Origin of the sequence: Paraburkholderia fungorum (genome assembly GCF_900099835.1) — a bacterium.
Taxonomy (GTDB): Bacteria; Pseudomonadota; Gammaproteobacteria; order Burkholderiales; family Burkholderiaceae; genus Paraburkholderia; species Paraburkholderia fungorum_A.
Genome location: NZ_FNKP01000002.1, coordinates 1,265,128 through 1,321,249 on the forward strand (window position 1 = coordinate 1,265,128; position 56,122 = coordinate 1,321,249).

Sequence of the window (56,122 nt, forward strand, 5' to 3'; positions counted from 1 at the left end):
CGCATCTCGCCGAGCGCATACAGCAAGCTCGAACGGTCCGACGGCGCGAGTTTGATATCGGCGGACAGATTGCCCGCCGCGATCTGCGCGGCAAATGCGGCTGCGTCGGCCGGTTCGCCGCCGAGCGCGCGGGTCACGCTGCGCGTCATGAACCAGGCCATCGCGCCGACCGCAGCGAAAATCGCGATCGCGATCGAGACCAGGGTTTTCGCGAGCTTCCAGTAGGCGGTGTTGATGTCGTCGTAGAAGAAGCCTGTGCCGATCCACCAGCCCCATCCCGGAATCGCCACGACGCCTTGCAACTTGGCTTCGAAAGGGCCGTTCTGAGTGCGTTGGATCAGCACGTCGACCAGCGCGATATGGTTGTTCGCGAGGCCTTGCGTGTAGGCCTGGGTATCGGTCAGATTGCCGTTGGTGGTTTTGTTGCCGCCCGTCTTGGTGCCGATCAGCGCCGGGTTCGGATGGACGAGGTTGATGCTGTCCGTGCTGGTCACCCAGAAGTAGCTCTTGGCACCGGGGACGTTCAGTTCGCTGAGCGCGCTTTTCGCGGCGGCTTGCGCATCGGCGCGGCTCATCTTGCCGCTGGTTTCGAGCGACTGGTAATACAGCGTCAGATGCTCTGCCTTGGTAAGCAGCGTCTGCACCTGACCCTGGCGACTCTCGATCAGAGCACTGTTGAGTTGCGACAACGCGATCGCGGCGATGCAGATCACGCCGGCCAGCGCGGTACTGACGAGAAGAATGAGCTTTGTCGAGACTTTCATTGGGTTCTAGCGCACACGGCGCACGGTTGAAATTTGAACTGTTCGGTACATATATCGGCTCGTTCGACCTGACCTTTAGCGCTCTCTTTTGTATGAGGAAACGGACGGTAAGAATGATTCCCACGGCCATGCATCGTGTGCGTGATCGCGCGACGATCGGACCGCCTGATACGGCGTGAAAAAATCACCGGTACTCGCGCCGACAGCAGAACGCCGCGGCAACAAAAATCTTCGTTCGACCCGTCAACGCGAAATTTTGCTGCTTCATACTTGCGCGAGGACGACCATCGGAGCAACAGAATGCGACGCGTCATCGTGCGGAGATCGCCGGTTCACGGCAAGGGTGTATTTGCAATGCGTCCTCTCGAGGCGGGCGAGCGCGTGTTCGAATACAAAGGGGAAATCACGACGTGGAGAAACGCGGTGCGTCGACACCGGCGCGAGGGCGTCGCCGGCCACACGTTCCTGTTTGGGCTGTCGGATGGACGCGTGATCGACGGTAGCCGCAGTGGCAACAGTGCGCGCTGGCTGAATCACGCGTGTACGCCGAACTGCGAAACCATCGAGGATCGCGGCCGCATTTTCATTCACGCGATCCGGCCGATCGTCGTGGGCGAAGAGTTGTTCATCGACTATCTGCTGGCCATCGACGAAACGGAAGACGAAGAGGCTCGCGCGCAATATGCGTGCGCCTGTGCGTCCGCCCGATGCCGCCGGTCGATGCTGGCGGCTAGCGTGTGAGAGGAACGGGGAAGGGCGGATGCAGCACGCGCATGAGCATGCGAGAACTCGCGTGCATGGCCGCTTGCCCACCAAGCCGCCATGCACGTCTTTCAGTTACTCACTGATAGAAGTTCATCGTGAGCATCGCCGAGCGGCCCGGCGCCCAGGTTGCATAGATCGGATACGCGGTCTGGTAATACTTCCTGTCGAAGATATTGTTCACGTTGAGTTGCAAGTCGATCTTCTTCGACACGCGCCACGTGGCCGATGCGTCGAAACGCGCGTATCCCGGAATCCATTTGCGCGAGGTCGCGGCCACCGATGCGTAAGTCAGGCTCGACACCGTCGCGCCCGCGCCCAACGTGAGTTTGGGCAACACGTCATAGCTGGTCCACAGCGTGAAGTTGTGCTTCGGCACCATGACCATCGGCAAGCCTGATAGAGCCGGGCTCGTCGGGCCCGCATCGGTCGTGATCGCGTCGAGGTACGAGTAGCCGCCGAACACGGCCCACTTGCTGGTCACGTTGCCTGCAAAGCCGAACTCGAAGCCGCGTACGCGCTGCGAGCCCGCATTGATCGTGCCGCCCAAACCGTCGCTCACGCGAGCGTTGGTCTTCTCTGTCTGGAACAGCGCGGTCGTGAGCGACAGACGCTGATCCAGCACATCCCATTTCGCGCCCACTTCGATGTTGTTCGAGCGTTCCGGCGCGAGATCCTTGTTGGTCGTGGTGATCTGGTCGGTTCCGCCGCCGAGGCCCGAGTTCGAGCCGGGCGGATTCGACGATGTGCCATATGACGCATACAGGCTGACCGTGCGGATCGGCTTGAACACCAGGCCGAATTGATAGCTGAACAGGTTCGACGAATTGCTCAGATTGGCGACGCCCGCCTGCTCGGCGGTCACGTCGTAGCGGTCGAAGCGCATGCCCGCGTTGAAGATCCAGCGCTCGGAAAGCTGAACGCTGTCGAACAGGTAGGCGGATGCGATGTTCGTCTGCGTGTGCGTTGCCGGACCCGGGAAGCTTTTGTCGCCGTTCAGCGCGATGCTGCCCGTCCACGGATTGTCCGGATTCCAGCCGCCGAAGAGCGACGTGCAGTTGTAGGCGACCGAGCACGGTCCGCCCGAACGGATGTTGTTGCCCGCCGAATCGCTGACGAGATAGCCCTCGTAGAGATCCTGTTCGTGGCTGAATTCCACGCCGGCTGTCACGGTATGACGCATGCCGTAGAGGTCGAACTTGCCGCTCGCCTCGGTCTGGTTCGCCACGCTATTGGTCGCGTATTTGCCGCTCTTTGCCTGCAGACTCAGGATGTTCGAGGTCGCGCTCGTGAGTTGCGGATTGGTCGCGATGTAGTCGAGCGTTGAGCGGCCGAATACGGTCGTGTTCTTCACCTTCCATGCGTCGTTGATGCGATGTTCGACCTTCACTTCACCCGTGTCGGTCTGGCCGCGCCGGTAATCGCGCGAGTTGAGTCCGAAGAACTGGCCGCGGTCTGTCGCCACCGGCGTGCCGCCCGTCGAGCGGAATGGCGAGCTGAAATCCGGCATGTCATAGGTGTTCAGATGGTAGTAGCTCACCGTGACCGTGGTCGGCGAGTTCAGGCCGAACGCGATCGACGGCGCGACGCCCCAGCGCTTGCTATAGATGTCGGTGCGGCCAGCCTGATCGGCATCGTGGCCCATGACGTTCAGGCGGATCGCGGTGGTGTCGTTGAGTTTCTGATTCCAGTCGACGGTCGCGCGTCGGTAACTATCCGTACCCAGCCCGACGCTGCCGTTGATGAAATTGTCGGCTTGCGGCGCCTTGGTGGTGATGTCGATGCTGCCGCCCACCGAGCCGCGTCCCGCGTACACCGAGTCGGGACCTTTGACGACGCTGATGTTTTCGACGTCGAAGGTCTCGCGGTTTTGCACGCCCGAATCCCGCATGCCGTCGACGAAAATTGAGTTGCGCGATTCGAAGCCGCGGATCACCGGACGATCCGCCGAAGGATTCGCCGCCGCATCGCCGCCGAGGAAGGTGATGCCCGGCACGGTGCGCAGCGCGTCGGTGAAGGTCGAGACGTTCTTTTCCTTGAGCACCTCCTGCGGGATGACCGTGATCGAGCGCGGCGTGTCGATGAGCGGCGAGGTGAATTTGTACGAAGACAGCGATTTCGTCTGCAGGTCCGACGGGGCCGACGAAGTCACTTTCACTGCGGGGAGCGTGGCGTCGGTGGCGGTGCTGCCTGCGTTGCTGGAGGGGGGCGAAGCCGCCGTTGTGGAAGCCGGGGAGGGCGGCGTGGCGGGCGTCGCCTGCGCGTGGACGGCGGTGGTCGCGAAAAATCCGGAGCAATACAAGGCTGTAACGGACGCGATCGTGCGCATCCTGAACTGGGCGGAAGATGTCATGGCGTGTAGTCAGTTTTCGACGGTCCACTGCCTGACAACTCATGACCGTTCGTTAGAGGCGCCAGGCGTGGATTCGGTAATTGCAAATAGTCATGATTCGCATTTGCGGTTATGGATTGTAAAAATCAGAAAGCATGTTGTAAATGCGTGCTGGGGAAACGCAAACAAATTGTTGGAATTTGGTAAACGGGTGGATTGTTAAGGGAACGTTAAGGTTGGGTGTGGTTGTGGATGGTTGCCTGCCTGGGTGGGTTGGCGCGCTAGTCGGCCGTCTGGTGTTGGTCAAAATGGGCATAGCGGTCGCGCACCAGCGCCGGGCCAAAATCCGGGTAGCGCTCGCGAATGATCGTCAGCGCGCGTACTGACAGGCCGTCGTCGAGCTTGCGGTTGCCCGGGCGGCCACGCCTGCCAGATACCACACCAGAGGGGCCATGTTCGCGATACCGGATCACCAGCCGCTCGATCTGGCGAACACTCAGTCCAAGGCGCTCGGCCGCACGGCCGGGCTTCAGCCCCATCTCCACGATCGCCTGAACCATCTTTAGCCGGTCGAATTCGCGCATGTTCAGTGTCACCAGTTCGGTTTGACGCATGCTGGACTCCCGCAGTCTGAGCGCGAGTGTCCAGCATGATGCCAGGTTGCAAAACCCGACATCTGTAAATAGCCAGAACACGACATTAGGGTATAGCCCTTACAGCCTTTATGTTGATAATTTATATTATGTCAAATTAAGACGCAGCCCTGCAGCCCGTCCAGTAATCCCACACCACCTTCAAACTACAATAATCCCAAACCCTCCTTTTCCCATTGCCGATCAACCACTTACCCCAATCCACCACCCACTAGCAGAAACCCCAGACAAACCCGCTAATCCTCCACGCCCCAAGTGCCGTTATCATGCTGGCCAAACCAATACGAAGGAGACAAACGATGCTGAAAAAATGGGCCATTTGCGCCGCGCTTTTTGCCACTGCAGCCGTCGCCTACGCGGACGCAAAATGGGAGGTCGTCAGCCAGAATCCCACCGCGACGTTTTATGTCGACACGGAATCCATCACGCGCACCGGCCAGACGGTGAACGTCTGGACTAAGGCTGTCAACAGCACGCCGCGGATTCAATCCGGTGACCAGATCGCCACTGCCTACGGGCTGGATCACTTCGTCTTCAACTGCGCGGATAAATCCGGCGCGCTCGTGAGTTTCGCCCGGTTCGATCAGACCGGCGCGACCATTCAGTCGCTCGCACGCAAAAAATACGAGATGGAAGCCGTCGCTCCCGACACGCCCATGGCGATCCTCCTGCATCGCGTTTGCCAGTAGCTGCAAAAGTAACGCAGCCAGCCGTTTCGTGAATCGCCAACGCGTTGCTTGCTAAATGCTTTCATCGAAGACGGTTTGTCTGAATCGCCTTGCCTGGGGCGCTGTCAGACCGCTATAATCGGCGCCTCTTCGGGGAGTAGCCGCCTTGGACGAAATGTTCAGGGGCTCGCGTCAACATACTTGGAGCGGTCGTCAGACCGTCCATGGCGCGCGCAGCAATCGCCTGGCAAGACCGATGACTCACACTCCCACCAGCCGGGTCGCGGGAGTGCGTGTCATCGTGATTTGACCGTGCGGCCCGGTTATAACAAACCCCATGCAATCATTCCTCGTATCCACAAGCGTTGTCGGTCTCGCTGAGATCGGCGACAAGACCCAGTTGCTGTCTCTGGTTCTTGCGGCGCGCTATCGCAAACCTATCCCTATCGTGCTCGGCGTGTTCGTCGCGACGCTGATCAATCACGGCTTCTCGGGTGCGCTCGGCGCGTGGCTTGCCAGCATCATCAGGCCGGAAATCATGAACTGGGCCGTGGTGGCGTCTTTCGCGGTCATGGCCGTGTGGATCCTGATTCCGGACAAGCTCGATGATGCCGACGCTCTACCCGTCAAAGATTCAATGGGCGTGTTCGGAACAACGGCAATCACGTTCTTCATCGCGGAAATGGGTGACAAGACCCAGATCGTGACGGTGGCGCTTGCGGCGCGATTCCACGAATTCTTCGGCGTCGTGGCGGGCACGACGCTCGGCATGATGCTGGCGAACGTCCCGGTTATCTATCTTGGCCACAAGTTTGCCGACCGCTTGCCGACCAAAGCGGTTCATATCCTGGCGGCGCTTATTTTCGTGGTACTCGGCGGGCTCGCACTGCGCACGGCGCTGTATCCGGAAACTCACTCGATGTTCTGATCTTCCGGCGTGACGTGACGGCTCCCGTGGATTAGCGGAAGCCGTCACGCAGAACTTGCAGCGCGAGAAAACCGTTTACATCGGCGGAGCGACGCCGTCCTTTTCCACGACCACGCGTTGCGCGACGAAGGTGCCTTGCGACGCGGGCGTGGCGACCACAAACACTTTCTTGCCGGCGGTCAGGTCGGTGCGCGCGGCCGACGTGAACGTGACGATGGGCACATTCGCGGGGACCGTCACCGTGTTGTTGCCGCCCTTGTACGACAGCTTCAGATCGCGGCCGCTGGTGCCCTGAACGACCGTGTCGACGTTCGCGTTGGTCATCGAGCTATTCGGGCCGAGATCCCAGTCATAGTGCCCTTCCCCCGTGCCGCGCGCGGATTCCGGGAACACCACCACTTCGGTCGCCGTCAGCTTGCCGTCAGTGCCAGTCGTCGCGGCCGTGCCGACGAAAGAGCCCTGTTTAATATCGGACAGTTGCATGGCCTTGACGGCGGACACGGTGACCGTCGGCTTGAGGTCGATCGACACGGTGTCGCCGCTGCGGCGGTGCACCTTCAGCACGTCGCCGTCAAGCGAAACGATATCGCCGCGAATGCGCGATGGTTTGACCGCCGGGGTCTGCGCGAGCGCGACGCCGCTAATAGCCAGCGTTACGAGAGTAACGCCGAGATTCAGACGAATAGACATGGATGCTCCGTAAAAAACCGTTGGTTTGACCTGCGACTAAAGAAAAAAGACTGAAGACCGGTGAACCTCAGGAACCGCCGAACCAGTTGTAGCCCTGGTTCTCCCAGTAGCCACCGGGGTATTCGTTCGTCACGCTGATCGCGACGATATGTTTCGGATTCTTGTAGCCGAGTTTCGTCGGCATGCGCAGCTTCATCGGAAAGCCGTACTTCGGTGGCAAAACCTGGCCGTCGTAGGTCAGGGTCAGAAGCGTCTGCGCGTGTAGCGCGGTCGGCATGTCGATACTGGTCGAGTAGTTATCGGCGCAATGAAACGCGACGTAGCGGGCCGTGGTATCGGCGCCAGAGCGTCTGAGAAAATCGGCGAAACGCACGCCTCCCCATTTGCCGATCGCGCTCCACCCTTCTATGCAGATGTGCCGCGTAATCTGACTTTCCTGCGGCAACGCGCGCAATTCTTCGAGCGTCCACACACGCTTTCCATGCGCGAGGCCGTTCACCTCGAGCCGGTATGTCGCGGGATCGACCTCGGGTACATCGTCGATGTCGTAGAACGCGTTGAACGGAAACGGCCGCGTGATCATCGACTCCGGATAGGTCGGCGCCATTTCGTTCGGGTTGAACAGCAGAGCCTGCACGTCGTCATTGAAGAACGACATTTTGCGCAGCATCGTGTTCACCGATTTGTCATTGGACAGGTCGCAACCCGACAGCATCGCAATGCCGCCGAGCGTGAGAATCCGTTTTCCGAGCAGCCTGCGAGCGGGATCTTTCAGTTCGCGGCTCGCATCCTTGATGATGGCTTCGGCGTGAGATGAAAAAATCGCGGCCGGCTTTTTAGCCTGTTTTCTGAACGTCATGGTTACCGTCCGCGAATCATCAGAAGCAGCGAGCGCGGCACCAGCGCGACCATCACGACGTGCAACACGAAGAACGCAACCAGTACGCTCATCGCGACGAAGTGCACGACGCGCGCGTTGTCGTACCCGCCCATCAGCGTGCGCAGCAGCGGGAATTGCACTGACTTCCATACGGCCAGGCCCGACACGATCAGAAGCGCGATATCGACGATCACAACGAGGTAGGCAAACTTCTGCACGGCGTTGTAGCGCGAGAGATCCTGGTGACCGAGCTTGCCGCGCAATGCGGCCAGCAGGTCCGTTACAAGCGACCTGGGACTGACCGGCAGGAGCTTTTTCCGCAGACGCCCGGAGGCGATATTCACGCCGACATAGACGAGGAAATTCGCGACGAGCACCCACATCACCGCGAAATGCCAGAGCAATGCGCCACCGAGCCAGCCTCCGAGCGTGATCGCGGGAGGGAACTGAATGGCCCGGAAGATCGGCGACGCGTTATAAATCTGCCAGCCGCTCGTGACCATCAGCACGACCGCGAGCGCGTTGACCCAGTGCGTGATGCGCACCCAGGCGGGTTGAATCGTTGCGTGACTCAAAGTTGTCTCGTCATGGATGATGTTGCCGGTTGTTTGCACGGCTGTCGTGCTGGATGCCTGATCGGCGAGCGCCGGCTCACCTTGCAATCCAGCCTGTGCCTTATCGACGTAAACACCACCTGGGAGGGATTATTCCGCGACAGATACAGAAATTTTTCTTACGGAACGGTAAGACGTCATGGACGCGTGGGAGATGTGCAGGAGCGTTCGAGCGACGCGCCGAAGGAGATGTAATTCGCGTGGCCGGAAGCGTGGGTGTGGATGGCGAGCAGCCGTGCCGAGCCGATTCAAGGATCGAGCCTTGAGCATCGAGCGCGGCAAATGAATCCAACCTTGCCGTCTCAGTAACGATTGAAGCGGCAACCGCAACCGGGTGCGGGAGCTCCCCCTCAATTCAAATCGGTACCTGCCTACATCGCACCGGCAGCGCCGGCATGTCGGTCCCACGTATCGCGTGACTTGCCGGACGAAATGAAATCGGAGGACTGAAGCGCAACCGTATCGCGACTCGCAGTCGAACGCTTCGCGGCGGCTTTAGCCAGAATGCGACTGACGCATGAATAGAACAATTCGAGTTGTCGTGCGTCTGAGGTGTTTCGCTCCAGCTCGAACACATCTTCGAGCACGCGACGCGAAATATGGAAGCGTTGTAGTCCGCGGGCAATACGAACCGAGAAAACGACGCCATCACTGTTATGTGGCACCGCAGCCCAAATGAGCGCATGGTTACTCATGAAGCCCCCGTGAATCCAGTTCTTCAGATCTAAACCGGTTAATCGATGGTGGCACAGCTCAAAATGGGTGAATACGTTTCAAAATTATGACTTGCCATTTATGCGACATTTTTACAACGGGTTATATTGCGGCGCAGCAAAAATGTTTTAGACTGGAGAACGGGCGCGGTCTGAAGCGCCCCCATGGAAAAAGGACGGGAGAACGGACCATGATCTCTCATGCATCAACGAGCCGGACCGAACCGGAGTTGCATATTTTCGAGCAGGCCGGAGGCTGGCACTGGGGAATCACTGTCCCGCGCGCAATGGGCAGCGGATTCAAGGTGATTGCATACAGCGAACAAACCTTCCCGGCAGAGGACATTGCCCGCATCGACGGAAGTCATGCGCTGGAATCTCTGCAGGTGGCGGCACATACGAACTGACGCGCCGCCCTCGCCTCGACGCTTTAGTCGTCACTCTATCCGCGCCTCAATTCTTGACTTGAGGTGCCCTCACCCACGTTGCGATTGTCGGCCGCTATTCGAATACCGGTTCCGGGCGCAGTTCACGCGTGGCGATCCAGCAAAGGATCGATCCTGTGCAAACCATGATTGCGCCCTTCCAGAAAGCAAATGGGAGCGGCGCATTCAGCAGTTTCGCCGCGAGCACGGACGACAAAACCGGAATCAGATAAGACGCGCCCGCGAGCACTGTCACGTTCCCATGCAGAATTCCGACATTCCACGCGGCGTAACCGAATCCGATCGCTGAGGCCGCAAGGAACAGGTAGATGACCGTGTGTGGACTGAAGTCCATCGCGCCGCCGCCATTGATCGCGTACTTGATCCACAGCGCGGCGGCCGTCAGCATGAAAAACAGCGTCACGCCGTTGCTTCCCTTTGCATGTCGCGCTGTGACGGTGCAATACCCCGCCCAGATTAAAGCGCCGGTAAAGGCCAAGCCGAAGCTCAGCGGATTCGCTTTGACGTTCGCCAGCATTTCCGCAACATCGAAGCCCTGGTCGCCTCCGAGAACCCAGCCAATTCCGATTAAGGAAAGGACAAATCCCGGAAAGATCAAAAGATTCGATCTCTGGCCGTTAAAGAGAATGGCGGCGATCAGCGTGAAAGTCGGCCAGAGATAATTGACCATACCGACTTCGACGGCCTGACGGCCGCTGTCGGCATAGCCGATCGAAAGCGACAGGCAAAGCTCGTACGTGACGAACAGCAGGCTGCCCCAGATCAGATAGGGACGCGGAAATTTTCTCAGATCGGGAAATCCGACCGTAAAGAACAGCATGACGGACGCCACCGTGTAAATCATTGCGGCGCCCGCGGTCGCGCCGAGTCCTTCGCTGACACCGCGCATCAGACCGACGATAGAACTCCATAGGAGCACCGCAACCAGGCCTATCAGCGTGGCCTTTTTTCCTTGGTCCATGGATATTGAAGATATTGAGTTAGTTGTTACGCGTGGCCGGACATGGGGTGTCGGCGATGCTGCGAGATGGAGTGAAAATGAAACGCCGGATTATCCCGCAATCCCGATCGTTTTGACTTCGAGATGTTGGTCGTGCGCGCAGACCGGCGCGTTGCGACTGCCAGCGCACACCGCGCGTTCACACGCATCAGCATCCGCATCCGCACAACTGCCACATTTCTGTATAATTGCGAACGATTCTCAATTGCGTTTGACCCGGCCACGAGTCTCGGACCTCTGAACTATGAAAACCTTTCTGTCCAACGATCTTATCGAGCGCTTCGGCTACGGCATGGCCGTCTACATCTCGGCGAAAATGTCGTCGATGCAGCGAAGCATCGACGCAATCAATGTCGAACGGAACGCGGCCGGTACGTCGCCGCTGAAGAGCATCCATATCGACGAGGTCGTCGGCGTGCTCCGCAGAAAGGGCAAATTGCCGGCCTGAGCCTGGACGGCGCACGGGGCACGTCACACGGGATTATCATGACTCTCCGTCGACGTTTGTCGCGAGGAGTCCACCGTGCCGGTACTGATTCTGGGGCTGCTGATATTCCTTGGCTTGCATTCGATCCGTATCTTCGCGGACGAGTGGCGTAAGGCGCTAATCGCGCGGATCGGAGACAACGGCTGGAAATCGGCCTATTCGGTTCTGTCCATCATCGGCCTCGCGCTGGTCGTGTGGGGATACGGAATGGCGCGGCGCGAACCGGTCGTTCTGTGGACACCGCCGGCCTGGGCACCACACGTCGCAGCAGTCCTCACTCTCGCGGCATTTATTCTCTTTCCGGCTGCCTACGTGCCGGGGAATCACTTCAAGGCGATATTCCGGCATCCGATGGTAGTCAGCGTGATGCCGTGGGCCGTCGCTCATCTGCTCGCGAACGGCACGCTGAACGCCGTCGTGCTGTTCGGCGCGTTTCTCGTTTGGGCGCTGGTCGATTACGCCGCCGCGCGACGGCGCGATCGCGTCGAACATATCGTTTATGCCGCCGGGACTCTCTCACGCGACGTGATTCCGGTGGTAATCGGCGTTGTCGCGTGGTTCGTGTTCGCGTTTTACATCCACGGATGGATGACCGGCGTGAAGCCGCTGGGGTGAAACGCAGCTCATCCATCGCGACGCGCCGCCCTCCCCGTCAACGCGCCGCCGCGACCTGGCCGCCGCCCTACGCTTACGCCGACAACTTCTGCATCTCCGCAAACAGATCGGCCTTCCCTTCAAAGCCGATGCCGGGCAGATCGGGCATCGTGATATAGCCGTTTTCGACCTTCACGCCGTCGGGGAATCCGCCATACGGCTGGAACAGATCGGGATAGGATTCGTTGCCGCCCAGTCCCAGACCCGCCGCGATATTCAGCGACATCTGGTGTCCGCCGTGCGGAATGCAACGGCTCGGCGACCACCCATGCTGACGCAACATGTCGAGCGTCCGCAGATATTCGACCAGACCGTAGCTCAGCGCGCAGTCGAACTGCAGCCAGTCGCGATCCGCGCGCATGCCGCCGTAACGGATCAGATTGCGGGCGTCCTGCATCGAGAACAGGTTTTCGCCGGTTGCCATCGGCTTGTCGTAGTAATTGCGCAGCGTGGCCTGCAATTCGTAGTCGAGCGGATCGCCGGCCTCTTCGTACCAGAACAGATCGTATTGCGAGAGCGCCTTCGCATATTGAATCGCCGTGTCGAGATCGAAGCGGCCGTTCGCATCGACGGCCAGCTTCTGACCGTCGCCGAGCACGCTGAGGATCGAGTCGATGCGGCGCAGATCTTCGTCGAGCGACGCGCCGCCGATCTTCTTCTTCACGACCGTATAGCCGCGATCGATATAGCTGCGCATTTCGTCTTTCAGCTTGCCGTGGTCCTGGCCCGGATAGTAGTAGCCGCCCGCCGCGTACACGAAAATCTTGCGATCGGGCTCGCCGTTGCCATAACGGTCAGCGAGCAGCTGGAACAGCGGCTTGCCTTCGATCTTGGCAACCGCGTCCCACACGGCCATGTCGATCGTGCCGATGGCGACCGAGCGCTCTCCATGACCGCCGGGCTTCTCGTTCGTGAACATGGTCGCCCAGATCTTGTGCGGATCGAGGTTATCGCCTGCGTCGTTGACGAGGCTGGCAGGATCGGCTTCGAGAAGGCGCGGAATGAAGCGCTCGCGCATCAGCTTGCCCTGGCCGTAGCGGCCGTTGGAATTGAAGCCGTAACCGACCACCGGCTTGCCGTCGCGGATCACATCCGTCACCACGGCGACGAGACTCAGCGTCATCTTGCTGAAGTCGATATAGGCATTGCGGATCGGCGAGCTGATCGGAACGGTCTTTTCGCGGATTTCGACGATTCTCATGACGGTGTCTCCTGAGTGTTGAGCACGTTTTGCAGACTTGGGGCTGCGATGGACCGTAGCTTATCCGCGAAATGGCGGCCTATAATTCGCCTCAATTCATATCACTTTTTACCTTTGGCGAATAATCGAATGACTCTCGACGCCGGATCGGATTTCGAATTTTTCATTCTCCTCGCCCGGCTCAAGAGCATGTCGGGCGCGGCGCGCGCGCTTGATCTCACGCCGCCTGCGGCGACCAAGCGTCTGGGCCTGATCGAGCAGAAACTGGGTGTGCGCCTCGTCAACCGGACTACCCGCAGTGTCAGCCTGACGCCCGAGGGCGAGACCTATCTGCGCTACGCGACGCAAATCGTCGGTCAGGTCAGGCAGATGGAAGAAGAGATATCTGGAGCACGGCCCGATCCCCAAGGGCTGTTGCGCGTCAATGCAACGCTCGGCTTCGGACGCACGACCATCGCGCCGCTGGTGTCGGAGTTCGCGAAGCGCTTTCCTCAAGTGGAAATCCAGTTCGAAGTGACCGATCGGCCCATCGATCTGGTCGCGGATGCGTTCGATCTGGCGATCCGTTTCGGCGAGCTTCCCGACAGCCGTCTGAGTGCGCGGCGGATCATGAGCAACCGGCGTTTCTTCTGCGCGTCGCCCCGATACCTGGAGCGGTTCGGCGTGCCGGAGCGCGTCGAGGATCTGGCGCGCCACCGTTGCATCGTGCATCGTCAGAACGATGAAGCGTATGGCGTATGGAGGTATCTGCAAGGCGACCGGATCGAGGCGCTGAAAGTCAAAGGCGCGCTGTCGAGCAACGATGGCGATATCGTGCTGCGCTGGGCGCTCGACGGACACGGCATCCTGATCCGCTCAGAATGGGATCTCGCGAAATATGTTCAGAGCGGCCGCTTGAAACTGGTGCTGCCGGAGACGCCGCTGCCGTCCGCCGATCTCTTTGTCTACTATCCGAGCCAGCGCAACCAGACCGCGCGTGCGCGGGCCTTCATCGACTTTCTGATCGACCACTTTCAGGCGCCGTTCGTGCCGGTCGAAACGGGCGCTCTGATCTACGCGCAGAAAAAGAAAGCGGCGAAGAAGACCTGAGTTTGTTAAGCCCCTCAGGTCAGCTTCACCGCTCTGCCCGCTTTATCGAACTTATCGAACCAGAAATCCGTAAGTCAAAGGGTCTCTGGAATCGATGATCCAGTTGGCAAACCCGCAGACGAAAGCGTTGCCCTCCACCTCTGGAATGACCGCCTTGAATTCGCCGACGGTCGTCTCGCTCAGCACACGTCCCTTGAACACCGTGCCGATAATCGACTCGTTCACCAGCGTTTCGTCCTTCCCCAACTCCCCGCGCAGATAGAGTTGCGCGACGCGGCCGCCGGTGCCTGAACCGGTCGGCGAACGATCCACCTCGCGGTCCGCGAAAACGCAGCAGTTGGCCTGCGTTGAACCCGCGTGCCGCGGCGCGTTCGCGATGATGGTGCCGTAAATGTGGTTGATCTCAGGAATGTGCGGATGCTCGACCGGAAACGCCAGATTGGCCGCCGCCTTCACCTCCGCCCCAAAGCGGATCAGTTCCTCCACCGACGACTCGCGCACTTCGAGCCCGTGCGGCTCGCCATCGGTATAGAAGTAGAACGCGCCGCCGAACGCGATGTCGCCGGTTACCTTGCCGAACGACGGCGTGTCGACGGTCACGTCCCGCTTCCAGATGAACGACGGAACGTTGACGAAGCGCACGTTGCCGGCGTGCTCGCCGTCCCACTGCACGAACGCTTCGATGAACCCGCACGGCGCGTCGATCCCGATGCGCGTCTCGGGAACCTCGCGCTGCACCCATCCCAACTCGACGGCCGCAGTCGACAGCGCGATCACACCGTGGCCGCAGTGATCGCTATAGCCCTCGTTATGCAGAAAGATGATGCCGAAATCGGCGTTCGGGCTGACCGGCTCGGTCAGATAGCCGCCGTACATGTCCGCGTGGCCGCGCGGTTCGAACATCAGCGCGCGGCGGATGTCGTCGGCGTTCTCTCTCAGCCACGCGCGCCGCTTGACGATCGTGTCGCCCGGCAGCCTCGGCAAACCGCTCGTGACGATGCGGAACGCTTCGCCGCCGGTGTGAACTTCAACAGTCGAGATGGTGCGGGTAATTTTCATGTTTGCTTCGGGAAGTCGAAGGACGGCTGCATCGAATGTGCGCTCCGTGGTCGCTTATTGGCCGTACGGAACCGGCAGGCCGCTTTTGATCACGTAGACCGTGGTCGGTGCGCCTTTCAGGTCGCCGTACTCGTCGAACGAATAGGTGCCGGCCACGCCCTTGTAGTTTTCCTTCGCCAGTTGGCCCATGAGTTTGGCTTTGTCGGTCGTCGTGCCCGCCTTCACCATCGCATCGGCCAGCATCTTCACGCCGTCGTAATAGCTGACGGCGTAGACCTGCGTATCGGTGTTGTACGCGGCCTTGTATTTCTGCAGGAACTCGCGACCCGCCGCCGTTTTGTCGAGCGAGATGCCGCCTTGCGCGCAATACACGATGGACGCGGCATCGCCCGCCACCTTGCCCATGTCGGCCGAGCAGATGCCGTCGCCGCCGAGCAGCTTCGCGCGCAGGCCGCGCTGACGCATCTGTTTAGCCATCGGTGCGCCCTGTGCGGCGTAGCCACCGAAGAAAATCACGTCCGGGTTCTTCGCCTTGATCGTCGTCAGAATGCCGAGGAAATCGGTTGCCGACGAACTGGTGAATTCCTGATCGACGATCTGGATGCCGTTCGCCTTGGCTTCCTTGATGAACTGCTCGGCGACGCCTTGACCGTACGCCGTGCGGTCGTCGATCACCGCGGCCGTTTTGGCTTTCAGCGTCTTCGCCGCGAATTGACCCATCGTGCCGCCGAGCTGCTCGTCGCTCGCGCCGATCCGGAAAATGTTCTTGAAGCCCTGCTTGGTCAGCGCCGGATTGGATGCGACCGGCAGCATCGGCACGCCGCCGGTGCTGTACACGCGCGACGCCGGAATCGCCACGCCCGAGTTATACGGCCCGACCACGGCGATCACGCCGCTGTCCACCAGCTTCTGCGCGACCTGCACGCCGACTTTCGGATCGGCCTGATCGTCCTGCGAATCGAGTTTGAAGGTGACTTTCTGACCCGCGACGCTCACGCCGGATTTATTCAGCTCGTCGATGGCGAGCCGCGCGCCGTTTTCGTTGTCTTTGCCATTGGGCGCCTGCGGGCCGGTGAGCGGCGCCGAGTGACCGATCGTGACGACGACCTGTGCATGGGCGGACAGGGTGAATCCGGTGGCCACCACGGCAGCCATGATTGTTGTGAGACGGCGCATACGAACTCCAGGTAGACCAGGAAGGAACCCGACCATTGGGGTCGGGCCGGTGCACGGCATGACTTCGGTAAAGCAGACCACTGACTACTGACACTTCACGACCCACGGACCCACGACTATCGACCGGCCAGGCCCTCGCGCGCGACGCGGCATGCAGCCAGATCCCACGCGGCGCAGCCGACGCTCTTGAAGAAAACCGGCGCATCGATTTCAAGCTCACCGGCGATGGCGTCGGCGAGCGCGGCAACGCTCTTCCAGTCGACGTTCGCCTGAATCAGGTCGCCCGCTTCATGCTTGGCGCCGACGGGGTCGTCCACGATCAGGAAGCTGCCGTCGATCGTCGTCTGAGCGACTTCGGCCGCGTCCGGCGTGAACGCGCCGACGCCGACCACCAGCCGTCCCGCGCGTGCAGGCTCCGAATAGACCGGTGATTTACTCGTCGTCAACGTGATGACGACCTCGACGCTGGCGGGAATCGCGTCGCTGTCCAGCACGGCGAGATTCGGCGCGGTGGGCTGCATCCGCTCGACAAATGCCGCCGCCGCTTCGCGCGACCGGCTTTTCACGTACAGACGCGCGTCGGGAAAAATCGCCGCCAGTGCTTCGGCGTGATTGGCCGCCTGTTTGCCGGTGCCGATCAGGAGCACTTCGCGCGGAGCCGAGCCGTGCAGCGTCTGGATGCCGAGCACGGTGACGGCGGCGGTGCGGCATCCGGTGACCGTCGGGCCGTCCAGAACGAAGAGCATTTCACCTGTGTGCGCATCGCACGCAACGACCTGACCGTGAATGGTCGGCAGCCCGATTTTTCCGTTCGACCGGCATACGTTGACGAGTTTGTGGATGGCGATATCCGCTGCGCTCGCGGGCATCGACAGCATGAGGCCGCCCTCCTGCAGCGGGATCACCATGCGCTCCGGGCTGACGATTTTTCCCGCGCCATACTCGACGATGGTTTGCCGCAAACCCGCCACGAGCGACGGATAGTCCAGCAGATCGGCGGTCGCCTGGGCGTCGAAATTCCGGGTGATAACGGCAGTCATTCGGCTCACTTATAAAAAGGACGCTCACGACGTCGAGCAGGCACAACTGGAAAGAATTACGGCCAATCTACGAGGATGGCCGTTTGCTGTTTCAGACCACTCATCTCAAATTCTGGGCAAAATCTAAGCCAAAAAAATTCGATAAACAAGCCATTTTCAAAAATGTCTGCGTTATTTGGTTTAAAAAAGAACCAGTTTTGCATGTTAAGCGTACCGATGCAGGCTACTATAGGACCAATTTTGTCGTTCCGGTTTCGTGACAAACCCTCGGTTGCGCGTCGTGACGACAGTCCGACTTTGGTATATTCAAGAACCACATCCGACCTGCAGAAAGCGAAAATGGCCTCCCCCCTCGGCGAATTCGAGAGCAACTTCCGTCCGTTGCAGATTTACGAGCAGGTCTCGGAGAAGATTCGCGCGGCAATCCGCGCCGGCGTATTTTTGCCGGATGCGCGTCTGCCGTCCGAACGGGAGCTGGCGGCGCGCTTCGGCGTCGGCAGACCGGCGGTGCGCGAAGCAATCGGCGCGCTGCAGAATGAAGGACTGGTCGTCACGCGGCGCAACTCGGGCACCTATGTCGCCGCCACGGCGGGGCAAATTCTCGCGTCCGCCGCGACGGCGAACGTGGCCGAATCGGATGCATTCGACTTCAGCCCGTCAGCCACGTTAGACGTTCGGCTGATCCTCGAACCGGCGATTGCGCGACGGGCGGCGGCGCATAAAAAACGCGACCGCCTCGCCGAGCACTACCTCGCGCAAATGGAAACGCTGACCGATGTCGCCGATGCCGAGCAGCGGGCGTTGTGGAATAACAGCGACCGGCTTTTTCATCGGCAGCTTGCGGTCATGACCGGCGACGCATTGCTCGCCAAGCTGGCTGAAGAGATTGCCGCGACGATGGACCAGTCGCTGTGGAAGCGACTCAAAGACGACGGCATTTACGACCCGACGCGAATCCGGCTGTATGTCGCGGAACATCGGCTGATCTACGAGGCGATCGTGACGGGCAATGCTGACGCGGCGGCGTTCTATGTGGAGCAGCACATCCACCGGGTGCAGCGGGATATCGCGCCGCAATAGGCGCGGGAACAGGCATAAGAGCGCGCACGGGAGCAGGCACGGCGAACGGTGTTCAAGCGCACCGAAGATGGCTCCCACGCGTGGCATCGTGTCGAAAAACCAGCGCCGGAGACCATCTTGTCACGCACGTTGTCACCCCTTTTCGACGCAATTGCGTGGACCCCGAGGCTCCTTTGGGTCTGGCTTCTGCTGTGCTTTATCCGCGATGAACAAACAGTCGCGCCGCGCCGCCCTGCCGATTACCGCGCCGGACGCGCCAACCCCGCTGCGCCGATCCGACCTGATCTGACCGCAGGCGAGCGCATAACACTGCAATAACGAATTTGGCGCACCCGGAGCAACCGCTTCCAGGTGCGCGTCACGCTTCGCCCGGTCTTAGTACGACAGCCCGTACCCGTACGGATATAACGGATGCGCAGTGTCGTGCGGCACGTCTTCGAGTTGCGCGGTGACTTCGGCCATCGACGACGGCAGTTCGAACGGCAGCTTGCCCTCGGGCTTGCCCTTGCCGGTCAGCACGTCGAACAGCGCGGTGTCGCTCGCACCGAAGTTGGCGAGAATGGCGGTTGCCTTGTCCTGCACGTTGGTCAGAATGGCCGGCCGGTCCATGTAGACAGAGACAATCGACTGCGGCGCCGCAGCCGCCTGCTTGATGGCCTCATAGTCCGCACTGCCGTCGACGAACGCGAGACTGCCTTCATGCTGCATCGAGCCGAACACATAGTTCGGATGCAGCGTTTCATAAGGCGTACTCACACGCAGAATCGCCACGTCCGCGTCCTGCGGTTGCGCGACCACCGTCAAACCGTACTGCTGCGCGACCGTCGGGTCGATGCCATACAGCCAGACCTTCTTACCCGTCGCCGCCAGCGGCAACACCTTGCCGTTGTTCTGCAGCAGCACCATCGAGCGACGCTGTGCATCGAGCGCCTGCGCCTTGAAATCCGCATTGCCGACGACCGCGTTGGCTGCGCTGGCATCGACATACGGATGATCGAACAGGCCTTGCTGGAATTTTTGCAGCAGCACGCGATAAGCCGAGTCGGCCAGCCGTGCTTCACTCAGCAAGCCCTGATTGACGGCCTGAACGAGAAACGAAGGATCGTCTTCGCCGCCGAACTGGTCGACGCCCGCCGTGACCGCTTTCACGAAACGTTGCAGACGCGTGGCGCTTTCCATGCCCCACGGCATGCCCAGTCCGACGAACGACGGCGTGCCGGACGACACGCCGTTCATGCAGTCGGCGTTGCAATCGGACGCGATCAGCCAGTCGGAGACGACCAGCCCCTTGAAGCCATACTTGCCGCGCAGCAGATCGGTGATCAGCGCCTTGTCGTACGCCGCGCCCACCTGTTCGAGCGAAATACCATCGATGGTCACCGGCGTATCCGACTCGGAGTAGGTCGGCATGACCGAGCCGACGTTCGCGGCGAACGCACCCTCGAATGGCTTGAGGTGATACGCGAAGTTATTGCCGGGATACGTGGCCCAGCGGCCGTAGTAGTTGTGGCTGTCGAAGCCCGACTTTTGTGCGCCGTAAGCGGCCCAATGCTTGACCACCGCGATCACGCTCGTGTCGTTGATGCCGGTACTGCCGCCCTGAAACCCTTCGATATAAGCCTGAACCTGCGCGCGGGCGACATCCGCGTCTTCACCGAACGTACCGTTGATGCGCGACCAGCGAGGTTCGGTCGCGAGATCCGCCTGCGGCGATAGTGCCTCGGTAATGCCGACCGCGCGATATTCCTGGCGCGCGATGTCGCCGAACTTGCGCGTCAGCGCCGCGTCGCCGATCGCCGCGAATCCGAGTGTCTCAGGCCATTGCGAAAATCCGCTGCTGCCCGCGCTCGCGCCCAGCACATACTGGAAATGATTGCGCGGATCGGAACTGATCGACACCGGAATGCCGAGCCGCGACTGTTCTGCGAGCGTCTGGATCTGGTTGTATTGCGACGCCATCGAGTTCGCGTCGCCGCTCATCCGCGTGATGTACGTGCTGATGTCGAGATCGTTGATCTGCTTCTTCAATGTATCGAGGTCGTAGGCCGTGCCGGTTCCCGCACCCGTCGTATCGTTGAGCACAGGCGCTGTGCCGTGCATCATCAAGCCCGCTTTTTCGGCCAGCGTGAGCCGGTTGGTCAGATCGCGCGCGCGAACCTCGGCGGACAGACGCCAGTCTTCGTAGGGATCGAGTTGACCATTGCGGTTCATGTCCTTGAACTTGAGATTGCCCTGCGAGATCACCGGCAACGTGGTGTATCCCAGGTCGCGCTGGGTGACCGTTTTCGAATTACTGTCGATGTCGCTGCCGCAGGCAAACAGGCCGACCGCCAACGCCGCGCTGGCCGCCGCGATGGCCGTGACCCGGCAGGCAGGCTGGGAAAAAAGGTGCATCTGTGTCTCCGGATTCGGTGGATTTTTAGAGTTTGGACAAGCGGGTATGACCTTATCCTTACCGTTCCCTACCGGTTTGACTCTCAGGAGCACGGTTTATCTTCGCGGAGCAGCCCGCATAAAAACGAAGATGAAAGCACGGGAAGGCAAAATGTAATGGCAATTCCTGGTAGCTTTGATTTTGCGGTGCGCAGCATGATCGGTGGATTCCGTACTGCCTTTGGGTCACATGCCGACATTCATGCCCGACATTCCGCTGCCGCGCGTCGGCCGACGCCTTCGCACCGTCTCGAATCGAATCGCCTGCGCCGCGCAGCAGGTCGCGCAATCGGCGGGGATGTCGCCGGATATTTTTGTGGCGCGCACCGGCATTGCGGCGCAGGACCTGGCTGACGCCGATGGCCGTATCGACGGCGCGCGGCATCGACGGCTGGTGGAATTGATGGTGTCGGTCGGGCCGGCCATCGAGCCGCTTCTGGATGACCGTTGCAGTCTCTTTCCCGATTTCCCCGTGCTCGGCAACTTGTGTCTGAACGCGCGCACCTTGCGTGAAGCGATCAATGCGTTCATCACGTTTCGCCCCATCATTGGCGAGTTCGATTTTCTTTTCTACAAGGAAACAGCGGACGCCGTGCAGTTCGAGTACATCGCGGAATTCGCGCCCGATAGCAGCTTCCAGGCAATCGCGAATTTCCGCGTGCTGGCCACGCTAATCCGCGCTTACGACATCGATCATCGAACGGTATTTCGGGTTGCGTTGTCGGGCAGCGAACCCGCCCGCTCCCGCTCGTTCGACGAGTTTTTCGGCGACTCCGTGCAGTACCGCGCGTCTGCGAACCGGATGCAGTTTGCGTCGGCCGCGCTTGAACGGCCTTTCCCGCAATACAACGCGGTGCTCGCGCCGTTTCTGCTGCAACAGACGCAGCAGCAGATGTTGCGCATCCAGCAGCACAGTCTGTTTTCCGCGAGCGTGGCCGCTCTGATCAAGGAAGTCATTGCCGAACAAACCGGCGACGCCTGCACGTCGTCTTCGTTGCTGGCGCAGATTTGCGCACGGCTGAACATATCGCGCTGGACCTTGCGGCGTCAGTTGCAGGCCGAAGGCGTTCATTTCAGCGAACTGGAAGCGCGAGTCAGACTGACGGAAGCGCGCAGGCTGCTGGCCGAAACGCGCCTGAGCGTCGCGCAGATCAGCGAGCAACTGGGCTTTTCATCGCAAAGCGCGTTCACGCGTTTTTTTCGCAGCCGGCACGAGACGCCCCCCGTCGCGTTCCGTCAATGGGCGCAGCGACAAAAGTCGCAGCAGGGTGCGTTGGTGTCCGGCTAGCGTCATGACCAGCGAAGCATTGCGCTGACGACGGCTTCGATGTTGACGCCGGTCAGCGGTTGCTGGTGCTCTCTGCCGCCGGCTGCTGCTCGCATACGATCGCCGTGAGCACCATGGGGATGACCGGATGCACGACGGCGGAACTTCCCGCGTCGGTGAGACGCCGCTTGACAGCATCTGCGGAACCCAGCACGACCACACCGTAGACCGGACCCGACGGTGTTTCATTGCCGCCCGCCTTGAACAGCGGATCGCCCGGCTGGTATCCGAACACAGCGTGAACGCGCAGACCGAACGCGGTCAGCGGGTTGTTTTTTGTGGGGCGAAACGCGTTGACCGAATTCGGTTCGACACGCATCGGCGTGACTTCGATCGATTGTGTTCCGACGAGATCGGCGACGAAATCGTGGGCGGTTTCCGCGCACGACAAATCGTGATCCAGCGTCTGGCTGAAGGCCGATGCTGGAACAATTGCAAGGAAAGCCAGTAACGCAACATTCAGACGCATGGCACAAATTTCCTTCAACGTCGCCCCAAAATTGGTCACCGGGTGACCGCCTGGTGATGTCTGGACCGCGCAGTGCTGACATTGCGCGTGGCCACAGGGTTTGAAGCATGTGTTGTACCAGGCTCTTGTGGCCCGGAGTTCATCTCCAACTCATCGTCGCCCTCGCAGCAGTGGCCAGCCCAGGCGGGTCGCGCTACGCAAGCTCCGCCCCCGCTTCCCGCTTGCCGCCGCGCAACTCGCGCACCCCTTTGCCCAGGCGCCGGCGCAATAACGTACGCAGCGTCGCGCCATCCACATAACCGACCTCGGCGGCGATTTTCTCGATATCGAGTCGGCTCGTACGCAACAGATGGACCGCGCGCTCGACCCGAAGATCCTGAAAATACGACAGCGGTGATTTTCCCAGCACGGCCTCGATGCGACGTTGCAACGTACGCGTGCTGGTCGCCAGCGAAGCGGCGGCGGCGTCGAGTGAAAAGCCCTCTGCCAGCCGCGCTCGCGCCCATCGCTCGAAACGTTCGACCAGCGGATCGGCGCGCGCCAGATGATCTGGAATCATATAAGCCGCTTGTGAAGGTCGTGAGTCCAGCAGCAGATAACGTGCGACCACCGCAGCGACGTCGGGGCTCGCCTGGTTCAGCAGCCACAGCGCGAGATCGAGATGCCCCAGCGCCGCGCCCGCCGTGCAGAAATCGCCGGACGGCACCACCATCCTCGAACTGTCCAGACGCACTTCAGGATAACGCTGCCGGAAAAGCGGGGCGAGCCACCAGGTCGTGGTGGCTTCCTGCCCGCTCAGCAAGCCCGACTCCGCCAGCACGAACGTGCCGATGCAGGCTGCGGCGACCTTTACACCGTCCGCGTGACTGTCGCGCAGCAGTGCCATGGCGTCGGCGACATCGCGCCTGGCCAGCGCCGGCAGCAACTGCTCGGGCATCTTGGTGCCGGGTGCGGGCACGACGATCCAGTCCGGCCGGTCCATCGTACTGGCGGACTTGACCGGCACACGCATGCCGAAACCGGTGCGCACGTCGCGCCTCATACCGATCACGCTGACGTCGAAATGCGGACCCACGCCGGGTTGCTGGCGGGCCGACAGATCGTTGGCGGTTTTGAACGCGTCGACCAGCGCGGCGAGGCCGGTATCGAACAGTCCATCGAGCGCGAGGATCGCAATCTTCATGGCGCAAATGACTCCAAAAATGTCATTTACGACAATAGTACGGATGCTGTCCGGTGTCTACAGTGGACCCCAATCCGGAGCGCGACAACGAACATTCCGGACCACTTCCCAACGACACACAACGATGTTTTTCTTCTGGAGCAAATCATGAAAGTGATGGCAATCGGCACCCTCAAACCCCTCAGCCCCGAACAGCAGCAGACCTATATGCCGTCGGAAGTCCCGGCGACGCTGCAGCTTTACCTCGAAGGAAAAATGGAACAATTCTGGTTGCAGGACCAGAAGAAAGGCGTCATTTTCCTGATGAATGTCAATTCGGTCGACGAAGCCGACCAGCTTCTTAAAAACCTGCCGCTGGGGCGCGCTAACCTGCTGACCTTCGACCTGCTGCCGATCGGCCCGCTTCTGCCGCTAGGCCTGCTGATGAAAGCCGCCTGACAACACCACACGAAAGTAGCGCAAGCAAAAAGGCAAAAGGAACCGCAATGAATGATTCTGCACACCACCCGCTCGATCGCCCGATCTGGTCGGCGCTTACGACCCGTCAGGCGCATCTGCGGCAAGGCGACCGGCTTGCTTGCCGCTACTTTCCCGATGTGGCGCCGTTTGCCGCGATGTCGCCGGACCCGGCGCAGGCCGCAGACGCGTGGCAGGCTCTGCACGAGCTTCTGCAATCCGACGAACAGGTCGCGATGTTGTCGCTCGACGCGCTCAGTCCGATCGAAACACTGCACGAGGAGCGCATCGGCCGGCTTCATCAGATGATCGCGCCGCACCCGGTCGATCAAGCCGCCGACGACCCGGACATTGTCCGTCTGACCGAACGCGACGCGCCCGAGATGTTCGATCTCGCGCAAAAAGCCAAACCGGGCCCGTTCGGCAAACGCACGCACCAGATGGGTAACTACATCGGCATTCGCGATGAAGGGCGTCTCATCGCGATGGCTGGCGAGCGGATGCAACTCGACGGATTCGTCGAAATAAGTGCGGTGTGCGTGGACGCCGATTATCGCGGCAAAGGTCTCGCGGGACGGCTCGTGAACGCGCTGCGCCAGCAGATCGGACTGCGCGGCGACACGCCTTTCCTGCATGTCCTCAGCGACAACCGCGCCGCCATCGCGCTGTACGAACGGCTCGGCTTCGAACAGCGTCAAACGTTCTTTCTCTCGCGGATCAAACTCGCAAACGCCGCCTGAACGCGACCCCATGTCCGGAAACTGAACACTTTCAGGCCGCCCTGCCGCCCGCCGCAATGCTTCCAGCCGGTGGAAGAAATACCGATAGCCGCCCAGTCGTCGACCCCCTATCTTCAACGACCGGCGGCCCCTTCGCGGCGGGCCTTGGCGATACTGAACCGTTCAGGAGAAAGCATGAGCGTGGACCTTCCGTCGACACTACTCGACAGCGATATCTGGCAAGCACGTCTTTACACCGGCGACTGGCGCACCGGCAGCGGTGAGGCCGACGTTGTCGAGCCGGCCACTGGCCAGCGCCTCGGCCGAATCGGCATGGCCGACGCGGCGCTCGTCGCGGAATCGGCCGCGAGCGCGTCGCGTGCGCAGCTTGCGTGGGCGGCGACGCCTTACGACGAACGCGCGGCCGTGTTGCGCCGCGCCGCGCAAATCGCCGAAACGCATTTCAAGGAAATCGCCGAATGGATCGTTCGTGAAAGCGGCTCGACCCAGATCAAGGCGGGTTTCGAGACCTCGGTGACCATCAAGGCGCTTCACGAAGCGAGCGGCCTGCCGTCGCGCTCGGCGGGCGAAGTGCTGCCGTCGTCGCCCGGACGACTGTCGCTCGCACGCCGGCGGCCGCTTGGCGTAATCGGCGTGATCTCGCCGTTCAACTTCCCGCTTTATCTGGCGATGCGCGCCGTCGCGCCCGCGCTGGCGCTCGGCAACTCGGTCGTGCTGAAGCCGGACCCGCGCACGGCAGTGTGCGGCGGCTTTGCGATTGCGCGTCTGTTCGAACTGGCCGGTTTGCCCAAGGGCGTGCTGCATGTGCTGCCGGGCGACGGCGGCGCGGGTGCGGCGCTGACCAGCGATCCGCATGTGGCGATGATCCAGTTCACTGGTTCGACGGCGGCGGGCCGCAAAGTCGGCGAGGCGGCGGGACGGCATCTGAAGAAGGTGTCGCTCGAGTTGGGCGGCAAGAATTCGCTGATCGTTCTCGACGACGCCGACCTCGATCTCGCGATTGCGAACACCGCGTGGGGCGTCTATCTGCATCAGGGACAAATCTGCATGGCGACCGGCCGCGTGCTGGTGCAACGCAAGATCTACGACACGTTCGTCACGAAACTGGTGGCGAAGGCGGCCAGCCTGAAAGTCGGCAACCCCGCTTCCGGCGATGTCGCGCTCGGCCCGCTGATCAACGCGACGCAACGCGACCACGTCGCGCGCGTGATCGCGGCTGCGCAGCAAGCGGGCGCGAAACTCGAGACCGGCGGCAAGAGTCAGGACCTGTACTTCGAGCCGACCGTGCTGAGCGGCGTCACGCCCGACAACCCCGCGTTCCACGAAGAGATTTTCGGACCGGTCGCGGTCTTGGTCCCGTTCGACACGGACGACGAAGCCATCGCGCTCGCCAACAACACCGAGTACGGGCTTTCCACCGCCATCGTCACGGCCAACGTGGGCCGCGCGTTGCAGATGGGCGAGCGTCTGCGCACGGGCCTGCTGCATATCAATGATCAGACCGTCAACGACGAGGTGATCAACCCGTTCGGCGGGGTCGGCGCGTCGGGTAACGGCACCAGCATCGGCGGACCGGCGAACTGGGAAGAGTTCACGCAGTGGCAATGGCTCACCGTGAAGGGCGAAGCGCCGCTCTATCCGATCTGACAACAGGGAGACACACATGACAACAACAACGGGATTTCGCACGATTACCGCCGCCGTCGCCCGCGCAAAGGGCGAGCCGTTCTCGATCCAGCAGGCGCGCATTCGCGGCCCGAAAGCCGACGAGGTGCTGGTGCGCGTGGTGGCGACCGGCCTCTGCCACACCGATCTGATCGTGCGCGATCAGTACTATCCGGTGCCGCTGCCTTCGGTGCTCGGTCACGAGGGCGCGGGCATCGTCGAGGAAGTCGGCCCGGCGGTGAAGGACCTCAAGCCAGGCGATCACGTCGTGCTGACCTATGGCGCGTGCGGCCACTGCAACGCATGCAACGGCGGCCACGGCGCGTACTGCAAACAGTTCTTCGGGCTGAACTTCGGCGGCGGCGATCTGGAAGGCCGTACCGCGATCGAAGACGAAGAAGGACAGCCGCTGCACGATCACTTCTTCGCGCAGTCGTCGTTCGGCAGCTTTGCGCTGGCTCGTGAGAACAACGCGATCAAGGTGCCGCACGACGCGCCGCTCGAATTGCTCGGGCCGCTCGGTTGCGGTATCCAGACCGGCGCCGGCGCGGTGATCAACTCGCTGAAGGTGCGCCCCGGCAGCAGTTTCGCGAGCCTCGGCGCGGGCGCGGTCGGCCTGAGCGCGGTGATGGCGGCGCGGGTCGCGGGTGCCACCACCATCATCGCCGTCGATGTCGTGCCGTCCCGTCTCGCGCTCGCCAAAGAACTCGGCGCGACGCACACGGTGAATAGCCGCGAAGTCGACATGATCGAGGCGATCCGTCAGATCACCGACGGCGGCGTCGATTTCGCGCTGGAATCGACCGGACGGGCGGAAGTGCTGTCGCAAGGCATCGACGCGCTCGGCAGTCTCGGCGCGATGGGCGTGGTCGGCGCGCCGCCGCTCGGCACGAAGGCCGAGTTCGACATCAACAGCCTGTTGCTCGGCGGGCGCACGATTCGCGGGATTGTCGAAGGCGACAGCGTGCCGCAAGTGTTCATTCCGCAGCTTGTGCAGTTGTATCAGCAGGGTCGTTTTCCGTTCGACAGGCTGGTCAGGTTCTATTCGATCGACCAGATCAACGAAGCCGCCGACGACAGCACGAGCGGCGTCACGCTGAAGCCGATTCTCCGGTTCGCGCATTGAGACGATTGATGTGCGTTGAGGTGCATTCACGCGAGCCGGGCCGCCGACGGTGCGCGCAATTGCTGACGGATTCTGTGCACGAACAAACGCGGCGCATGCCGGGCAACCTGGCCGCGCCGCGTTGACAGGAGACTCGTGTGGCAAAAATCTCATCGGCGGATTCAGCGGATTCCCGGCAGGCACGTCTGAACGCGGCTCGCGCGCAGTTCATCGGCGGCGAGCAGTTGCCCTCCACTCTTCTATCAGCGCCGGTCGCGCGCTCGTGGGAGCGTTCGCGCGGCGCGGGTCTTCTGCCTTCGAGCGCGCCGCAATACGAGTTGCTCGACAAATCCCGCACGGTGCCCGACTCGAAGGCCGACCGTCGTCTCTACAGCTGCGTCGTCGATGAAATCGAGCAGTTGTGGAGTGCATTCGGCGGCAACGACTGGACGATTTTCTGCGTCAATACCGAAGGCACGGTGATCCACGCGCGGCACAGTCCCGCTTGCGACGACGACCTGTTGCTGCCCATCACCTGTGGCCGGCGCATCGTCGAATCCAACATTGGCACGACCGCGCCGAGCTGCGTGATCCACGAGGGCATCGAAGCGATCGTGACGGGCGGCGAGCATTATCTCGACGAGTTCGAACGGGCCTTCTGCGTCGCCGTGCCGCTGTTCGGATTTCACGGCGAGGTGATCGGTGCGCTGGATATCACGGGGACGGGAGAGCGCGACGTATCGCAGGTTCAGGAGCAGTTCCGGCTTGCCGCGCTGGCCGCCGAACAACGTCTGTTCGCGACGCTGCGCGGTTGTCATCTATTGCGCTTGCAACATGATCCGCGCTGGCTGGGCACACCGCTCGCGGGCGTCATCGCCATCGAGGACGACGGCCAGGTGCGCGCCGTCAGCCGGGTGGCGCGGCGCATGCTGTCGTTGCCTGCCAGCGGCCCGCTGCCCTCGCTCGATCTGCGGCGGATTTTCGACGACGCGTCTCCAGCGCTACTTGGCCGGCTGCTTCAGCGGGGCCGTGGCGTGCAACGGGTAGCACGCGCGGACGGCAGTCATGTGTGGATCGAATATACGCGCGGACCGCTGAACCGGAGCACGGCGCGCCGGACGAATCAGACCGTCACGGCACGCTTCGATGATCCCGCACCGGCTGCGACGGCCGCCAGCGCAAGCGGCAGTCTGAAGGAACAGACGCTCAGCGCGATCCAGAGCGCGCTACAGGAGCACAACGGAAACATCGCGGCGGCGGCGCGGCAACTCGGCTTGTCGCGGACCACGCTCTACACGAAGCTGCGCCAGCTTCGCGACACGGGGATGGTCGGCGCGGCGGATTAGCGCCACGCTTCGTCTGGTGAGTTGCTCTCGCCGCTTGCCGGCTTGGCGCGGCAAGTCTGTTGCTCGCCGCGCGACCGGCGCTTTGTCGAGTCAGCCCTACTTCTTCGAAATCGCCGCCGTAGCCGGGTCGTACTGAAAACCCTTCTGCGCGAGCCGCTCGCCCATCGTCGAACTGATGAGCTTTTGCTGCGCGTCGCGCGATATCAATTCGTGATCGGGCTTGAAGCGTTCGAGTTCGGTCGCGAGCCGGCGGATCAGCGCGACTTCGCCCATGCTGCGGGCGTCGATGAACACGATTCTTTCGTTCGATACGCTAAGGCGCTGCTTCAGATCTTTCGCGTGCGCGACCCATTGTTCGGCCAGAGCATGAAGTTCATTGAAGGCTTTTTCGTGCGCTTTGGCCTGGGCCGTCAGTTGACGTTGCAGCGACGCATATTCGTCCGGTTTCGACGAGTCGCCCCGTTGGGTTTCCTCCTGATGTGCGGCGCTGAGTTCGGCGAGACGCTGCTTCAGTTCGGCGACCTGCTGTTCGGCGGCCTGGGTCCGCTGCAGCGCGGCGGACAGATGTTGCGCGGCCTCGGCAGCTTCGCCGCTGGTCGCCGCGTGGGTGGTCTCGACGGCGGCGAGTTGCTGCTCGGCGGCCTCGGCACGCTGTATTGCTGCTGACAGTTGCTGCGCGGCCTGGGCCTTTTCATCGCTGGCGGCGGCTTTCGCGTCTTCCAGCGCGGCGATTTGATGTTCGGCGGACTCAGCGCGCTGAAGGGCGGCGGATAGCTGCTGCGTGGCTTGAGCTGCGTCGTCGCTGGTGGCGGCTTTGGCGTTTTCCAGCGCGGTGATCTGCTGCTCGGCAGCTTGCGCGCGATGCATCGCAGCGGACACCTGTTGCGAAGCCTGGGTTACTTCGTCGCTCATTGCGGCTTTGGTGTTTTCCAGCGCCGCGACCTGCTGTTCCGCAGCTTCCGCACGGTGTAGTGCGGCGGATAGCTGTTGCGCCGCTTGTGCGATTTCGTCGTTCGCGGCAGCTTTGGCGTTCTCCAGTTCCATGACTTGCAGCTCGGCGGATTCGGCGCGTTGGGTCGCGGCGGACGCTTGTTGCGCAGCCTGAGCCACTTCATCGCTCATCGCTGCCTTTGCACTTTCCAGAGCCGAGACCTGCTGTTCAGCAACTTCTGCACGTTGGATTGCAGCCGATAGCTGTTGTGCAGCCTGAGCAACTTCATCGCTCGAAGCGGCTTTGGCGTCTTCCAACTCCATGACTCGCAGCTCGGCGTTTTCGGCGCGTTGCGTCGCCGCCGACACCTCTTGTGCCGCTTGAGCCACTTCGTCGCTCAGCGACGCCTTTGTGGCTTCCAATGCGGCGTTTTGTTGCTCAGCCGCTTCCGCGCGCTGCATCGCGGCGGATAGCTGTTGCGCGGCTTGTGCGATTTCGTCGCTCGCTGCAGCTTTGGCGTCTTCCAACTCCATCGCTTGCAATTCGGCCGTTTCTGCGCGTTGCGTCGCGGTCGACACCTGTTGCGCAGCTTGAGCCACTTCCTCGCTCAGCGCTGTCTTTGCGCTTTCCAAAGCCGAGACCTGCTGTTCAGCAGTTTCCGCGCGTTGGATCGCGGCGGATAGCTGTTGCGCCGCTTGAGCAACTTCATCGCTCGCTGCGGCTTTGGCGTCTTCCAACGCCATCACTTGCAGTTCGGCAGTTTCAGCGCGCTGTGTCGCTGCCGACACCTGTTGCGCAGCCTGAGCCACTTCATCGCTCATCGCCGCTTTTGCATCTTCCAGAGCCGACACCTGCTGTTCAGCAGCCTCTGCACGTTGGATCGCGGCGGATAGCTGTTGCGCGGCTTGAGCCACTTCATCGCTCGCTGCGGCTTTGGCGTCTTCCAGCTCCATCACCTGCAACTCGGCAGATTCAGCGCGTTGGGTCGCTGCCGACACCTGTTGCGCAGCCTGAGCCACTTCCTCGCTCATCGCCGCTTTTGCATCTTCCAGAGCGGCGACCTGCTGTTCCGCCGCTTCCGCCCGCTGTGTCGCGTCGGAAATCTGCTGCGCAGCCTGTGCCACCGCGTCGCTCGCGGCGGCCTTCGCCCCCTGTAGCGCCGCTATCTCCTGCTGTGCTTTTTCGAGCGCTTCGACCAGCCGCTGCAACTCCTCCAGATGAATCGACGCCTCTTCCATCCGCGCCGCCGACGTATGCTGTTCCGCCGTGAGCGCAGTGCGAGCTTCATCGAGATCGGCTTCGCGCGCGGCGATCTGCGCGAGATGCTCGTTCGCCTGCGCCGTCGCGGCGTCAGCGCGCGCCGAAGCCTCACCGGCCTCGGCGGTCAAGCGCATCAGTTCCGCCGACGCCGCCTGGCCCGCCTCGCTCAGCGTGGCCGCTTCGTGGCGCGCATCGTCGCGCTCGCGGGTGATCTGCGCAATCGCTTCGTCCTTGCCCGCAGCAGCCGACTCAGCCGAGGTCAACTTCTCGCGCGTTTCATCGAGTGCCGATTGAGTGGCTTCGAGCCGCGCATCGTTTTCCGATGCCCGCTGCACCAGTTCGCCGACCCGCGCCTCGGCCGCTTCGGCGCGGCTGATTGCGCTCGCGAGTTCCGCCGTTAGAAGCGAGGCCGCCTGGTCCGATGCATCGCGCTCGTGGTTGATCCGCGCGATCTCCTCGTCCTTGCTCGATACGACCGATCCTAAGGTCGCGCGCGCGTCGTCGAGCGCCGACTCGAGATAGTCGATCCGGCTGTCGTCCTGCGCGGCCCGCTGCACGAGTTCTTCGACCCGCGTTTCGGCCACGCCGGCACGGCTGGTCACATCGGCGAGTTCCGCCGACAGACGCGCGGCCGCCTGCTCCGACGCAGTGTGCGCGTCGGTCAGCGCGGCGAGCCGTTCGCGCTCGATCCTCACCTGCTCGACCGTTTTCTGATACTCGGCCAGCGCTTCACTGCGCTCGGTCAGCGTGACGTCGAGATGGCGATTCACTGCCTCCACGCGCTGGGTCGCGACTCGCTGCGCCTCGTCGTGCGCGGTGGACCAGATTCGCGATGCCGCGCCGATCAGCGTTTCGGCAAGATTCTCCGGCAACGCAACCGCAGCCTGAGCGGGCGGCGATTGCGATTCGCGCGTGTCGCGCCAGCGGTCGAGCGCCGCGGCAACCGCGACGATCGATTCGCCCTGAACCTCTGACCAGACGGCCACAGGAGACACCTTCCGACCTTCCTGAATCAGGCGATCGGCCGCTCCTGCGACCAGTTCATCCGTGATTGCGTTTGCGTCCGTCGACATAAATCGCCTCGAAAACCTGCATGATCCAAGGGTGTTTAAAGCTTTCAATACACTTTTTCCACCCGTAACCTCTTAATGATAATGGATGACACCCCTCCTTCGCTTCGTCGAAATGACGGGACAACCGCCGCCAATTCTGCGCATTGACGCTCGCGCACGGATAACGCACAGCCCACCGGCAAGCCATTCCGGCCACCAATTTTTAACTATCCAGTTAATATTTTTGTAAATCAGAGGCTGCATCCGGCCCGAGGCCGATAAGCGTCGATCGACGGCATAGCCACTGAGATTGCACAAAAAGCCGGAGTGGCGACACGCCGGCTTTTCGCATTCCTGGCGACGACGTACTACGTCGAAATTATGCGTATCAGTAATTTCCCCAGGATTGACCTCGGCTGTCGGGCCTCCCGATAATAGCCATATCGTGGACTACACGTCCACAATATGGACATTCTAAGAAAGGATCCCCTTATGTCTGAGGCTGCTTACTCCCCGATGACGCCGTACCAGCTGCCGTTCCCGAAGGAAGCGCAGCAGGAAATCGTGGTCCCCTTCGCGATTCCGACCGATGAGCGCGTGTGGGTCCCGCAGGCGGAAAACGTGTCGTTCCGCCCGCTCTGCCTGAACGCGTCGCAGGGCTACTGGATGAACCTGCTGCGTGTGCGCAAGTCGGGCGTGCTGAGTCGTCACCGTCATCCGCAAAGCGTGCACGGGATGGTGCTCAAGGGCCGCTGGCGCTATCTCGAACACGACTGGGAAGCGACCGAAGGCAGCTACGTCTACGAACCGCCGGGCGAAACGCACACGCTGTACGTGCCGGAAGACGTCGAGGAAATGATCACGTACTTCCAGGTGAACGGCGTGATGTTCTACTGCGACCCGTACGGCAACTACACCGGCTACGAAGACGTGTTCACGAAGATCGACATGTGCCGCAAGCACTACGCGGCAGTGGGCCTCGGCGAAGACTACGTGGACCAGTTCATCCGATGAGCACGCCCGCCGGTTTCGCCAGCTACGATTTTTCCGGGCGGGTCGCGGTCGTGACGGGCGCGGCCACGGGCATCGGCCGCGCAATCTGCGACGCGTTCGCGCAGAACGGCGCGTCGGCGGTCAACTGGGACCGCGTGCCGGGCGATCTCGACACGCCGCACGCGCCGCGCCATTTCGCGGTGGACATCACGCGGCCCGAGTCGATCGAAGCCGCCGTTGCGGCCACGCTCGACGCCTATGGTCGCATCGATTACCTCGTGAACAACGCGGGTTTCGCCGGTCCGACGATGCCGCTCGACGAATACGATCCACTCGAATGGCAACGCGTTATCGACGTGAATCTGCTCGGCACCTATCACGTGAGCCGCTTCGTCGTGCCGGTGATGCGGCGTGCGAATAGCGGGCGCATCGTCAACGTGGCGTCGCTGGCGGGCAAGGAAGGCACGCCGAACGCGTCCGCCTACAGCGCGGCGAAAGCCGGCGTGATCGCGATGACGAAGTCGCTCGGCAAGGAACTGGCGCAAACCGGCATCCTCGTGAACGGCATTGCGCCGGCTGCCGTCGAAACCTCGTTGCTCGCGCAGATGTCGCCGGCCCACGTGCAAACGATGATCGACAAAAGCCCGCTGCGGCGTCTCGGCACCACGCAGGAGGTCGCGCAACTCGCACTGTGGCTCTGCTCGGATTCGTGCTCGTTCAGCACTGGCGCGATTTTCGATCTGTCTGGCGGACGGGCCACTTACTGATAGCGGCGCCCTGAATCACCACTACTAAAGCCACCGAAAACCACATTGGGCAGGAGACAAAACATGCTTCAGAAGTCACCGCGTCTGAAACGCATCCAGGTCGTCGCAGTCGTCTTTCTGACGATTGCGGGCGTGGTCAATTATCTCGACCGCAGCACGCTGTCGATTGCGAATCATCTGGTCAGTCAGGAGCTTCATCTGTCCGCTTCGCAGATGGGCTTGCTGCTGTCCGCGTTTTCCCTGTCGTATGCGTTTGCGCAGTTGCCCGTGGGCGCGCTGCTCGACCGTTTCGGCTCGCGCGTGATGCTCGGGCTCGGCATGCTGGTGTGGTCGATCGCGCAGGTGGCGGGCGGCTTCATCCAGACGCTGAACCACTTTCTGATCGCGCGGGTCGTGCTCGGCGTCGCCGAAGCGCCGCTCTTTCCGGCAGGCGCGAAAGTGGTCAACGAATGGTTCGCGGTGCGTGAGCGCGGCGGCCCGACCGGTACCTTCATCTCGTCGTCGACGATTGCGCCGATGCTCGCGCCGCCGATCCTGACCGTGCTGATGCTTTCATTCGGATGGCGAACCATGTTCATCATCATGGGCGTGCTCGGCATTCTGGTCGCGCTCGGCTGGTACATGGTCTATCGCAACCGCGACGAGATCGCGCTGACCGAAGCTGAAACCGCGCACCTGAACGAAGGCTCGGTGCAGACCGAGGCGCGCGCGAGGAAGGGCCTGAGCTTTGCCGAATGGGGCGCGCTGTTCAAGCTGCGCAACACGTGGGGCATGATTTTCGGCTTCATGGGCGTGATCTACATGGTCTGGCTGTATCTCACGTGGCTGCCGGGCTATCTGGAGAACGAGCGTCATCTGAGCATTGCGCATACCGGCTGGCTCGTGTCGATTCCGTATATCTTCGGCACGATCGGCATGGTGAGCAGCGGCTATGTCGCCGACTTTCTGCTCCGCCGCGGCATGGCGCCGATCCGCAGCCGCAAGTGGCCGGTCTGCGTCGGCCTGATCGGCGCGGCGGCGTTCACGGTGCCCGCTGCCTACACGCCAAGCACGGCGCTCGCGATCACCTACGTGTCGCTCGCGATGTTCTTCGTGAATCTTTCCAGCGGCAGTGCGTGGGCGCTGGTGACGGTTGCCGCGCCCCGCCATCTGGTGGCGTCGCTCGGCAGCATGCAGAACTTCGGCGGCTATCTGGGCGGATCGTTTGCGCCGGTGATCACGGGCATCGTCGTCGATCAGACGCATTCGTTCGTCAACGCGCTGCTGATCAGCGCAGGGGTCGCGTTTGCCGCCGCCTTCGTTTATCTGTTCGTGGTGAAGGAAGTGGCGCCCGCGCCGCTGCCCAACGCCGCCACGACTCAACCTACCTGACCTCAACCTGAGCATTCGTTGCCGACTCTTATGACATTCCAGAACAATCTCCTCGAAGGCAAGGTCGCATTCGTCACGGGCGGCTTGTCCGGCATCGGCGCGGCCATCGCCAACGGACTCGCGCAACTCGGCGCAAAAACGGTCGCGGCCGGGTTGCCGCTGCCACAAGGCGCACCCGATACGCTGAACCGCGATGTCGAGCGCGCCACGCTCGACGTCCGCTCGACCGACGACGTCGCCGCCGCGCTCAAAGCGTTCGACCGGCTCGATATCGTGGTCAATTGCGCGGGCGTGATCAGCCGCATCGAAGAACATCGGATCGACGTGTTCGAGCGCGTGATGGACATCAACCTGAATGGCACGATGCGGGTGTGCTCGGCGGCGCGCGAATTGCTGAAGGCGTCGTCGGGGTGCATCGTCAATACCGCTTCGATGCTGAGCTTTTTCGGTGGCGGACTCGTGCCCGCGTACAGCGCGAGCAAGGGCGCGGTCGCGCAGTTGACCAAGTCGCTCGCGCTCGCTTATGCGGCCGACGGCATCCGCGTGAACGCGATTGCGCCCGGCTGGATCGCCACGCCGCTGACGCAGGCGTTGCAGGACGACGACGGCCGCTCGCAGGCGATTCTCGACCGCACGCCGATGCACCGCTGGGGCACGCCCGACGAAGTCGCTCAAGTGGCGGCGTTCCTCTGCACGCCGGCCGCGTCGTTCATGACGGGCGCGATCGTGCCGGTGGATGGCGGCTATCTGGTCGCATAACGGCTGACCGTGCGACGGTCCCGACAATGGTCCCGTCGCCGGTCCCGATGAGCAGGCCACGGTGGATCGACACCATCCGGGCCTGTGATTGAAGGCATAATCTTTCAACCGTGCCTGACTACTGCCTGATGTCGACCCTAGATTCCAAGCCCTCTTCGAAAGAATCCACCGCCGGTGCGACCAGCACCGCCGATGCGAAAACCGTGGCCGGCGCTGCCGCGTTCTCCAAATTCATTGCCGTGCTGCAACTGGTCGCCGATGCCGAGACGCCGCCCAATGTCGCGAAGCTGAGCGCGGCGAGTGGCTATCCGCGTCCCACTGTCCACCGGATCGTGGCCGCGTTGCAGGCCGAGGGGTTGATCGTCGCGGCGGCCAACGGCACGACCTTCGGCCTCGGCCCGCGCCTCGTGAATCTGGCGAGCCGTAGCTGGGAACGCTCGGATTTGCGCCTCGCCGCCGTCGATGCGCTGATGGAATTGCGCAACGTCACATCGGAGACGATTCACCTGGCGGTGCCGAGTCAGGGCGAGATGGTGTACATCGAAAAGCTGGAAAGCCCGCACGCGGTGCGCATGGCATCGCGCGTCGGCACACGGGTGTCGCTCACGTCGAGTTCGGTGGGCAAGGCGTATCTCGCGACACTCGGTGTGGCCGAGCGCGAAGCGTTGCTGAAAGACGCGCCGCTGGAGCGCTTCACGGAACGCACGCTGGTCAGTCTCGACGACGTGCGCAACGAAGTCGCCGCCACCGAACAACGTGGCTACGCCGAAGATCGCGAAGAAAACGAAATCGCGATTTCCTGCTTCGGTGCGGCGATTCGCGGAACCGATGGGCGTGCGGTCGGCTGCATCAGTATCAGCATGCCGACTTATCGGTTGAAGGCGGACGCGCAAGCGTCCTATATCGAGCCGTTGCTGGCGGCGTGCAGGACGATTGCCGCGCGACTCGGGCCGACTAGCGGCCGGTAGTTTTGCCGAAGCCGCTTCATCCGCTTCGTCCATAACAGACAACGTAGACACGCCCGGCGCGACAGATAAAGATCGGCAAGCGCCGGGCGTGCGTCAATCCCGATCCGGCGTTAAATACTTACACCGGATCCGCAACACACATCACTCCGCCACCGCGTACCGCTCCAGCCAGTGCGCGTATGGCGCGGGCAACACCCACGACGGCTTCTCGGCCTTCAGCGCCAGCGCCGCGTAATACGGCCAGTGCGGATCGGCCAGATGCGCGCGGCCGACCATCACCAGATCCAGTTGCTCCTGCGCGATCACGCGCTCGCAGTTCTCCGGCGAGTCGATGCCCCACGCCGACGACACCGGCAAGCCCCCTTCACGCCGCACGCGCTCGGCAATCGGCGCGAGGAACGCAGGTCCCCAGGGGATTTTCGCCTTCGGCGTCGAAAAGCCGACGCTCACGCTCAGCATGTCCAGACCGCCGGCGCGCATCGCCTTCGTCAGTTCGATCGATTCGTCGAGCGTCTCTTCATCGCGTCCGTCGTATTCGATCACGCCGAAACGCGCGGTCAGCGGCAGGTTGTCCGGCCACACTTCGCGCACGGCAGCGAGCGTTTCCAGCAGGAACCGGCTGCGGCCCGCGAGGTCACCGCCGTACTGATCGTCGCGCTGGTTCGCGTGCACCGAGAAAAAGCTCTGCGCGAGATAGCCATGCGCGAAGTGCAGTTCGAGCCATTCGAAACCGGCGTCGCGGGCACGGCGGGCGGCGGCCACGAAGTCGGCCTTCACGCGCGCGATGTCGTCGAGCGTCATCGCTTTCGGCACTTTGGGCAGGTTCGCGCCGAACGCGATCGCCGACGGCGACAACGTGTCCCAGCCGCGCGGATCGCCTTCGGGAATGTGGTCGTCGCCTTCCCACGGACGGTTCGCGCTCGCCTTGCGTCCCGCATGCGCGATCTGGATGCCGGGCACCGAGCCCGCCGCCTTGATCGACGCCGCGATCTGCGCCATGCCTTCGGCCTGCGCGTCGTTCCACAAACCCGTGCAGGCCGGCGTGATGCGTCCTTCCGGCGACACCGCCGTCGCCTCGACGATCACCAGCGCCGCGCCGCCGCGCGCGAGACTTGCGTAGTGCGTCTGATGCCACGCGTTGGTGAAGCCGTCGACGGCGCTGTACTGGCACATCGGCGGAACGGCGATGCGGTTGCGCAGTGAAACGTCCTTGAGTTGAAACGGAGTGAAGAGTGCTGACATGCTTATTCCTCGGTGTGTCCCGATGTTGCCGGGAGAAATCGGTTGTTCAGGCTGGCTAGACCGGCCCGGTGTGTCGGATCGGCTCGACGGCGACCAGCGGCTTGCCGGAGAAACGGCGCTGTCTCAGCGCATCCAGTTGTTCGGCCAGTCCCTCGAAATCGCCGACGATACCCGGTTCCGCTTGCAGTTGCCCTGCCGCGATCTCGCCGAGCATCTGCTCGCCGGCCTGCGTGAGCGCGTTCCATGCGGCGCTGTCGCCATAAACGTGCAACGCGCCCAGCGCGACCTCGTGCATCGACAATGCGCGGCCAAACGGCGCGCACGGCCATTGCGCGACACGCCCCTGGATGCAGACCAGGTGGCCGTTCGCCAGCAACGCGGGTGCAAGGCGCGCGGCGTGATCGGCGTCGACGCTGTCGATGATCGCGAAGAAGCGTTTCGGATCGTTGACAGGCCACGCCTGTCCGTCGCCCAGCGGACCTTCGATACATTCATCGACGCCGAGCGCCAGCAGGCGTTCCCAATGTCGCCGGTTGCACATGGCTGTGACGGCAAAGCCGCGCGCCACCGCCAGTTGCACCAGATACCGGCCCACCGCGCCGCCCGCACCGCTGATCAGCAACGTGCGGCCCCGGCCCGGCGGAAGTTTTTCGATTGCCTGAAACGCGGTCAGCGCCGGGCACGGGAAACTGGCCGCCACCGCGAAGTCCATGTTCGCCGGTACGCGCAGCAGCACTTCGGCGCGTATCGACGTGTATTCGGCGAAGCTGCCGTGTCGATGCAGGCTCTGGTGATAGGCGACGCGCTGCCCCAGCAGATCGTGCGGCACGCCGTCGCCGATTGCCACCACCGTTCCCGCGCCGTCGACACCCGGTACATGACCGGGTTGCCAGTCGAGCTGCTCGTCGCCGAGCACTTTCCAGTCGACCGGATTCAGGCCGATCACCGCGTTGCGCACCAGCACTTCGCCGGGCGCGATGGCCGGACGCGTCACGCGCTCCAGCACCAGATCGAGCGGACTCGCGCCGCCGCGCCAGACCCACGCCCGCCACGAAGCGGGAAGTTCCCTCTGCATTGCTTCAGCCTTGTCAGACATATGTGAGTGGACCGTTGGACAGGCGCGGATCAGCTAGCCGTGCCCGACTGATAAGCCCCCGCCGAATACGTCAACTCGTAGCTATGGCTATAGATTTCGAGGATGTTGCCGAACGGGTCTTCCATATAGACCATGCGGTACGGCTTCTCGTCAGGAAAATATTCGCGCACCGGCATGCGCTGCTTGCCGCCCGCCGCGACGATCTTTGCGGCCAGCCCTTCGACGTCCGGGTCCTGCACGCAGAAATGGAACACGCCGGTCTTCCAGTATTCGAAGTTGTTGGCGGGTTTTTCTGCATTCGGAAATTCGAAGATTTCCACGCCGACGCGGTCGCCCGTCGACAGATGCGCGATACGGAACGAACCCCAGCCCGCGCCGAACACATCGGTGCACATCACGCCGATCGCGCTCGGGTCCTCGGCAATCGTGGTGGGCGGCATGATCAGATACCAGCCGAGCACTTCAGTGTAGAACTTGACCGCGGCGTCGAGATCGGTCACCGACAGGCCAATATGGGAAAACGAACGAGGATAGGTTGTGGACATAAGCGGGCTCCTTCCGGGCAAATGGTGTGCTGGAAGGTTAGGCTTCCGTCGCTATAATTAAAACCACGTCCAGATTATCAATTCGATAAATTATCCTTATGCTGAATCCGCAATGGCTGCGAACTTTCACGACGCTGGCCGAACTCGGCAGCTTCACGCGCGCGGCTGAGCGGCTGCAATTGACGCAGGCCGCCGTGAGCCAGCATCTGCGGCATCTGGAGGACGAGTTGGGGTTGCTGGCGATCCGCCGTCCGCGTCAACTCGAATTGACGCCCGCCGGTCACGCGTTGCTCGCGTATTGCGAAGAAGCCGATCTCGCCGACAAGCGCTTGCGGCTGAGACTGAGCGGTGCGGACACCGAATCGGGTGAAATCAGTCTGATCAGCCCCGGTAGCATTGGACTTGCGCTGTTTCCGATCTTGCTGGGATTGCAGCAGGTCCATCCCGGCTGGGTCGTGCGACACCGCTTCGCGCCCGATTCCGAAGTGTTAGCCGCCGTGTTGCAGAACCAGTACGAACTCGGTCTGGTCACGCTCAAGCCTGACGATCCCCGGCTGGCCGCCAGTCATTTCACCGAGGAACCGCTGGAACTGGTCGTCCCCGCCGCGCATGCCGAGATGCACGAATGGAGCGATCTCGAACGGCTTGGTTTTATCGACCACCCGGACGGCCAGGCGATGGCAAGCCGGCTGCTGAGCCGCCGTTTTCCCGGCAATCCCGGTGTGCAGACATTGCGCCGCCAGGGTTTCAGCAATCAGATCGGTTTGATTCTCGAGCCGGTGGCGCGTGGCTTGGGATTCACGGTGATTCCGCGTTATGCGCGCACCGCGTTCGCCCGCCAGGAGGCGATTGCGGTCGTCGAATGCGGCGCGCCGGTCGTCGATACGCTGTGGCTGATCCATCGGTCGGAATGGCCGGTGTCCAGCTTTGCCGCGCGGGCTATCGAGCATCTTCGCGAGCAGGTCGCGAAACTTGGGACGGCGGGACGGTAGCAGCAACGCAGGCTGCCATTGCTGCGACCGCTGCAACTCGCCGCGATCCGGCGCCGTCGATTCCCCCGCCCTCAATCAGCCGCCGCTCCTGGCTGCGTCGTGGCCTGGTCAGCCGTTCTGAGCGATTTAGCGCCATCGGTGCCGTGCTGGATCGCATACAGTTCGCGGTTGCGCTCGACCGTGGCCGCCGACGGCGGATAGTCATTGCTGCGCGTCGGGACGATGCCGTCGACCTGTGCCTCGTGCAACTGCGCCATCACTTCGGCCCGCGTCAGTCCTGAATGGCTGGTCTGGGCAAACGCATTCGCGCCGAACGGCAGGCTGAGGGCGGCAATGGCAATAGCGGTAAGCAGTTTCATGGTGTTTCTCCGTTAGCGACCAGCCAATTGACCAGTCATGACAAGGACGTGTTGTGGCCTGAACCACGTTTGCATTCTTGTCATTCGAACTGTCGGAGCGCTGACCCGCTGATTACGGTTTCGTTATCTGCGCCTCGCCGTCGCCGCCCGAACCTTGTCCCGCGTTGCGCAGATCGTCCGCTGTCATTAACGCCGTCGGGCCGTTAGATAACAAAACGGTAATCTGGCCGTCCGCCGCCGGTAAGCGCCCCGCCCGCACACTCCCGATTCACACAGTTCGCGTCACGCATCCGTGCATTCCGTGCGGCCCTGCCCGTTCACCGGACACGGCCAGGACGCGCGCTTCCCTGGTCTCTTTTCAGGAACCCCTCATGTGGATCGTCAGGCTCGCGCTGCGCCGGCCCTATACCTTCGTGGTCCTCGCGGTGCTGATTTTTATCGTCGGCCCGCTTGCGATACTGCGCACGCCGACCGATATCTTTCCGAATATCGATATTCCCGTCGTCAGCATCGTCTGGACGTACAACGGTTTTTCCGCGCAGGACATGGCGAACCGGATCACGTCGAACTACGAGCGCGCGCTGACCTCCGACGTGGACGACATCGAGCACATCGAGTCGCAATCGCTGAACGGCGTCTCGGTGGTGAAGATCTTTTTCCACCCGGGCGCCGACATCAATCGCGCGATTGCGGAAGCGGCGTCCAACTCCGCATCGATCCTGCGCGTGCTGCCGCCGGGCACGTTGCCGCCGAACATCATCACGTACAACGCGTCGACGGTGCCGATCCTGCAACTCGGGCTGTCCAGCAACACGCTGTCCGAGCAGCAGCTTTACGACCTCGGTAACAGCGCGATCCGCACGCAACTGGCGACCGTGCAAGGCGCGTCGGTGCCGTTGCCGTTCGGCGGCAAGGTGCGGCAGATCATGGTCGATATCGATCCGCGCGCGTTGCAGGCCAAGGGACTCGCGCCGCTCGACGTGGTCAACGCGGTGAATGCGCAGAATCTGATCCTGCCGGGCGGCACCGCGAAGATCGGCACGAAGGAATACAACGTGCAGATGAACGGCAGCACCGACACCGTCGCCACGCTCAACGATCTGCCGGTCAAGACCGTGAACGGCGGCGTGGTCTACGTGCGCGACGTCGCCCATGTGCGCGACGGCTACGCGCCGCAAACCAACATCGTGCGGGCCGACGGCAAACGCGCCGCGCTGCTGACCATCGAGAAATCCGGCAGCACGTCGACGCTGACGATCATCCAGCAGGTCAAGGCGATGCTGCCGCATATCGCGGCCGGCCTGCCCAGTTCGCTGCACATCACCGCGTTGTCGGATCAGTCGGTGTTCGTGAAGTCGGCGGTGCTCGGCGTGGCGCGCGAAGCGTTGATCGCCGCCGCGCTGACCGCGCTGATGATCCTGCTGTTTCTCGGCAGCTGGCGCGCGACGCTGATCATCGCGGTGTCGATTCCGCTCGCGGTGCTGACCTCGCTGATCGCGCTGTCCGCGCTTGGACAGACCATTAACATCATGACGCTCGGCGGGCTGGCGCTCGCGGTCGGCATTCTCGTCGACGACGCGACCGTCGCGATCGAGAACATCACCCATCATCTGGAAAACGGCGAGCCGCTGCATGACGCGATACTGAACGGCTCCGGTGAAATCGCGGTGCCGACGTTCGTGTCGACGCTGTCCATCTGCATCGTGTTCGTGCCGATGTTCCTGCTGTCCGGCGTGGCGCGCTATCTGTTCGTGCCGCTCGCCGAAGCGGTGGTGTTCGCGATGATCGCGTCGTACTTCTTCTCGCGCACGCTGGTGCCGACGCTGGCGATGTATCTGATGCGCGCGCGCAGCCGGACGCCGGTTGGCGGCAACGGGCCGGTGGCGCGGCTGATCCGTTTTCAGGGCGGCTTCGAACAGCGTTTCGAGCGCTTGCGCGAGCGGTATCGCGGCGTGCTCGGCGCGGCGATGGCGAGTCCGCGCCGCTTCATCGTGATTTTCTTTGTGCTGTGCGTCGGCTCGCTCGCGTTGCTGCCGTTCGCGGGCCGCGACTTTTTCCCCGCTGTCGATACCGGTGAAATCCGTCTGCATCTGCGCGCGCCGACCGGCACGCGAATCGAGGACACCGCGCGCCTCACCGATCAGGTCGAAGCACGCGTGCGCAGCGTGATTCCGAAACCGGAACTCGCGGCGATGCTCGACAACATCGGCGTGCCGGTGAGCGGCATCAACCTGACTTACGATTCGTCCGATCCGATCGGCCCCGAAGATGCCGACGTGATGATCTCGCTCGCGGCCGGGCATCAGCCGACCGCTGGCTATGTCGCGACGCTACGCAATACGCTGGCGAAAGAGTTTCCCGGCGTCACGTTCGCGTTCCTGCCCGCCGATATCGTCAGCCAGATTCTGAATTTCGGCTTGCCCGCGCCGATCGACATCCAGATCGTCGGCAACAAGCTCGATGCGAACCGCGCGGTCGCCAACCGCCTGCTCGCGCAATTGCGCGGCGTGCGCGGGCTGGTGGACGCCCGTATCCAGCAACCCGGCGATGCACCCGCGATCAACGTGAACGTGGACCGCACGCGGGCAATCCAGGCGGGCCTGCTGCAACGCGACGTGTCGCAGAATCTGCTGATCGCGCTGTCCGGCAGTTCGCAGACGTCGCCGAATTTCTGGCTTGATCCGCGTAACGGCGTGAGCTATCCGCTGATGGCGATGATGCCGCAGTACGACGTCAACTCGTTGCAGGCGCTGGCGAATATTCCGGTGGCGGCGAGCGGCAGCGCGAGCGCCGCCGCGACGCCTGGCGTGCCCGCTCCGCAAAACCTGCTCGGCGCGCTGAGTACGCTGACGCGCGGCACGCAGCAAGCCGTCGTGTCCCACTACAACGTGCAGCCGGTGCTCGACATTTTTGCGTCGACGCAAGGACGCGATCTCGGCAGCGTCGCCGCCGACGTGACCCGCCTCGTCGATCAGATCCGGCCGCAGCTGCCGCCTGGCGCGTCGATCGTGATGCGCGGCCAGGTGCAGGCGATGCACGACTCGTTCAGCGGTCTCGCCGCCGGTCTCGTGTTCGCCATCGGTCTCGTGTACCTGCTGATGGTCGTGAACTTCCAGTCGTGGCTCGATCCGCTGATCATCGTCAGCGGCCTGCCGGGCTCGCTCGCGGGCATCGCGTGGATGCTGTTCAGCACGGGCACGCGCGTGAGCGTGCCGGCGTTGACCGGGACCATTCTGTGTATCGGCATCGCGACCGCCAACAGCATTCTGGTGATCAACACCGCGCGCGAATTCCACCACGGCGGCCAGCCGCCGCTGCAGGCCGCGCTCGATGGCGGTTTCAGCCGCTTCCGCCCGGTGCTGATGACCGCGCTCGCGATGCTGATCGGCATGCTGCCGATGGCGCTCGGTCTCGGCGACGGCGGCGAACAGAACGCGCCGCTCGGCCGCGCGGTGATCGGCGGGTTGGCGCTGGGGACGGTGTCGACGCTGCTGTTCGTGCCGGTCGTCTATGGGACGGTGCATGCGTGGCTCGACAAACGCCGCGCGGCACGTTCTGAACGGCGGGGCGGCCCGCAGGAAAACCCGCACGAAGCCAGCATTGCCGAACGCACCCATTGATTCAGACGAGACCTCGCCCATGAACGATTCATCCCTTCCGCCCGAACTCGATGAGCAGCGCGCAGACGTGAACGCAGGCGTCCAGCCGAACGCGAACACCAGCACCGGCACCGGCACCGATTCGGCCGCAACCGCAACCGCAGCCGCAACCGCAACCCCACACCGGCGTCGCCTGTGGCCGCTCGCGCTAACCGGTCTCGCCGCTGCGTTACTGCTGGTCGGTATCGTGCCCCGGCTCCACGCAAGCGCCGCGCTGACCCAGCAGACGCAAGCGCAGAGCGTCCTCAGCGTATCGGTCGTCACGCCGCGCGCCGCGCCCGCCGTCAACGAAATCCTGTTGCCCGCCGCCGTGACGCCGTTCGCCGAAGCGTCGATCTATGCGCGCACCAGCGGCTATCTGGCGCACTGGAATGCCGACATCGGCGCGCATGTGACGGGCGGCCAGACGCTGGCGACCATCGAGGCGCCGGAACTCGACGCGCAACTGCGTCAGGCCCGTGCCGACGAAGCCACCGCGCAGGCCAATTTCAACTTCGCGAAAACCACCGCGCAACGCTGGCAGGACATGCTGCAAACGCAGTCGGTCGCGCAACAGGACGCGGACACCAAAGTCAGCGACATGGAAGCGCGTCGCGCGATGCTGGCATCGGCTCAGGCCAATGTCGCGCACCTCGCCGAACTGGTGTCGTACGAGAAGATCACCGCGCCGTTCGACGGCGTGATCACCGCGCGCAACGTCGACACCGGCGCGCTGGTGACGGCGGGCGGCACGCCCGGTACGGCAGGCATGTCGGGTGAGTTGTTCCACATCCAGCAGACCGGCGTGCTGCGCGTGTTCGCCGACGTACCGCAGAACGACGCGCCTTACGTCACGTCCGGCACCGGCGTTTATCTGACCGCGCCGCAGTATCCCGGGCGGCATATCGCCGGGAAGGTGGCGCGCAGCACCGGTTCGATCGATCCGTCGAGCCGGACGCTGCGCGTCGAAATCGATGTCGACAACAAGGACGGCGCGCTGATGCCAGGTGCGTACGCGCAGGTGCATCTGCAATTGCAGAACCCTTCGCCCGCGCTCGATCTGCCGGTCAGCGCACTGCTGTTCCGCCCGGACGGCGTGACGGTGGCGGTGGTCGACAGTCACGGCCGGGCGGCGCTCAAGACGGTGCATATTGGCCGCGATTTCGGCACGCACGTGGAGATCACGACCGGGCTCGCGTCGACGGATCGCGTGATCAACAACCCCGGCGATTCGCTCGGCAACGGCCAGATGGTTCAGGTCATGCCGGCCGCGCAGGGTTGAACCGGGTTGATCCGTGTTGAACCACGTTAAGCCCGGCCCTCGTCATCGAAAGGATTTGCCGATGTTTTCATTGAATGTTTCGCGCTCGTCGTTGCGCCGCTCCGTCGTGGCAACGCTGATCGCCGCGCTGTTCAGCGCGTGCTCGACGCTGCCGCCTTATCAGCGGCCTGCCACCGACATGCCCGCGCGTTATGCAGGCGCGGCTGCCACCGCCGCAGCCGCCACCACCGCGCCCGGCTGGGCGCAGGCCGCTCCCGCCGACGCCTCCCCGCGCGGCCCGTGGTGGACCGTGTTCGGCGACCCGGTGCTGAACGGCCTCGAAGCGCGCATCGACGTGTCGAACCAGAGCGTGCGCAAAGCGGTCGCGCAGGTCCAGCAGGCGCGTTCGATGGTCGACTATCAGCGCTCCGGCTTTTTCCCGACCATTACGGCGGGCGTCGCGCAGAACCGCTCGCGGACTTCGCAGAATGTCGAAGGCAAGTCGCTCGCGGGCAAGACGGTGCCCGACTACGCGGCGGGGGTGTCGGCGAGTTGGGAGCCGGACCTGTTCGGTCGCGTGCGCGATAGCGTGAACGGCGCGCGGGCCGACGCGCAGGCGAGCGAAGCGGACCTCGAAAGCGTGCGCCTGACGATGAGCGCCGATCTCGCCACTGACTACTTCACGCTGCGCTCGCTGGACGTGCAGAAAAAGCTCCTCGACGACAGCGTGAACGCCTACGCCGCCGCGTTGAAGCTGCTGCAGCAGCAACTCCAGCACGGCGCAATCGACGCCTCCGCCGTCGCGCAGGCCACCGCGCAACTCGAAGCGACGCGCACCCAGGCCACCGACATCGACGTGACCCGCGCGCAGATGCAGCATGCAATCGCGACGCTGATCGGCGAACCCGCATCGACCTTCACGCTGCCGCCGCAGGAAGCCGTGGCCGCGCTGCCCGCCGTGCCCGCGATTCCGGCCGGTCTGCCGTCGCAACTGCTCGAACGGCGGCCCGATATCGCCGCCGCCGAACGGCGCGTGGCGTCGGCGAATGCGCAGATCGGCGTCGCGCACGCGGCGTTCTTTCCCGATCTGATCCTGTCCGCGAGCGCCGGGTTGGAAAGCACCTTTTTCGCGCCGTGGCTGAGCGCGCCGAGCCTGTTCTGGTCGATCGGTCCGCAACTCGCCGGCACGCTGTTCGACGGCGGCAAACGCAAGGCGAGCCTGCACGGCGCGACCGCGCAATATGACGGCGCGGTCGCCGATTACCGGCAGTCGGTGCTGGTGGCGTTGCAACAGGTCGAGGACAACCTGTCCGCGCTGCACGCGCTCGCCGACGAAGCCGCCAGTCAGCAGCGCGCGACCACGGCCGCGAATCTGTCGCTGCGGCTCACGACCAACCGCTTCAACGCAGGCGCGGTCAGTTATCTGGATGTGGTGACGGCGCAGACCATCGCGCTGACGAATCAGCGGCTCGCCGATCAGATCGCGGCGCGGCAGTTGACTTCGAGCGTGTCGTTGATGAAAGCGCTGGGCGGGACGTGGGGAGCGGCCGCGCCGGTTTGACTGTCAACGTCCGCTTGACGCCGTGGATGCGGTGCTTACCCTGCCCGTCTGAACGTCAGGACAAACCGCGTGCTTCGTGCATCGCTCTCCGCGTGCACGGAGCCGCCGTGCAATTCCATGATGGTGCGCACGATCGCAAGCCCGAGTCCCGTTGATCCGGCCGACCCTTGCGACAAGCCCGCCGACGGCAGCGCGCTGCGCGACGGATCGACACGATAGAAACGGTCGAAAATCCGTTCGAGGTCTGCCTCGGCAATCGGCTGACCCTCGTTCGACACGGTCACGCGCACCGCGTCGGGCGACGGCTCGACATCGAGCCCGATCGCGCCGCCCGGCGGCGTATAGCGAATCGCGTTCGCCAGCAGATTGCTGACCGCGCGCCGGAACAGTTCGAGGTCGGCGGTCAGCGAGGCCGTGCCGCGCACCTGCACGCGCACGCTCGCTTCGTCGGCGACACCTTCGAAGTAGTCGGCGATGTGAGTCAGTTCCTGCCCGACGTCGAATTCGCGCATGTGCCTGACAAATTGCGGATGCTCGGCGCGCGCAAGAAACAGCACGTTCTCGATCATTCTCGACAGCCGGTCGCACTCTTCCACATTCGACGCGAGCAGCGCCTCGTATTCGTCGACGGAACGCGGGCGGCTGAGCGCGACTTCCGCCGCGCCCCGCATATTGGACAGCGGCGTGCGCATGTCGTGTGCGAGGTCGGCGGTAAAGCGCGAGAGCCGCTGAAAACCCTGCTCGACCCGCTCGAACATCGCGTTCAGCGATACCACCAGCGCGTCGAGTTCGCTCGGCACGCGCGCCACCGCAATCCGCGTATCGAGTCGGTTGACGGTGACGCCGCCCGCGCTCGCCGCGATATCGCGCAACGGCCGCAACACCGCGCGGATCAGCAGATATCCCAGCAGCATCGACAGCAGCACCCCGGCGACGCCCGCCGCCTTGATCTGGTCGCGGTAATGGTCGAGCAATTCCCAGCGGTCGCTCATGTTGCGCGCGACCAGCACGCTCGCCGTGTCGCCGTTCTGCAGGCGCGCGTCGGTGAGGATGCCGCGAATCGGCGCGCCGTCGTGGCCGGTCCAGTCGCTGATATCGGCATCGGTGATGCGCGCCGTCGCCGAGGCACGCGCGAGCGGCGGCAGCGCGGCAACGGTGGCTGCGCCGCTGGCCGAATCGGGCGCGGCGAGCGCCTGCGCGATGTTGTGATCGATGATGCGGCGGCCGTCGGGACCGAACACTTCCATCGACATCGCCTCGTTGCCGAGCACGATGCTGGCGAGGCGATCGCCGTGCTCGCGAATGTCCTGCGCCGATTCGAGTTCCTGCGCGAGCCGCCGGGCGTGACGCGCGGCCAGCACGATGTCGAGATTGTCCTGCGCCTTGATCTGCTTTTCGAGCGCGAGGTACAGGAAGCTGCCGACCAGCACGAACACCGCGAACGTGGTGACGCCGAACGCCAGCGCGAGCGTGGCGGCGAGGGAGCGGCGCCGCATCAGGCGGAGTCCTTCAGTTCGAGTACGTAGCCGACGCCGCGTACCGTGTGGATCAGCTTGACCGGGAAGTTGTCGTCGATCTTGGTGCGCAGACGGCGGATCGCCACCTCGACCACATTGGTGTCGCTGTCGAAATTCATATCCCACACATACGACGCGATCTGCGTGCGGCTCAGCACCTCGCCCTGACGGCGCGCGAGCAGTTGCAGCAACGAAAACTCACGCGGCGTGAGATCGATGCGCTGGCCGCCGCGTTTCACGCGCCTGCGGTTCACGTCCATTTCAAGATCGCCCACGCGGATCAATTCGCTTTCGCGCGGCGGCCCACGCCGTGCGAGCGTGCGCACGCGGGCCAGTAGTTCGACGAACGCGAACGGCTTCACCAGATAATCGTCCGCGCCGAGTTCCAGCCCGCGCACGCGGTCGTCGACGTCGTCGCGCGCGGTGAGGAACAGCACCGGCGTGGTGCGCGTGCTGCGCAAGGTCTTGACGATGGTCCAGCCGTCCATGCCGGGCAGCATCACGTCGAGCACGATCACGTTGTATTCCTCTTCCTGCGCGAGGAACAGGCCGTGCGGGCCGTCGTTCGCGACGTCGACCGCATAGCCCGACTCCTCCAGGCCTTTCTTCAGATAGGCCGCTGTTTTCAGCTCGTCCTCGATTACCAGGATTCGCATCGATTGCTCCGCTTTGCATTGACGATCCAATCATACCGGCACCGCCATGGCCCCAGATTACGATCCGGTAATGTGCGTACGCACGGCGGATAGCGGCACGCGAAGTTCATGCGCAGCCGGTATTTGCAGTACACCAACCATCATGCAACAAGGCCTTAAAAGGGCCGCGCCGATCCCAGGCGCACACCCTGCCCAGCCGCTGGCGACGCCCGCCAACCGATCACCCGCCGCGGCCGCCAACCTCGCGCCCGCAGCCGAAACTGTTATTCTTCCCTCTCTTCCGACCGTCACCTGGTCGCCTGCCGCCAACGCGCGGCGCTCCCATGCGGCGCTCTGGCGCCCGGCATCCGAGAGACAGGAATAGGCATGTTCGGTTTTCTACGCGGCTATTTTTCCAACGACCTGGCCATCGACCTCGGCACGTCAAACACGCTGATCTACATGCGTGGCAAAGGCATCGTGCTGGACGAACCTTCGGTGGTGTCGATCCGTCAGGAAGGTGGTCCGAACGGCAAGAAAATCATCTTGGCCGTCGGCAAGGAAGCAAAGCAGATGCTCGGCAAAGTGCCGGGCAACATCGAGGCGATCCGCCCGATGAAAGACGGCGTGATCGCCGACTTCAACATCACCCAGCAGATGATCAAGCGCTTCATCCAGATGGCGCATGAGTCGCGCATGTTCGCGCCGTCGCCGCGCATCATCATCTGCGTGCCGTGCGGTTCGACCCAGGTCGAGCGGCGCGCGATCAAGGAAGCCGCGCATAGCGCCGGCGCTTCGCAGGTCTATCTGATCGAGGAACCGATGGCCGCCGCGACCGGCGCGGGCCTGCCGGTGTCGGACGCGACCGGCTCGATGGTGGTCGATATCGGCGGCGGCACGACCGAGGTCGGCGTGATCTCGCTCGGCGGCATCGTCTACAAAGGCTCGGTGCGGGTGGGCGGCGACAAGTTCGACGACGCGATCGTTAATTACATCCGCCGCAACTACGGGATGCTGATCGGTGAGCAGACCGCCGAGGCGATCAAGAAGGAAATCGGTTCGGCGTTTCCCGGCTCCGAAGTGCTGGAGATGGAGGTCAAGGGCCGCAACATGTCCGAAGGCATTCCGCGCAGTTTCACGGTGTCGAGTAACGAGATTCTCGAAGCGCTGACCGATCCGCTGAATCAGATCGTGTCGGCGGTGAAAATCGCGCTGGAACAGACGCCGCCGGAACTCGGCGCGGATATCGCCGAGCGCGGCATCATGCTGGCGGGCGGCGGCGCATTGCTGCGCGATCTCGACCGGCTGCTGGCGGAGGAAACGGGCTTGCCGGTGTTCGTCGCCGAAGCGCCGCTCACCTGTGTGGTGCGCGGCTCGGGCATGGCGCTCGAACGGATCGAGAAGTTCGGCGGCGCGTTTTCTTACGATTGAGTGTGAAGCGCGCCACGCCGGATGAGTACGCGTGGCGGCCTAAGCCGAGCGGCGCTAAACGGTGCGCGCTGTCCGGTCAACCGCATTCACGACACGAACGGCAACTTGCTGTCGCGCGCGGCGGCCAGCATCGACAGCGTGATCTTGCGCACTTCCAGCTTGCTCTGCGTAATATGCGCGCGCAGCAGGATGATCGCTTCGGTCAGCCGGTTGCGCTCGATCAGATTCAGCATCGTCGAATGCTCGTCGTAAGTTGCGCTGGTGCGGTGCGGCTTCAGAAAATCGAGCCGCCGCACGATACGGATGCGCTCGGTCACCTCGTTATGCACGCGCAGCATTTCCGCATTGCCCGTCGCGGCCACCAGTTGGCGATGAAAGTTTTCGTCCATGCCAAACATCTTCACCGGATCGCTTTCGCGTAGTTCGGGCTCGACGCACCACACCGCCTTCAACGCTTCGAGCGCCGCATGCGCGATCTCGCCGCCCGTGCCGACCCGCTCGACCGCCGCCACTTCCAGCACGATCCGCAGGTCGTAAAGCTGATCGAGCTGATCGAAGTTGATCGGCGACACTTTCCAGCCGCGCCGGAACCCAACCTCCAGATAGCCTTCGCGTTGCAGCCGGAACAGCCCGTCGCGCATCGGCGTACGCGACACGCCGTAGTGCTGCGCGATGCCGTTCTCCGAAAAGCGGTCGCCCGGAAACAACCGGAAACTGAAGATGTCGTTCTTCAGTTGCTGATAGACCTGCTCGGCGAGCGGGTTGGCCGCAGCCGGCACCTGCGCTTGACCTTGCGCAGCGGATGCTTCGGCGGACGTCTCCAGCAGATTGGTCGGGTCGTCGTTCATAAGTGAAACCAGGGTCCTGTTTTCTTATTATCGGCGCTTCGCAGCAAGCGGATCAGCACCTCATTTCCGTCACGACACGACCGCAGGATCGATCAGGCTGACATGCGCGGCGACGATCTTCCAGCCCTCGGTGGGACCGAGCCGGGCCCAGCTTTGCATCTGACGGCCGATGAGCGCGGTCGCGTCGCTGGTGAACTCGGTGCTGACGGTCGCGAAGTCCGAACCGAAAGTCGTCACCACCGTTCGATGCAGCTTGCGCGACTTCGGCACCGGCGCGCAATTCTCGCGCCACGCACGGATCGCTTCACCGCCGTGCTGGATTTCCGCGATGCCGTAGCGGACCGTTTCCGGCGCGTGCCAGAACAGCGCGTTCATCGCGGCGACGTCGTTATCGACCAGCGCGCGTTCGTATTCGACAAAGGCCGCCTGAACCTGCGCGACGATTTCGGGCTGATTGATATCCATGCGTCAGTTTTTTCCTTCGATCCGGGTGAGTGACGAAAGCGGCGCGGTCCAGCCGACAATGCCGCCTTGCGAGCGCACCATGTCGAGCGTCGCCTGTTTGAAGGCGGGGAAATAGCTGGCGGTCGCATCGTCGACGAGCAGACTGTCGTAGCCGCGATCGTTGGCTTCGCGCATCGACGTTTGCACGCAGACTTCGGTGGTCACGCCGGCAAACACGAGGTGTGTGATGCCGCGCATCGCCAGTTCCTCGCCGAGCCGGGTCGCGTAGAACGCGCCCTTGCCGGGTTTGTCGATGACGATCTCGCCCGCTACCGGCGCGAGCGGCTCGATGATCGCGTTGCCCGGTTCGCCGCGAATCAGGATGCGGCCCATCGGCCCCGCATCGCCGATACGTGCATTCGGTGCGCCCCGGAGCCGCTTGGCGGGCGGACAGTCCGACAGATCCGCCGCATGCGATTCGCGCGTGTGTACGACCAGCCAGTTCTGCCGGCGCGCGAGGGCGAGCAGCGCGGCCACGGTCGGCACGATCTCCGCGAGCAGCGATACGTCGTTGCCGAGCGATTCGCCGAAACCGCCCGGCTCGATGAAATCGCGCTGCATGTCGATCACGACCAGCGCGGTTTTCTTGGAGTCGAACGTGAACGGGCCGGGTTGGGCGTCGATCGAATGGGTCGTGCTGCTGATCGTGCTGTTTGAAGTGTTGTCGCTCATCCAACCGTTTCCTTGATTTTCTCAATCGGCGCGGCGTGCGTTTGCGCATGCGCGTCGCCGTGTCCTGCCATATGTTGCCCGAGCACGGCGCGATCCGCATGCGCGGCGGGCGTGTCGAACACCAGTTCGCCTTCGGCAATCACGATGATGCGGTCCGCGAGTTCAAGCAGTTCGTCAAGGTCTTCGCTGACCAGCAGCACGGCCGCACCGGCGTCGCGCGCGGCCATCAGGCGTGCGTGAATATCGGCGACCGACGCGAAATCCAGCCCGAATACCGGATTGGCGACGATCAGCACGTCCACCGGCTGACCGAGTTCGCGCGCCAGCACCGCACGCTGCACATTGCCGCCGGACAGCGTGCCGATCGCGCGTTCGGGCACCGGCGGCCGAACATTGAATTCGGCGATCCGCTGCGCCGCGCGCTCGCGCATCGCGCGCCGGTCGAGCCACCAGCCGCCGCGCCGCAACGGCTCGCGGTCGAAGTCACGCAACGCGAGATTCTGCGCGACGCTCATCGAGCCGACGCACGCGTTCTTCAACGGCTCCTCGGGAATCGCGAACACGCGCCGTTGAGTCATCTCGTCGCGCGTTGCGTGGTACGGCTTGCCCGCCACCTGCATGTCGCCCGTTTTCACGCGACGCTGGCCGACCAGCGCTTCCACGAGTTCTTTCTGGCCGTTGCCGGACACGCCCGCGAGGCCGAGAATTTCGCCCGCGCGCACCGACAGCGTGGCGTGCTTCACCGCGGTGTGGCCGCGATCGTCTTCCACGGAGACATCGCGCAACGCGAGGCGCACCGGCACGGTTTCGTCGAGCGGCTTGCGCGGCACGCGCTCGACGCTGACGGCCGCCATCACCGGCGCGTCCTGCGCGGCGACGGTGCCCATCATCCATGCGGCGAGCTGGTCGCGGTTGGTGGCGGCCACCGCGCTCGTGCCGACCTGGCGGCCTTTGCGCAACACGGTGACGTCGTCGGCATAGGCCATCACTTCGCGGAACTTGTGCGTGATCATCAGCACGGTCAACTCGCCCCGCGTGGTCAGATCGCGCATCAGCCCGAGCACTTCGTCGGCTTCCTGCGGCGTCAGCACCGAGGTCGGTTCGTCGAGAATCAGAAAGCGCTGCTGCAGATAAAGCTGCTTCAGGATTTCGAGCTTCTGTTTCTCACCGGCGGCGAGCGTCGAAACCGGCGCATCCAGCGGCAGGCGGAACGGCATCCGCTGCATGAACGCATTGAGCGCTGCCCGCTCCGCTTTCCAGTCGATTTTCCACGGCATCTTGCCGCGCGCAAGCAGCAGGTTTTCTTCCACCGACAAGCCCGACGCCAGCGTGAAATGCTGATACACCATGCCGATGCCCAACGCCTGCGCGTCGCGCGGCGAGTGGATGTGGACCTCCTTGTCGTCGGCGGCGATCTGGCCGTCGTCGAGCACGCCGTAGCCGACCAGCCCCTTCACGAGCGTGCTTTTGCCCGCGCCGTTCTCGCCGAGCAGCGCGTGGATCGTGCCCGCCTTCACCTTGATCGACACGCCATCGAGAGCACGGAACGCGCCGAACGATTTGCTCGCGTTGATCACCTCAACGCCTAGCGCCTGCCGGGGTAGCGTGGACATGATCAGCCGCCCAGCGTTTGCAGCAACGCGCCCGAGTCGGACACCGTGCCGAACACGCCGCCCTGCATCGTGATCATGTGCAGCGCGGCGTCGTGATTGCTTCTGTCGGTCGCGCCGCAGCAGTCGGCCAGCACCGTGCATTCGAAGCCGCGGTCGTTGGCTTCGCGCATGGTCGTGTGGACGCAGACGTCGGTGGTGATGCCGGTCAGGATCAGATTGACGATGCCGCGCGTGCGCAGCACCAGTTCGAGATCGGTCGCGCAGAACGAGCCCTTGCCCGGTTTGTCGATGACGATCTCGCCGTCGAGCGGCTTGAGTTCGTCGATGATCTCCCAGCCCGGTTCGCCGCGTACGAGAATTTTTCCGCACGGGCCGTCGTCGCCGATACCCACGCCGTTGGTGCCCGCGCGGCGGCTGCGCCAGCGCTTGTTGGCAGGCAGATCCGACAGATCCGGCCGGTGTCCTTCACGCGTATGAATGATCGTGAAGCGCTGCTCGCGCATCGCCTTCAGCACGCTTCTGATCGGCTCGATTGGCGCGCGCGTCAGCGACAGGTCGTAGCCCATCTTGTCGACATAGCCGCCGTGGCCGCAGAAATCAGTCTGCATGTCGATGATCACGAGCGCGGTGTTGTCCGGGCGCAGATTGCCGTCGTACGGCCACGGGTAGGGTCTCGCTTCGATGAATCGGTTCATGGTGAGAACGTCCTGATGAGGGTTCGAAAAGATCAATAGCGTTTCGAGAGGAGCGAACATGGCGCGCGCCTGCTAACGTGGTCAGTGGATCAGCGGGTCAGGCTCAGTTCGCCCGGCGCGCCGGCCAGCGTGCGATCCGGCCGGCAGTTGACGATCATGATCAGCAGCGTCAGAACGTACGGCGCGGCGTTGTACAGGTAATAGCCGCTTGTCACGCCGATCGCCTGCAACGCGGGGCCGAGCGCGCCCGCCGCGCCGAACAGCAGCGCGGCCCACAGGCAGCGCAACGGCTGCCAGCGCGCGAAAATCACCAGCGCGACCGCCATCAGGCCCTGTCCGCTGGAGAGTCCTTCGTTCCAGCTCCCCGGATACACCAGCGACAGATACGCGCCGCCGACGCCCGCGAACACGCCACCCACCGCCGTGGCGGCAATCCGTACGCGCGTCAGCGG

Annotated in this window: 52 protein-coding genes and 1 riboswitch (2 of these 53 running past the window's edge); of the genes, 25 read left to right on the forward strand and 27 right to left on the reverse strand. The window is 63.0% G+C overall.

The features are described from left to right. Nucleotides 1-764, reverse strand: partial view of a methyl-accepting chemotaxis protein gene (locus BLS41_RS21590; protein WP_074768504.1) — the 5' portion only. It extends 781 nt beyond the left edge of the window; the window shows 764 of its 1,545 coding nt (coding positions 1-764); its start codon is at nucleotides 762-764; its stop codon lies off the left edge, out of view. A gap of 300 nt (nucleotides 765-1,064) precedes the next feature. Between BLS41_RS21590 and BLS41_RS21595 the strand changes: the two genes are divergently transcribed. Beyond that, the gene (locus tag BLS41_RS21595; protein ID WP_074768506.1) at nucleotides 1,065-1,505 is read left to right on the forward strand and encodes an SET domain-containing protein; all 441 of its coding nucleotides are present in this window, start codon (nucleotides 1,065-1,067) and stop codon (nucleotides 1,503-1,505) included. Nucleotides 1,506-1,605: 100 nt separating this feature from the next. Here the strand turns inward: BLS41_RS21595 and BLS41_RS21600 are convergent, their stop codons facing one another. After that, nucleotides 1,606-3,570, reverse strand: a complete 1,965-nt coding sequence (locus BLS41_RS21600; protein WP_253189726.1) for a TonB-dependent receptor — start codon at nucleotides 3,568-3,570, stop codon at nucleotides 1,606-1,608. 10 nt (nucleotides 3,571-3,580) lie between these two features. Here BLS41_RS21600 and BLS41_RS39655 point away from each other — a divergent pair, with 10 nt between their 5' ends. Then, the gene (locus tag BLS41_RS39655; protein ID WP_253189727.1) at nucleotides 3,581-4,081 is read left to right on the forward strand and encodes a hypothetical protein; all 501 of its coding nucleotides are present in this window, start codon (nucleotides 3,581-3,583) and stop codon (nucleotides 4,079-4,081) included. Between the two features lie 58 nt (nucleotides 4,082-4,139). On the opposite strand, the gene BLS41_RS21605 is transcribed toward BLS41_RS39655, so the two are convergent. After that, complete coding sequence (locus tag BLS41_RS21605; protein WP_366486583.1) at nucleotides 4,140-4,472, reverse strand: helix-turn-helix domain-containing protein; 333 nt, start codon at nucleotides 4,470-4,472, stop codon at nucleotides 4,140-4,142. A gap of 338 nt (nucleotides 4,473-4,810) precedes the next feature. Here BLS41_RS21605 and BLS41_RS21610 point away from each other — a divergent pair, with 338 nt between their 5' ends. After that, the gene (locus BLS41_RS21610) at nucleotides 4,811-5,200 is read left to right on the forward strand and encodes a surface-adhesin E family protein (RefSeq protein WP_074768510.1); all 390 of its coding nucleotides are present in this window, start codon (nucleotides 4,811-4,813) and stop codon (nucleotides 5,198-5,200) included. A gap of 124 nt (nucleotides 5,201-5,324) precedes the next feature. Next, a riboswitch (yybP-ykoY riboswitch) is annotated at nucleotides 5,325-5,504 on the forward strand. A gap of 12 nt (nucleotides 5,505-5,516) precedes the next feature. Continuing rightward, nucleotides 5,517-6,107 (forward strand): TMEM165/GDT1 family protein, encoded by a 591-nt coding sequence (locus BLS41_RS21615; RefSeq protein WP_074768512.1) that lies wholly within the window; start codon nucleotides 5,517-5,519, stop codon nucleotides 6,105-6,107. A gap of 75 nt (nucleotides 6,108-6,182) precedes the next feature. Here BLS41_RS21615 and BLS41_RS21620 read toward each other — a convergent pair whose 3' ends face one another. From BLS41_RS21620 to BLS41_RS21630, 3 genes are all read right to left on the reverse strand, one after another. Then, the gene (locus tag BLS41_RS21620; protein WP_074768514.1) at nucleotides 6,183-6,797 is read right to left on the reverse strand and encodes a hypothetical protein; all 615 of its coding nucleotides are present in this window, start codon (nucleotides 6,795-6,797) and stop codon (nucleotides 6,183-6,185) included. A 67-nt stretch (nucleotides 6,798-6,864) separates the two neighbouring features. Then, nucleotides 6,865-7,656 carry a molybdopterin-dependent oxidoreductase gene (locus tag BLS41_RS21625; RefSeq protein ID WP_074768516.1) on the reverse strand — a complete coding sequence of 264 codons (792 nt, stop codon included), beginning with the start codon at nucleotides 7,654-7,656 and terminating at the stop codon, nucleotides 6,865-6,867. Nucleotides 7,657-7,658: 2 nt separating this feature from the next. Beyond that, nucleotides 7,659-8,252, reverse strand: coding sequence for a cytochrome b/b6 domain-containing protein (locus tag BLS41_RS21630; protein ID WP_074771098.1), 594 nt, complete (start codon nucleotides 8,250-8,252; stop codon nucleotides 7,659-7,661). Nucleotides 8,253-9,195: 943 nt separating this feature from the next. On the opposite strand from BLS41_RS21630, the gene BLS41_RS21640 reads away from it, so the two are divergent. Next, nucleotides 9,196-9,411, forward strand: a complete 216-nt coding sequence (locus BLS41_RS21640; protein ID WP_074768520.1) for a hypothetical protein — start codon at nucleotides 9,196-9,198, stop codon at nucleotides 9,409-9,411. Between the two features lie 94 nt (nucleotides 9,412-9,505). On the opposite strand, the gene yddG is transcribed toward BLS41_RS21640, so the two are convergent. Further along, complete coding sequence (yddG, locus tag BLS41_RS21645; RefSeq protein WP_074768522.1) at nucleotides 9,506-10,411, reverse strand: aromatic amino acid DMT transporter YddG; 906 nt, start codon at nucleotides 10,409-10,411, stop codon at nucleotides 9,506-9,508. A gap of 283 nt (nucleotides 10,412-10,694) precedes the next feature. On the opposite strand from yddG, the gene BLS41_RS21650 reads away from it, so the two are divergent. Then, nucleotides 10,695-10,898, forward strand: coding sequence for a hypothetical protein (locus tag BLS41_RS21650; protein ID WP_074768524.1), 204 nt, complete (start codon nucleotides 10,695-10,697; stop codon nucleotides 10,896-10,898). Nucleotides 10,899-10,973: 75 nt separating this feature from the next. Continuing rightward, nucleotides 10,974-11,552, forward strand: coding sequence for an NnrU family protein (locus tag BLS41_RS21655; RefSeq protein ID WP_074768526.1), 579 nt, complete (start codon nucleotides 10,974-10,976; stop codon nucleotides 11,550-11,552). 73 nt (nucleotides 11,553-11,625) lie between these two features. On the opposite strand, the gene BLS41_RS21660 is transcribed toward BLS41_RS21655, so the two are convergent. Continuing rightward, nucleotides 11,626-12,792 (reverse strand): mandelate racemase/muconate lactonizing enzyme family protein, encoded by a 1,167-nt coding sequence (locus BLS41_RS21660; protein WP_074768528.1) that lies wholly within the window; start codon nucleotides 12,790-12,792, stop codon nucleotides 11,626-11,628. A 129-nt stretch (nucleotides 12,793-12,921) separates the two neighbouring features. On the opposite strand from BLS41_RS21660, the gene BLS41_RS21665 reads away from it, so the two are divergent. Further along, complete coding sequence (locus BLS41_RS21665) at nucleotides 12,922-13,881, forward strand: LysR family transcriptional regulator (RefSeq protein WP_074768530.1); 960 nt, start codon at nucleotides 12,922-12,924, stop codon at nucleotides 13,879-13,881. A gap of 51 nt (nucleotides 13,882-13,932) precedes the next feature. On the opposite strand, the gene lhpH is transcribed toward BLS41_RS21665, so the two are convergent. From lhpH to lhpI, 3 genes are all read right to left on the reverse strand, one after another. Further along, nucleotides 13,933-14,940 (reverse strand): trans-3-hydroxy-L-proline dehydratase, encoded by a 1,008-nt coding sequence (lhpH, locus tag BLS41_RS21670; protein WP_074768532.1) that lies wholly within the window; start codon nucleotides 14,938-14,940, stop codon nucleotides 13,933-13,935. A 54-nt stretch (nucleotides 14,941-14,994) separates the two neighbouring features. After that, complete coding sequence (locus BLS41_RS21675) at nucleotides 14,995-16,116, reverse strand: branched-chain amino acid ABC transporter substrate-binding protein (RefSeq protein ID WP_074768534.1); 1,122 nt, start codon at nucleotides 16,114-16,116, stop codon at nucleotides 14,995-14,997. A gap of 116 nt (nucleotides 16,117-16,232) precedes the next feature. Continuing rightward, nucleotides 16,233-17,156, reverse strand: coding sequence for a bifunctional Delta(1)-pyrroline-2-carboxylate/Delta(1)-piperideine-2-carboxylate reductase (lhpI, locus tag BLS41_RS21680; RefSeq protein WP_074768536.1), 924 nt, complete (start codon nucleotides 17,154-17,156; stop codon nucleotides 16,233-16,235). A 339-nt stretch (nucleotides 17,157-17,495) separates the two neighbouring features. Here lhpI and BLS41_RS21685 point away from each other — a divergent pair, with 339 nt between their 5' ends. Continuing rightward, nucleotides 17,496-18,236 (forward strand): FadR/GntR family transcriptional regulator, encoded by a 741-nt coding sequence (locus tag BLS41_RS21685; protein WP_074768538.1) that lies wholly within the window; start codon nucleotides 17,496-17,498, stop codon nucleotides 18,234-18,236. A 375-nt stretch (nucleotides 18,237-18,611) separates the two neighbouring features. Here the strand turns inward: BLS41_RS21685 and BLS41_RS21690 are convergent, their stop codons facing one another. Next, on the reverse strand, nucleotides 18,612-20,630 hold the full coding sequence (locus BLS41_RS21690; protein WP_074768540.1) for a glycoside hydrolase family 3 protein: 2,019 nt from the start codon (nucleotides 20,628-20,630) through the stop codon (nucleotides 18,612-18,614). Nucleotides 20,631-20,871: 241 nt separating this feature from the next. Between BLS41_RS21690 and BLS41_RS21695 the strand changes: the two genes are divergently transcribed. After that, nucleotides 20,872-21,957, forward strand: coding sequence for a helix-turn-helix transcriptional regulator (locus tag BLS41_RS21695; RefSeq protein ID WP_171910287.1), 1,086 nt, complete (start codon nucleotides 20,872-20,874; stop codon nucleotides 21,955-21,957). Between the two features lie 52 nt (nucleotides 21,958-22,009). On the opposite strand, the gene BLS41_RS21700 is transcribed toward BLS41_RS21695, so the two are convergent. Next, complete coding sequence (locus BLS41_RS21700) at nucleotides 22,010-22,465, reverse strand: hypothetical protein (RefSeq protein ID WP_074768544.1); 456 nt, start codon at nucleotides 22,463-22,465, stop codon at nucleotides 22,010-22,012. Nucleotides 22,466-22,658: 193 nt separating this feature from the next. Continuing rightward, nucleotides 22,659-23,648, reverse strand: coding sequence for a GlxA family transcriptional regulator (locus BLS41_RS21705; protein WP_074768546.1), 990 nt, complete (start codon nucleotides 23,646-23,648; stop codon nucleotides 22,659-22,661). Between the two features lie 147 nt (nucleotides 23,649-23,795). Between BLS41_RS21705 and BLS41_RS21710 the strand changes: the two genes are divergently transcribed. From BLS41_RS21710 to BLS41_RS21730, 5 genes are all read left to right on the forward strand, one after another. After that, nucleotides 23,796-24,086, forward strand: a complete 291-nt coding sequence (locus tag BLS41_RS21710) for a hypothetical protein (RefSeq protein ID WP_074768548.1) — start codon at nucleotides 23,796-23,798, stop codon at nucleotides 24,084-24,086. A gap of 47 nt (nucleotides 24,087-24,133) precedes the next feature. Beyond that, nucleotides 24,134-24,844, forward strand: a complete 711-nt coding sequence (locus BLS41_RS21715) for a GNAT family N-acetyltransferase (RefSeq protein ID WP_074768550.1) — start codon at nucleotides 24,134-24,136, stop codon at nucleotides 24,842-24,844. A gap of 174 nt (nucleotides 24,845-25,018) precedes the next feature. Continuing rightward, nucleotides 25,019-26,491, forward strand: coding sequence for a benzaldehyde dehydrogenase (locus BLS41_RS21720; protein ID WP_074768552.1), 1,473 nt, complete (start codon nucleotides 25,019-25,021; stop codon nucleotides 26,489-26,491). A 16-nt stretch (nucleotides 26,492-26,507) separates the two neighbouring features. Continuing rightward, a complete protein-coding gene (locus tag BLS41_RS21725; RefSeq protein WP_074768554.1) occupies nucleotides 26,508-27,635 on the forward strand; it encodes an NAD(P)-dependent alcohol dehydrogenase in 1,128 nt (375 codons plus the stop codon). Nucleotides 27,636-27,772: 137 nt separating this feature from the next. Further along, nucleotides 27,773-28,960: a helix-turn-helix domain-containing protein gene (locus BLS41_RS21730; RefSeq protein WP_253189728.1), complete on the forward strand. Its 1,188-nt coding sequence runs from the start codon at nucleotides 27,773-27,775 to the stop codon at nucleotides 28,958-28,960. Between the two features lie 96 nt (nucleotides 28,961-29,056). On the opposite strand, the gene BLS41_RS21735 is transcribed toward BLS41_RS21730, so the two are convergent. Then, on the reverse strand, nucleotides 29,057-32,224 hold the full coding sequence (locus tag BLS41_RS21735) for a DNA-binding protein (protein ID WP_074768556.1): 3,168 nt from the start codon (nucleotides 32,222-32,224) through the stop codon (nucleotides 29,057-29,059). Nucleotides 32,225-32,695: 471 nt separating this feature from the next. Between BLS41_RS21735 and BLS41_RS21740 the strand changes: the two genes are divergently transcribed. From BLS41_RS21740 to BLS41_RS21760, 5 genes are all read left to right on the forward strand, one after another. Beyond that, nucleotides 32,696-33,217: a 2,4'-dihydroxyacetophenone dioxygenase family protein gene (locus tag BLS41_RS21740; RefSeq protein ID WP_074768558.1), complete on the forward strand. Its 522-nt coding sequence runs from the start codon at nucleotides 32,696-32,698 to the stop codon at nucleotides 33,215-33,217. Further along, entirely contained in the window at nucleotides 33,214-33,963 is a 750-nt protein-coding gene (locus BLS41_RS21745; RefSeq protein ID WP_074768560.1) for an SDR family NAD(P)-dependent oxidoreductase, read from the forward strand. Before BLS41_RS21740 ends, BLS41_RS21745 begins: the two co-directional genes overlap by 4 nt. 63 nt (nucleotides 33,964-34,026) lie before the next feature. Next, on the forward strand, nucleotides 34,027-35,334 hold the full coding sequence (locus tag BLS41_RS21750) for an MFS transporter (RefSeq protein WP_074768562.1): 1,308 nt from the start codon (nucleotides 34,027-34,029) through the stop codon (nucleotides 35,332-35,334). Between the two features lie 30 nt (nucleotides 35,335-35,364). Continuing rightward, the gene (locus tag BLS41_RS21755; RefSeq protein ID WP_074768564.1) at nucleotides 35,365-36,093 is read left to right on the forward strand and encodes an SDR family NAD(P)-dependent oxidoreductase; all 729 of its coding nucleotides are present in this window, start codon (nucleotides 35,365-35,367) and stop codon (nucleotides 36,091-36,093) included. A gap of 128 nt (nucleotides 36,094-36,221) precedes the next feature. Continuing rightward, the gene (locus BLS41_RS21760; RefSeq protein WP_083380043.1) at nucleotides 36,222-37,061 is read left to right on the forward strand and encodes an IclR family transcriptional regulator; all 840 of its coding nucleotides are present in this window, start codon (nucleotides 36,222-36,224) and stop codon (nucleotides 37,059-37,061) included. A gap of 141 nt (nucleotides 37,062-37,202) precedes the next feature. Here the strand turns inward: BLS41_RS21760 and BLS41_RS21765 are convergent, their stop codons facing one another. From BLS41_RS21765 to BLS41_RS21775, 3 genes are read right to left on the reverse strand one after another with little or no spacing between them, the layout of a single operon-like run. Next, nucleotides 37,203-38,303, reverse strand: coding sequence for an NADH:flavin oxidoreductase/NADH oxidase (locus BLS41_RS21765; RefSeq protein WP_074768566.1), 1,101 nt, complete (start codon nucleotides 38,301-38,303; stop codon nucleotides 37,203-37,205). 55 nt (nucleotides 38,304-38,358) lie between these two features. Continuing rightward, entirely contained in the window at nucleotides 38,359-39,378 is a 1,020-nt protein-coding gene (locus BLS41_RS21770) for a zinc-binding dehydrogenase (RefSeq protein WP_074768568.1), read from the reverse strand. Nucleotides 39,379-39,428: 50 nt separating this feature from the next. Then, on the reverse strand, nucleotides 39,429-39,944 hold the full coding sequence (locus tag BLS41_RS21775; protein WP_074768570.1) for a lactoylglutathione lyase family protein: 516 nt from the start codon (nucleotides 39,942-39,944) through the stop codon (nucleotides 39,429-39,431). Nucleotides 39,945-40,042: 98 nt separating this feature from the next. Between BLS41_RS21775 and BLS41_RS21780 the strand changes: the two genes are divergently transcribed. Next, nucleotides 40,043-40,936 carry a LysR family transcriptional regulator gene (locus BLS41_RS21780; protein ID WP_074768572.1) on the forward strand — a complete coding sequence of 298 codons (894 nt, stop codon included), beginning with the start codon at nucleotides 40,043-40,045 and terminating at the stop codon, nucleotides 40,934-40,936. 71 nt (nucleotides 40,937-41,007) lie between these two features. On the opposite strand, the gene BLS41_RS21785 is transcribed toward BLS41_RS21780, so the two are convergent. Further along, on the reverse strand, nucleotides 41,008-41,295 hold the full coding sequence (locus BLS41_RS21785; protein WP_074768574.1) for a DUF4148 domain-containing protein: 288 nt from the start codon (nucleotides 41,293-41,295) through the stop codon (nucleotides 41,008-41,010). 371 nt (nucleotides 41,296-41,666) lie between these two features. Between BLS41_RS21785 and BLS41_RS21790 the strand changes: the two genes are divergently transcribed. The 3 genes from BLS41_RS21790 (at nucleotide 41,667) to BLS41_RS21800 (ending at nucleotide 47,755) form a co-directional block, all read left to right on the forward strand. Next, nucleotides 41,667-44,915 carry an efflux RND transporter permease subunit gene (locus tag BLS41_RS21790; protein ID WP_074768576.1) on the forward strand — a complete coding sequence of 1,083 codons (3,249 nt, stop codon included), beginning with the start codon at nucleotides 41,667-41,669 and terminating at the stop codon, nucleotides 44,913-44,915. Between the two features lie 19 nt (nucleotides 44,916-44,934). Beyond that, nucleotides 44,935-46,215, forward strand: coding sequence for an efflux RND transporter periplasmic adaptor subunit (locus BLS41_RS21795; RefSeq protein ID WP_074768578.1), 1,281 nt, complete (start codon nucleotides 44,935-44,937; stop codon nucleotides 46,213-46,215). A 61-nt stretch (nucleotides 46,216-46,276) separates the two neighbouring features. Further along, nucleotides 46,277-47,755: an efflux transporter outer membrane subunit gene (locus BLS41_RS21800; RefSeq protein WP_074768580.1), complete on the forward strand. Its 1,479-nt coding sequence runs from the start codon at nucleotides 46,277-46,279 to the stop codon at nucleotides 47,753-47,755. 35 nt (nucleotides 47,756-47,790) lie between these two features. Here BLS41_RS21800 and BLS41_RS21805 read toward each other — a convergent pair whose 3' ends face one another. Together BLS41_RS21805 and BLS41_RS21810 are read right to left on the reverse strand one after the other, a co-directional pair. After that, nucleotides 47,791-49,251 (reverse strand): heavy metal sensor histidine kinase, encoded by a 1,461-nt coding sequence (locus BLS41_RS21805; protein WP_074768582.1) that lies wholly within the window; start codon nucleotides 49,249-49,251, stop codon nucleotides 47,791-47,793. After that, nucleotides 49,251-49,928 carry a heavy metal response regulator transcription factor gene (locus BLS41_RS21810; protein ID WP_074768583.1) on the reverse strand — a complete coding sequence of 226 codons (678 nt, stop codon included), beginning with the start codon at nucleotides 49,926-49,928 and terminating at the stop codon, nucleotides 49,251-49,253. Before BLS41_RS21810 ends, BLS41_RS21805 begins: the two co-directional genes overlap by 1 nt. A 366-nt stretch (nucleotides 49,929-50,294) precedes the next feature. Here BLS41_RS21810 and BLS41_RS21815 point away from each other — a divergent pair, with 366 nt between their 5' ends. After that, a complete protein-coding gene (locus BLS41_RS21815) occupies nucleotides 50,295-51,338 on the forward strand; it encodes a rod shape-determining protein (protein ID WP_074768585.1) in 1,044 nt (347 codons plus the stop codon). Nucleotides 51,339-51,424: 86 nt separating this feature from the next. Here the strand turns inward: BLS41_RS21815 and BLS41_RS21820 are convergent, their stop codons facing one another. The 6 genes from BLS41_RS21820 to BLS41_RS21845 form a co-directional block, all read right to left on the reverse strand. Then, entirely contained in the window at nucleotides 51,425-52,186 is a 762-nt protein-coding gene (locus BLS41_RS21820; RefSeq protein WP_074768587.1) for a GntR family transcriptional regulator, read from the reverse strand. A 69-nt stretch (nucleotides 52,187-52,255) separates the two neighbouring features. Further along, on the reverse strand, nucleotides 52,256-52,651 hold the full coding sequence (hpxZ, locus tag BLS41_RS21825) for an oxalurate catabolism protein HpxZ (protein WP_074768589.1): 396 nt from the start codon (nucleotides 52,649-52,651) through the stop codon (nucleotides 52,256-52,258). Nucleotides 52,652-52,654: 3 nt separating this feature from the next. Then, nucleotides 52,655-53,362 (reverse strand): cysteine hydrolase family protein, encoded by a 708-nt coding sequence (locus BLS41_RS21830; protein WP_074768591.1) that lies wholly within the window; start codon nucleotides 53,360-53,362, stop codon nucleotides 52,655-52,657. Then, entirely contained in the window at nucleotides 53,359-54,975 is a 1,617-nt protein-coding gene (locus BLS41_RS21835) for an ABC transporter ATP-binding protein (protein ID WP_074768593.1), read from the reverse strand. Before BLS41_RS21835 ends, BLS41_RS21830 begins: the two co-directional genes overlap by 4 nt. Before the next feature lie 2 nt (nucleotides 54,976-54,977). Next, nucleotides 54,978-55,670: a biuret amidohydrolase gene (gene biuH, locus BLS41_RS21840; RefSeq protein ID WP_074771101.1), complete on the reverse strand. Its 693-nt coding sequence runs from the start codon at nucleotides 55,668-55,670 to the stop codon at nucleotides 54,978-54,980. 89 nt (nucleotides 55,671-55,759) lie between these two features. After that, nucleotides 55,760-56,122: the final stretch of an ABC transporter permease gene (locus BLS41_RS21845; RefSeq protein ID WP_074768595.1), read on the reverse strand. The gene runs 564 nt beyond the window's last position; only the last 363 of its 927 coding nucleotides appear in the window; its start codon lies off the right edge, out of view — the gene reads right to left on this strand; it ends in the stop codon at nucleotides 55,760-55,762.

Bases quoted from the DNA above. Each gene is read 5' to 3' on its own strand.
- BLS41_RS21595 (WP_074768506.1), top strand. From the start codon at position 1,065: ATGCGACGCGTCATCGTGCGGAGATCGCCGGTTCACGGCAAGGGTGTA.
- BLS41_RS39655 (WP_253189727.1), top strand. From the start codon at position 3,581: ATGACCGTGATCGAGCGCGGCGTGTCGATGAGCGGCGAGGTGAATTTG.
- BLS41_RS21605 (WP_366486583.1), bottom strand. From the start codon at position 4,472: ATGCGTCAAACCGAACTGGTGACACTGAACATGCGCGAATTCGACCGG.
- BLS41_RS21610 (WP_074768510.1), top strand. From the start codon at position 4,811: ATGCTGAAAAAATGGGCCATTTGCGCCGCGCTTTTTGCCACTGCAGCC.
- BLS41_RS21615 (WP_074768512.1), top strand. From the start codon at position 5,517: ATGCAATCATTCCTCGTATCCACAAGCGTTGTCGGTCTCGCTGAGATC.
- BLS41_RS21620 (WP_074768514.1), bottom strand. From the start codon at position 6,797: ATGTCTATTCGTCTGAATCTCGGCGTTACTCTCGTAACGCTGGCTATT.
- BLS41_RS21625 (WP_074768516.1), bottom strand. From the start codon at position 7,656: ATGACGTTCAGAAAACAGGCTAAAAAGCCGGCCGCGATTTTTTCATCT.
- BLS41_RS21640 (WP_074768520.1), top strand. From the start codon at position 9,196: ATGATCTCTCATGCATCAACGAGCCGGACCGAACCGGAGTTGCATATT.
- yddG (WP_074768522.1), bottom strand. From the start codon at position 10,411: ATGGACCAAGGAAAAAAGGCCACGCTGATAGGCCTGGTTGCGGTGCTC.
- BLS41_RS21650 (WP_074768524.1), top strand. From the start codon at position 10,695: ATGAAAACCTTTCTGTCCAACGATCTTATCGAGCGCTTCGGCTACGGC.
- BLS41_RS21660 (WP_074768528.1), bottom strand. From the start codon at position 12,792: ATGAGAATCGTCGAAATCCGCGAAAAGACCGTTCCGATCAGCTCGCCG.
- BLS41_RS21665 (WP_074768530.1), top strand. From the start codon at position 12,922: ATGACTCTCGACGCCGGATCGGATTTCGAATTTTTCATTCTCCTCGCC.
- lhpH (WP_074768532.1), bottom strand. From the start codon at position 14,940: ATGAAAATTACCCGCACCATCTCGACTGTTGAAGTTCACACCGGCGGC.
- BLS41_RS21675 (WP_074768534.1), bottom strand. From the start codon at position 16,116: ATGCGCCGTCTCACAACAATCATGGCTGCCGTGGTGGCCACCGGATTC.
- lhpI (WP_074768536.1), bottom strand. From the start codon at position 17,156: ATGACTGCCGTTATCACCCGGAATTTCGACGCCCAGGCGACCGCCGAT.
- BLS41_RS21685 (WP_074768538.1), top strand. From the start codon at position 17,496: ATGGCCTCCCCCCTCGGCGAATTCGAGAGCAACTTCCGTCCGTTGCAG.
- BLS41_RS21690 (WP_074768540.1), bottom strand. From the start codon at position 20,630: ATGCACCTTTTTTCCCAGCCTGCCTGCCGGGTCACGGCCATCGCGGCG.
- BLS41_RS21695 (WP_171910287.1), top strand. From the start codon at position 20,872: ATGCCCGACATTCCGCTGCCGCGCGTCGGCCGACGCCTTCGCACCGTC.
- BLS41_RS21700 (WP_074768544.1), bottom strand. From the start codon at position 22,465: ATGCGTCTGAATGTTGCGTTACTGGCTTTCCTTGCAATTGTTCCAGCA.
- BLS41_RS21705 (WP_074768546.1), bottom strand. From the start codon at position 23,648: ATGAAGATTGCGATCCTCGCGCTCGATGGACTGTTCGATACCGGCCTC.
- BLS41_RS21710 (WP_074768548.1), top strand. From the start codon at position 23,796: ATGAAAGTGATGGCAATCGGCACCCTCAAACCCCTCAGCCCCGAACAG.
- BLS41_RS21715 (WP_074768550.1), top strand. From the start codon at position 24,134: ATGAATGATTCTGCACACCACCCGCTCGATCGCCCGATCTGGTCGGCG.
- BLS41_RS21720 (WP_074768552.1), top strand. From the start codon at position 25,019: ATGAGCGTGGACCTTCCGTCGACACTACTCGACAGCGATATCTGGCAA.
- BLS41_RS21725 (WP_074768554.1), top strand. From the start codon at position 26,508: ATGACAACAACAACGGGATTTCGCACGATTACCGCCGCCGTCGCCCGC.
- BLS41_RS21735 (WP_074768556.1), bottom strand. From the start codon at position 32,224: ATGTCGACGGACGCAAACGCAATCACGGATGAACTGGTCGCAGGAGCG.
- BLS41_RS21740 (WP_074768558.1), top strand. From the start codon at position 32,696: ATGTCTGAGGCTGCTTACTCCCCGATGACGCCGTACCAGCTGCCGTTC.
- BLS41_RS21745 (WP_074768560.1), top strand. From the start codon at position 33,214: ATGAGCACGCCCGCCGGTTTCGCCAGCTACGATTTTTCCGGGCGGGTC.
- BLS41_RS21750 (WP_074768562.1), top strand. From the start codon at position 34,027: ATGCTTCAGAAGTCACCGCGTCTGAAACGCATCCAGGTCGTCGCAGTC.
- BLS41_RS21755 (WP_074768564.1), top strand. From the start codon at position 35,365: ATGACATTCCAGAACAATCTCCTCGAAGGCAAGGTCGCATTCGTCACG.
- BLS41_RS21760 (WP_083380043.1), top strand. From the start codon at position 36,222: ATGTCGACCCTAGATTCCAAGCCCTCTTCGAAAGAATCCACCGCCGGT.
- BLS41_RS21765 (WP_074768566.1), bottom strand. From the start codon at position 38,303: ATGTCAGCACTCTTCACTCCGTTTCAACTCAAGGACGTTTCACTGCGC.
- BLS41_RS21770 (WP_074768568.1), bottom strand. From the start codon at position 39,378: ATGCAGAGGGAACTTCCCGCTTCGTGGCGGGCGTGGGTCTGGCGCGGC.
- BLS41_RS21775 (WP_074768570.1), bottom strand. From the start codon at position 39,944: ATGTCCACAACCTATCCTCGTTCGTTTTCCCATATTGGCCTGTCGGTG.
- BLS41_RS21780 (WP_074768572.1), top strand. From the start codon at position 40,043: ATGCTGAATCCGCAATGGCTGCGAACTTTCACGACGCTGGCCGAACTC.
- BLS41_RS21785 (WP_074768574.1), bottom strand. From the start codon at position 41,295: ATGAAACTGCTTACCGCTATTGCCATTGCCGCCCTCAGCCTGCCGTTC.
- BLS41_RS21790 (WP_074768576.1), top strand. From the start codon at position 41,667: ATGTGGATCGTCAGGCTCGCGCTGCGCCGGCCCTATACCTTCGTGGTC.
- BLS41_RS21795 (WP_074768578.1), top strand. From the start codon at position 44,935: ATGAACGATTCATCCCTTCCGCCCGAACTCGATGAGCAGCGCGCAGAC.
- BLS41_RS21800 (WP_074768580.1), top strand. From the start codon at position 46,277: ATGTTTTCATTGAATGTTTCGCGCTCGTCGTTGCGCCGCTCCGTCGTG.
- BLS41_RS21805 (WP_074768582.1), bottom strand. From the start codon at position 49,251: ATGCGGCGCCGCTCCCTCGCCGCCACGCTCGCGCTGGCGTTCGGCGTC.
- BLS41_RS21810 (WP_074768583.1), bottom strand. From the start codon at position 49,928: ATGCGAATCCTGGTAATCGAGGACGAGCTGAAAACAGCGGCCTATCTG.
- BLS41_RS21815 (WP_074768585.1), top strand. From the start codon at position 50,295: ATGTTCGGTTTTCTACGCGGCTATTTTTCCAACGACCTGGCCATCGAC.
- BLS41_RS21820 (WP_074768587.1), bottom strand. From the start codon at position 52,186: ATGAACGACGACCCGACCAATCTGCTGGAGACGTCCGCCGAAGCATCC.
- hpxZ (WP_074768589.1), bottom strand. From the start codon at position 52,651: ATGGATATCAATCAGCCCGAAATCGTCGCGCAGGTTCAGGCGGCCTTT.
- BLS41_RS21830 (WP_074768591.1), bottom strand. From the start codon at position 53,362: ATGAGCGACAACACTTCAAACAGCACGATCAGCAGCACGACCCATTCG.
- BLS41_RS21835 (WP_074768593.1), bottom strand. From the start codon at position 54,975: ATGTCCACGCTACCCCGGCAGGCGCTAGGCGTTGAGGTGATCAACGCG.
- biuH (WP_074771101.1), bottom strand. From the start codon at position 55,670: ATGAACCGATTCATCGAAGCGAGACCCTACCCGTGGCCGTACGACGGC.